The sequence below is a fragment of the Pseudarthrobacter enclensis genome (assembly GCF_030811655.1).
In the GTDB taxonomy this organism is placed as follows: Bacteria; Actinomycetota; Actinomycetes; order Actinomycetales; family Micrococcaceae; genus Arthrobacter; species Arthrobacter enclensis_A.
Window position 1 is genome coordinate 111944 of record NZ_JAUSRE010000009.1, and the last position, 55929, is coordinate 167872.

Consider the following 55929-nt stretch of genomic DNA (forward strand, 5'->3'; position numbering starts at 1 on the left):
GTCGACAGTGCGCTTGCTAGGTGAGGTTGATGTGGTGACCATCACACTAGTAACGTTGCTGTCGGGAATGCAAGCGTTTACATCAAAAAGTTATCAGAGGGGAACCAAATGCCCGACCCGACCGTTCCAGCGCCCCGTCACACGCCCTCTGCCTGGTGGGCCGATGCCGTGGTCTACCAGGTCTATCCCCGATCCTTCGCGGACGGCAACGGCGACGGAATGGGCGATCTCCGGGGCGTCACCGACCGGCTCCCCTACCTTGAACAGCTCGGCGTGGATGCCGTCTGGCTGTCGCCGTTCTACAAGTCTCCGCAGGCCGACGGCGGGTATGACGTTGCGGACTACAGGCAGGTCGACCCCCTTTTTGGTTCCCTGGCGGACTTCGACGCGATGTTGCAGGAGGCTCACCGCCGCGGCCTGAAAGTCATCGTGGACTTGGTTCCCAACCACACCTCGGACGAGCATCAGTGGTTCCGCGAAGCACTGATGGCAGCCCCGGGGAGCCCGGAACGGGAACGGTACATCTTTAGGGACGGCAAGGACCAGGTGCCGGGAACCGGCGACGGAAAGAGAGCGCCCAACAACTGGAAGTCAGTGTTTGGGGGGCCGGCATGGAGCCGGGTAACTGAGGCCGACGGATCACCCGGCCAGTGGTACCTGCACCTCTTCGACACCAAACAGCCGGACCTCAACTGGGACAATCCGGACGTCCAGGAGGAGATGCGCTCGGTGCTGCGGTTCTGGCTTGACCGCGGGGCGGACGGCTTCCGCGTGGACGTTGCCCACGGACTGGTCAAGGAGCCGGGACTTCCGGATTGGGAAGGTGTGGCGGCGATGGTGGAGGGGACTTCCGTTCCGGGGCGGGAAAGCCACCGTCCGGGGGACGCGCCAGGCGCCCATACGGACGCCGAAGAACCACACAGGGCAGTTTCACCGATGTATCCGCCGTCGCCTTTCTTCGACCAGGACGGGGTGCACGCCATCTACCGTGACTGGAACCGCGTCCTGGCCGAATACGGTGGGGATCGAATGATGGTGGCGGAAGCCTGGGTGGAACCCGCCGAGCGCCTGGCACGCTACGTCCGCCCCGATGAGATGCAGCAGGCGTTCAACTTCGATTTCCTGCTGGCCGGCTGGGACGCAGAACGCATGGCTGATGCCATTGACGCGTCGCTGGCAGCGGCAGCATCAGTAGGGGCTCCGTGCACCTGGGTGCTTAGCAACCACGACACAGTGCGCCACACCACCCGGTTCGGCCTGAAGGACCCCACCACTTTCCCCAAGGGCATCGGCCCCGGGGACGAACAACCCGATGCCGCCCTTGGCCTTGCGCGGGCGCGTGCCGCCACACTGGTGGCACTGGCACTGCCTGGCTCCGCATACCTGTACCAGGGCGAGGAACTGGGCCTTCCGGAGCACACAACCCTTCCCGCCTCAGCCAGACAGGACCCGACGTTTTTCCGAACCAACGGTGCAGAGATTGGCCGTGACGGCTGCCGGGTCCCCCTGCCGTGGGCCGCTGGGCAGCCTGGTTTTGGTTTCTCCGGGGCTGTTTCTGCGGAGGCTCCCGCACCGTGGCTGCCCCAGCCGGAAAGCTTCGGTCCTTTGGCAGCGGACCAGCAGGACGGCGAGGAGGGTTCGACGCTGGAGCTCTACCGTGCTGCCCTGGCGTTCAGGTCAGCCCGGCACTTGGGCAGCGGCAGCGTGGAATGGACCGACGAACACGCCCCGGAGAGCGGACTGCTCGCCTTCCGGAACGGGGATGTGGTGGTGCTGTCCAACATGGGCTTTGCTTCCGCCCCCGTGCCGGACGGCTATGCCGTAGTCCTTTCCAGCGGTCCGGAGCCGGCCGGCGACTGGGCCGCCATGCAGGAGGTACCCGTGGACTGCACGGTATACCTGCAGAGCAGGCGGTAACCGCAGGAGCGGGGCGGAAGCCCCGGACCCACCTAGCGGACCCGCTCCGCTCGGCCGAAACGGGTCCGGGCGCCCGCGCCGATGTGGATGAGAACGGGTATTTCCTTCCCCACAACGGATTCAAGGGCGCGAAGGAGTTCGGACACCTCGGCCGCAAGCAGGTGCGGGGCCACGCCCTGCCGGGGCAGGAGGCGCACCTTCAATGCGGGCAAGCCCTTAACGCTGTAGGTGGTGATGGTGGCACCGGCAAGGTCCGGCCGTCCCTCAAGGGCCTGTTTAAGTGCCTGTTCGGCTACCCCACCACCGATCCGGACGTCACCGGGAGGGTCGCCGGGATCGTATTCGGCGGCCAGTAGGTTTGACCGGCCCTTTCCCTGTTGGGCGATCCAGGCAACCATGAGCGCCATGAGGGCCAGCAATGCCAGCGCCACCACGATCCACAGCCAGCTTTCCGGGCCGCCAGGGAAGCGGGTGGAGCTGAAAAGCTCGGTGATCCCAGCCCAGGCGCCCGCGGACCAGGAGTGCCACCAGGGGGCCACCGCGGGAACGGTTGCCAGCAGCACCAGGAGCAGGCCCGATCCCAAGAGGAGCAGTCCAAGCACTGCAAGAAGGATGCGGTTCAGGAGTGCCGGGGTGCTGTTCATGCTCCGATCACCCCGGACGGGGCCACAATGACGCGGGGAACCGGCGACGGTTCCAGCAGCATGTGGTCCAACTCGTCGCGGACGGCATCCAGCACCCGGTCCTGGTCGACGGGGATACCGGACGTGGGCCGCACATTCACCAGCACCTGCCGCTGGGAGACAACCACCATGACCTGTTCCGGTGTAACGTTGGCGGCCAGCCGCGCACGGCGTGCGAGCGAGGACGCAATGACCTCATCATCCACCACCACGGCCGGCAGACCTTCGCCGCCCCCGCCGGCCAGCAAATGACGGGCCCGTTTGCCGGGCAGGAGCCCATTAAGGAGGAAAATCAGGCCCAGCATGGCGAGCACGCCGCCAATGGCTGCCAGCAATAGCGGGGGGATGCCGGCCGGAAGGTCCACGATGCGCTGGGCCGCCACCTGCGGCTCGATCAGCCACGCGGGCTGGCCAACGGCGTGGACTCCGGATTCCAGCACACCGTACGCGGCAAGCACCAGAACCAGGACGGCGGCGGCGACTGACACGGCGGCCCGGGAAGAATGGGTTTCGCGGAAGAGGACCCTCCGCATATCCGGCCCGTTGTTCCCCCGCGATCCGTTGTCCGCGCGGCGGTTGTCCACGCTGCTGCTCACCGCACCCGCCCTCCCGTGTTGACCTTCGCCCCGCTGATGCGGATATCCACGCGGCTCAGCCTGGAACCGCTCAGTTCGGAAACTGTTGCCATAATGCTTGCTTTGGCCCTGACTGTGCGGTCCCATATGGACCCGCCGGCCGACTCGAGCCGCGCCGGGTCCCGGACGACCGACTGCAATGGCGGGATGCTGATGGGGGCGACGAGTGACAAAGCCAGCAGGCCGTCGTCGTCCGTCCAGTCTGCGCGTACGTCCTCGGGGTCAATGCCCAGAGCCTGTGCTGCAGCTGCCCTGGCGAGGCTGGTCAGTGCCTGGGTGCTGATCCGGTTATGGCCGCTGAGCGCCTGCCCACGAACAACGGGCGGGGGCGGGCTCATGAGGACGAGCGCCGGCCGATGATGGCGTCGAACACGCCCCGCAAGTCCAGCTTTCCTTCGGCAGCACGCCCCAGGAGGGCGCCGACGGCCATGAAAAGAAGGGAGACAAGGAATCCCCAAAGCCCGAACTGCAGGGACATGAAAGCGACGAAGGCCCCCATAGCCGTACCGGCAACGGTGAGGTTCACAGAACCGCCTCCCGTTCAGGGGCAGCCGATGAAGTTGGCTTGACAGGCGGCGGCACGTAGACATCCGTGATCTCGACGTTCACTTCGATGACCTGCAGCCCCACCAGTTCCTCGACCGCACGGTAAACGGCGGCCCGGACCTCATTGGCCAGGGAGTGCAGGGGCGTCCCATAGCTCGCCACCAGGGTGATGTCCACGGCCACCTGCGTTTCGCCCACTTCCGCGTGGACGCCCGCGGCATGATCTGAACTTCCCACGGCGTCCCGGATGGCGCCCAGGGCGCGGGACGGACCCGAACCCAGCGAATAGACTCCTGGAACCGCCCGGGCAGCTATTCCCGCAACCTTGGCTACTGCAGTCTCGGAAATCACTGTCCGGCCCGCGCCCGGAACCGGGCGTGCGGCAGGACGGTTTGACGCCACGGGTTGTGGGTTCTGGTATTCCATCAGGCACTCCCCCTTCTGTTGCTTCCACCCTATCCCCACGCTGCGGCACGCGGGCTGGAAACTCCCCGGGTGGCCGCAAAGGAAAGGCAGCGAGCTGCTCCTCCGGGCTGCGCAGCCCGGAGGAGCATTAAAAGGCCCAGGCGGGGAACGGCCCGAGGACATCCCCGCCTGGGCAGCGCCGCCGGCCGCGGCAATGCGGTGCGGCCGCGGTCAACTGATTCGCGTTGGCCTTCTTACTTGTAGAGGCCTTCCCCGCCAACCCTGACATTGGTGGGCAGGTAACCGAACGGGCCAAGCCCGTTCCGGCCAAAGCTGCGGTCCACCTGGGTGACGCCGTTCCTGAAGTTGATCTTCACCGTGGGTGACAGCGATCCGCCGCGCACACCGTTGACATTGTCGATGAACGACTGCACCAGGCCACCGGGCTGCACATAGTGCGAGTAGGCCTGGAACTGGCGGCCATTCTGCTGGCCCGAGATGCTGCCACTCGGGTTGTTGGCCGGCAGGTTGAGGTCGGTGGGCGAGCCGAGCGCCAGTCCGCTGTTGTTCACCGGCTGGAAATCGGAACGGATGCCGTCGCCAACGAAGCCGTAAACGCCGTCGGGACCGCGCATGCCGGCCGCGTAGGTGAACTGGTGGCTGATCGTGTACAGGTAGTATTTGTTCTTGCCGTTTTCGTTCTGGATGAAGATCTGGGGACGTTCAGTCTGGTCATTCACGCAGTTGGCGGACAGGATGGGCGGCAGGAAGGACCACTTGGTCAGGTCCTTGTTGTCCGCCACCGCCAAACCGACATTTGCGGTCTGGTAATAGGCTCCGCTGTTCTGGACGTCGGTGACGTTTTCAGCCTTCGGATCGCCGGGCCGGTACCCCAGGTCGTCGCCCTTGCACTGGTAGTCGCCGCGGTTTCCGGCGGTATTGCCTTCGAACACCATGTACGTCTTGCCCGGGTGGGCGGGATCCACGAACGTGTACGGGTCACGGAAGGCGAAACCGGGGTTTTGGGCCTTGGTCTGGTACATCTTTCCGTCCGGTTCCAGCAGCTTGGTGTGCTGGAACCCGTCGAACGTGACGCCGTTCTTGTCGGCGTGGATGTTGCCCAGCGCCTTGGCAATGGCCGCGTCGGGAGCGATCCCGCCGCCGCCGGCGTTGCGCTCAGCCACGTCATGGAAGGTGGTGGCCGTGTAGAAGACGTTTACGTGGTCACCCTGCATGAGGCGCGTGGACCCGGACCATTCGGTATTGCCGATGGAAGTGTTGTCCAGGAAGAGGTGGCCGCCGTAGTTCCACTTGTCCTTGGCAGGGTCCGCGTTGGTCTTGCGGAAGAAGTAGCCGATGCGGGCGTTCCAGTGGCGCTGGTCGAACCCGTAGCCGGCGTGGCGGTCCGCGACGAGGGAAAAGATGACATCCCAGCCCTTGTAGCTGATCTGGTTCGCGTTCTCATCCGTAAGGGACCAGGTGTCCCAGACCCAGACGTCGTCATTCATGGCAGGGAAATCCTCGGGGATTTCCGGCATGGTCACGTCCGGGCTCATGGAGTTCTGTCCGGGCGCGACGGTGGGATCGCTCTGCGCCATGATCTGCTTGGCATCTGCGCGGGTCCACTTGGAGGTGAAGTCCGACGCCGGATCGAAGGCCTGCTGCGTGTGGTTGGTGGGGAGGGCGAAGCCGGGAGTGGGGGCCGGCAGCTGCTGGGTGGCCGGCGGATCCGATGGCTCGTTGGCCTGGGCGGACGGGACGGCCAGGAACGCCGATGCTGCGACGGCCGTCGCCAGGGCTGAGGCGACGGCGCGCCACCGCAGTGTCCGGCGTGATTGGGGGTGCTTGTGCATTGTTGCTCTTCTCGCGGAGTTGTGACTGTTCGTGGAAGACGGGCCGAGGCCCGGGCCCCGGACAACAACGCACCCGGCAACAGCGCAGGCGTCACCGGGGACGCCGTTGTGTGTCGGGGAAATACGGGGCCTGGGTAGGGCCCCGGACCGAAAAGGAAGCATGCTTTCCCTCAGCCGGCGTCCACGCTAGGCGGAGCGAGCGGAGGATTCCAAACATGTTTCAAGACGGAAATCCGGCTACCGCCGAGTAGTATGCAAGCGCTTACGCAGCCCAACGCGCGCGCGTGCCACAACGGTTTGGCACGCGTCAATTGTTTCGACGCCGGGCCGGGACTTCTTTCAGGGAGGCGGTCAGATGTTACAAGCGCCACAGCTACCTGTAGGCACGGGACCTCGGTGGGGACCTGATGCGCCGGGCGGCGGCCCGGCGCGCCCGGAAAACCGCCCGCGTCGACGCGCAAGAGCGGGCGCGCTGCGCGGATTCATTGGCGCGGCGCACGTTCGGGTCCCGTCAGGGAACGTGCGCGCCGGAAAGGAGCATGCGCCTCGGAAACGAACAAGCGCGTCGGAAACCGCGGCGCGCGTCCCAAGGAATGCCCGCGTCGCCCGGAAACGGGGCCTGCCTATTTGCCAGCAGACTGGGCCCGCAGCACCCCATCGACTGCTCCGCAGGTGTGGTCCAGGGGCCGCCAAACGACACGTCGGAAGCACCCGATGGGTGGGGGTTAAATGAAGAAAAGCACCAGGTCCGAAGAACTGATGCTTCCCAGTGGTGGCTCCGACCGGCGTCGATCCGGTGACCTTTCGATTTTCAGTCGAACGCTCTACCAACTGAGCTACAGAGCCTAGGTGACTAGTCACCATGACAGCCGGAATTTCTTCCAACAATCAGAGCGACCCTGACGGGACTTGAACCCGCGACCTCCGCCGTGACAGGGCGGCGCGCTAACCAACTGCGCTACAGGGCCTTGCGTTTCTTGCTTTGCAGTATCTCTACCGCTTTTTTCAAGGCTTCCAGCCTACCAGACTTTTTCAGCCTGCTTGACCAGTTCCTTGCGTACCCCCAACGGGATTCGAACCCGTGCCGCCGCCGTGAAAGGGCGGTGTCCTAGGCCGCTAGACGATGGGGGCCAGAACCCGTTCGGAGCAAAATAAAAGGCGTCAAGCGGGGCTTTTCGTCTTTGTCCTTCGCGTTTCTCCGAACTGGACTCTAAAACTATAGGGGCTAACCGGGAATAATCCAAAATCCACGAAAAACCGCAGCGTTGGGCCCCTGTCCGGGTAAAGATGGACGGATGGATGCCGTAGCAGCGCTCAACGAGATTGCTTTCTGGCTGGAGCGCGGACGCGCCGCCACGTTCAAGGTCCAGGCCTTCCGCAAGGCCGCCGCGGCCATCGGGCCCCTCGGGCCGGAGGAGGTGGCAGCGCGCGCCCGGACTGGCCGGCTCAAGTCCATGAAGGGGATTGGCGACCGGACTTATGCGGTGATTCGGCAGGCCGTTGATGGACAGGTCCCCGATTACCTGGCAGACCTTCGCGAGAAGGGCGCCCAGCCCCTGGCATCCGGGGGTTCGGACCTCCGGGAATCGCTCCGGGGCGACCTGCACAGCCACAGCGAATGGTCCGACGGCGGCTCCCCCATAGAACTCATGCTGGCAGCGGCGGAGGTGCTGGGCAGAGAGTACCTGGCGTTGACGGACCACTCCCCCAACCTCACCATCGCCAACGGCCTCTCCCCCGCGCGCCTGCGGGATCAGCTGGATGTGGTGGCCGGCATCAACGAAAAAGCCGGAGGTACCAGGCTGCTCACCGGGATCGAAGTGGACATCCTGGAGTCCGGCGAGCTGGACCAGGAGCCGGAACTGCTGGAGCGCCTGGACATCGTGGTGGCCAGCGTCCACTCAAAGTTGCGCGCCGACCGGAAGACCATGACCGCGCGGATGCTGGGCGGGATCCAGGACCCGCGGACCAACGTGCTGGGACACTGCACCGGGCGCCTGGTGGAGGGCTCGCGGGGAACCCGGCCGCCGTCTGAATTCGATGCCGTGGAAGTGTTTTCGGCGTGCGCGGAACATAATGTGGCGGTCGAGATCAATTCCCGCCCCGAACGGCAGGACCCGCCGGACGCCCTGATCCAGCTGGCCCTGGAAGCAGGCTGCCTGTTCTCGATAGACAGCGATGCCCACGCTCCCGGGCAGCTGGACTTCCTGCAGTACGGTGCGGAGCGGGCCGCCCGCAACAACGTCCCGGCTGACCGGATCATCACCACATGGCCCGTGGACAAGCTTCTTGCCTGGGCAGGCTGACCGGAAAGTGCGCGCGGACGGCGGGAGTGGTGTGGCCATTTTCCGCCAGCCCGGCATTCCGTCCAGCCGTAGATTGTTCTTATGCCTTCAACCAGTCCCGCACGCGAACCCCTCACCCCACCATCGGCACCACCTGCTCCGGTCAAGGCCCTCGGCGTGGCGGCCATGGTGGTCACAGTTGTGCTGTGGGCGTCGGCGTTCGTTGGCATCAGGGCCGTAGGCCCGTTCTTCTCACCCGGCTCCCTGACGCTGGGCAGGCTGACGATTGCCGCCGTCGCACTGGCCTTTGTCGTTGTGCCGCAACTGCTCAGGAGCCGGCTGTTGCCTAAGGGCCGGGAGTGGCTTCCCATCCTGGCCTACGGGGTGATGTGGTTTGGCGGCTACAACGTGGCGCTGAACGCTGCGGAGCACATCCTGGATGCCGGCACCAGCGCCCTGCTGATCAACGTCAACCCCATCCTGGTGGCCATCATGGCCGGCATGTTCCTCAAGGAGGGGTTCCCGCGCTGGCTGCTCATCGGCAGCACCGTGGCATTCGCGGGCGTCGCGCTCATCGCCGCCGGTTCCGGACAGCCGCGCACCCCCGGGGAAAGCTCGACGGCGGACCTGGCCGGCGTGGGGCTTTGCCTCCTTGCCGCGGTGCTCGCCGCAGTCAGCGTCATCATCCAGAAGCCGGTGGTGCGGAAATTTCCGGCGGCCCAGGCTACCTGGTTCGGGATCGTAGTGGGAGCGCTGTGCTGCCTGCCCTTCGCAGGGCAGCTGGCATCCGAAGTCCAGGCTGCCCCTGTTCAGGCCACTCTCGGCCTGGTGTACCTGGGTGTCTTCCCCACGGCCATCGCCTTCACCACCTGGGCCTACGCGTTATCGCTGGTGGACGCCGGGAAGCTGGCAGCCACCACGTATCTGGTTCCCGGCACCACCGTCCTCATCTCCTGGCTGCTGCTGGGTGAGATTCCCACCGCCTGGGGCCTGGTGGGCGGCTTGGTGTGCCTGGCAGGCGTGGGCCTGACCCGGCGCAGGACCAGGACTGACAGGGCGCCGGAAAGGCCGCTGGAAGAAGGGGGCGCGCGCCCCCTCCGGCGCTAGAGTCGGAGTATGCCAGCCACCCTCCCGCCGGGTTTGCCCATTATTCCCCCACCGCCTGACAGACCCGGGGGCGGGAACCAGCCCCGCCACGTACAGGCAGCGGGATTCACCATGTCCCCCGACGAGTTCGAATCGGCAGTCCAGGATGCCCTGGACAGCATCCCCGCAAAGCTGGCCCAGGCCATGGACAACGTTGCGGTCTTCATCGACGACGACTACATTCCCGGCCCCGGGGAAGATCCGGACACCGTGCTGTTGGGATTGTACGAGGGGGTTCCGCTAACGGAACGCGACTCGTGGTGGGATGCCGGGTCCCTCCCGGACCGGATAACTATCTTCCGCGAACCGATCCTGGAGATCTGCGCCTCCCGGGAAGACGTAATCCACGAGGTGGCCGTGACTGTGGTGCACGAAATCGCCCACCACTTCGGCATTTCCGACAAGCGGCTGCACGAGCTGGGCTGGGGCTAGCCTTGTAGGCATGGGACATGACCACAGCCACAGCCACGGGATCACCGCCACGGGCCGGCACCGAAAACGCCTTGTGGCCGTCCTGGGGATCACCCTTGGCGTGGTGGTGATCCAGATTGTGGGCGCGGTGTTCTCCGGTTCCCTCTCCCTGCTCGCCGATGCCGGCCACATGCTCTCCGACGCAGCCGGCGTCACCATCGCCCTGCTGGCAGCATGGATTGCCGGCCGCCCCGCCAGCGACCAGCGGACCTACGGCTACCAGCGCGCCGAGGTCCTGGCAGCCCTGGCCAACGCCTTGATCCTGATCGTGATCTCCGTGGTGATCTTCACCGAGGCGATCCGGCGGTTCGGTGCGCCACCGGAAGTCCACACGGACATCATGCTCTTCGCCGCCGTCCTGGGCGCCGTGGCCAACCTGGCCTCGCTCCTCATCCTGCGTACGGCCCAGGATGAGAGCCTGAACGTCCGCGGCGCCTACCTGGAGGTGCTCGGCGACCTCCTGGGCTCGGTGGCCGTCATTATCGCCGCCGTGGTGATCATGCTGACCGGATTCCAGACGGCGGACACCATTGCATCTGTGCTGATCGCACTGATGATCCTGCCGCGGGCATGGAGCTTGCTGCGCGACGTGGTGGATGTGCTGCTGGAGGCCAGCCCGAAAGGGGTGGAGGTGCAGATGATCCGTGAGCACATCCTTTCGGTGGCCGGAGTGACCGATGTGCACGACATCCACATCTGGACCATTACCTCAGGGGTTCCGGTGTTCTCTGCCCACGTGGTGGTGGAGGACGGGGTGCTCAACGCCCGGGGTGCCGATCAGTTGCTGGACAAGCTCATTACCTGCCTGGGCTCGCACTTCGACACTGACCACTGCACGTTCCAGCTGGAGCCTGCCAGCCACTCGGACCACGAAGCACATCAGCACGCCTAGTCCGACACACCACAGCATATTCCGCCGCTAATCACATTGTTGTGGTTTATGTTATTGATGTGACTGCTGTTGCCAATGTGCAACGCCTCACGTAACCTCAGACTGCTGGCGAGCAGCTGAGGGGCACCGTCGTGCCGCATCCAGAACCTCACTCCCAGCCTTACCGTTGCGAGGACTCTGCAGATGGCTTTATCCGGATCGGGCCGCGGGACGGCCGTGCTGTGCGCCGCCGTCGTACTCTTTGCATCTGCGGCAACACCGGCAGCCGCCTTACCGGCGATGTACTCCCCGCTGGCCGTTCCGGCATCGCCGGAGATTCCTTCACCCGAGGACATCGCCGCAGCCAAGGCCAGCGAGTCCGCTACGGCCGACGAGGTCACCAGGATCGAGGGGATTCTGGCTGACGCGGCCACATCCCAGCAGGCGGCGTTCGCGGTGGCGATGCAGGCCAACAACTCCTACAGCGAAGCTTTGGTGGAACTGCAGCAGAGGACGGAGGCCGCATCCGTTGCCTCCGCCAAGGCCGCGTCCGCACGCGAGCAGCAGGACAAGACCCGGAAGCAGGTGGGGCAGCTCGCCGGCGACCTGTACCGGAACGGCGGCCTGAACCCCACCCTTGGAACCTTGGCCAGCGGGGGCGAAAGCATGCAGCAGGCCGCCACGCTTGAGGCTCTCTCGGCAAGCCGCAGCCGCGCCTTTGACGCTGCTGACGCCGCCGCTACCGCCTACCGTTCCCTCACGGCAGCGGCTGACGATGCCACCAAGGCCGCCGCTGATGCGGCGACGACTGCAGAACAGCGAAAGTCCGAGGCCGAACAGGCAAACGCTGCGCAGGTCAAAGCGGTGTCCGACGCCAAAGCACAGCGGACCGTCCTGGTGGACCAGTTGGCACAGCTCCGCAACACCACGGCGGCGCTGGAGTCGGCCCGTGTGGATGCCCTTGACCGGCAACGTGAAGAGGCACGCCTCGCCGCGCTTTCCGCCGCCGCTGACAAGGCGGCCCAGGACAAGGCCACCCAGGACACCGCTGCCCAAAACCAGGGAGCCCGGAACCAGGCGTCCCCGCAAACCAACTCCGGGCAGGCCGCCGCCCCTGCGGCTCCGGCTCCTGCAGCACCCGCCCAAGCCGCGCCTCCTGCGCCAGCCCCCGCAGCACCGGCACCAGCTGATCCAGCGCCGGCCCCGGCTGCCCCAGCCCCGGTTGCCCCGGCCCCCGCACCTGCTCCACCTGCTGATCCAGCCCCCGCACCGGCCCCGCCTGCGCCTGCTCCGGTTGCCCCGGCGCCCGCGCCCGCCCCTGCTCCTTCGACCGGTTCAGGCACCTACGACGTGGCCATTTCCGTTGCCTTGGGGAAGGTCGGCGCGCCTTACTACTACCAGTGGGGCGGCACAGGCGTGTATGGCTTTGACTGCTCGGGACTGGTCCAGAACGCCTTTGCCGCCGCCGGCACGTACCTTCCCCGCACCGCGTCCCAGCAATATGCGGCGGCCCCGGTACACGTGCCGATTTCGCAGGCCCGCCGCGGCGACCTGCTGGTCTGGGGTTCGGCGCCGAACTTCTACCACGTGGCCATCTACCTTGGGAACGGCCAGGTGGTGCAGGCACTCAACCCGCAGGAAGGCATCACCGTCTCATCCATCAGTTCGATGGTGGGCATGGATCTCTACCCGTACGCAGCCCGCTACTGAGCTGGGGGTCGGGCTGCGAAAGCAGGCCGCTCCGCCGTCGTCAGCTCAAAATGTCCTTGGTGACGAACCGCCCGTAGGCGAGCGCCCCGAACACTGACACGTAGCCGGCCTGGAGCAGGGCGTTGCTGCCGAAGGAATCCCACACCATGGGTTGACGCAGCATGTCGCCAAAACCAAGCCAGTAATGGCTGAACAGCCACGGGTGCAGCCACTCCAGCTGCGGCAGCTGGTCCAGGACCTGGGAGACCACGGACACCACCACCGTGGCTGCCATCGTTCCCACCGGAACCACCGTCATGGTGGACAGGAACAGTCCGATTGCGGACAGGCCGGCCAGGGATACTGCCAGGTAGGCGGCGATCAGCAGGATGCGCAGGGCCGCTTCCTGCGGTTGCACCACGCCGCCGGAGAGCAGCGTCACCGGACCTATGGGGAAGAGCGCCGCGCCGATGGCAGCCCCCGCGAGGCCGACGGTCAGGGGGGCGACGATACAGAAAGCCAGGGCGCCCGCGTACTTGACCAGGAGCAACCGCACGCGTCCGGCCGGCGCCACCAACAGGTAGCGGAGGGTCCCCAGGTTGGCCTCCCCGGCAATCGTGTCCCCGGCCACCACCCCCACCGCGAGCGGCATGAACAGCGGAACCGACACCAGCATGGCGGTGAAGGCCACGAACAGCCCATTTTGGGTAATCCGGTCCAGGAACGCAGGTCCGCGGCCCGGCGGCACCGCAGAGGAGACCCTGACCGCGATGGCGGTGAGCACCGGAATTGCAGCGAGCGCCAGGAGCAGCGCCCATGTCCGCCGGCGGCCGAACAGGACCTTGAGCTCCGACCCGAGCAGGGACACCCCGGACCGGCGCGGCGCTGCAGCCTGCCGGGCAGTTCCTGCGGCTTCGGGTATGTCGGCGGGCACACTACTGGGCAACGTCGAATCCTTCCCCGGTGAGGGCAACAAAGCGTTCCTCAAGGCTTTCACGTTCGACGGCGAAGCCCCGGACGCGCACACCGGCCTGCACCAGGTGCGCCACGACGTCCTCGGGGAGCAGCGCCGGTTGTTTGGCGTCGGTTCCGAGCGCCGCTACGACGGTCTCGCCGTCGGGCTGAGTACGCAGGGCTCCCGGCAGTCCCGGTGCGGGGCCGCCCCGCTCAAGCTGTTCGGGCCTGGGCTGGCCGGCTGCACCGGGCTGTGCAGGCTCCGGCGCCAGGCCCAAACGGGCCAGGACCTGCCGGGCCGCACCGCCGTCAGGCGTCACCAACCGGAGCCGGGCGTTCCCGGCCTGCCGCAGCTCAGCAAGGGGTCCCTGCGCCACAAGCCTGCCCGCGCTCATGACGGCAGCGTGCGTGCACATCTGGTCCACCTCGGCCAGCAGGTGGCTGGACACAAAAACCGTGGTGCCCTCATTCGCCAGGGACCGGACCAGGTTGCGGACTTCCCGCGTCCCCTGCGGGTCCAGCCCATTGGTGGGTTCGTCCAGAACCAGCAGGTCCCGTGGCGACAGCAGCGCGTTGGCGATGCCCAGCCGCTGCTTCATGCCCAGGGAATACGCGTGTACCCGCTTCCCGGCGGCGTGTTCCAGCCCCACGCGCTCCAGGGCGTGGTCCACCCGTGCCCTGCGCGTGGAGGGCACGGTGTGGGGGCCCGCAGCATCCAGCCGGTGAAGATTCGCAGCGCCGGACAGAAAGGGGTAGAAGGCTGGCCCTTCCACCAGGGCGCCGACGCGCGGAAGTATGTCGTGGAGCTTGTCCGGCATCGCCTGCCCCAGCAGGCTGACCGTCCCTGAGGACGCGGCTGCAAGGCCCAGCAGCATGCGGATGGTGGTGGTCTTGCCGGAGCCGTTGGGGCCAAGGAACCCGAAGACCGTCCCGTGCGGGACGGCCAGGTCCACATGGTCGACGGCGGACTGCCGGCCAAAGTGCTTGCTCAGGCCGCGGGTCTCGATGGCCAGCCCGCCGGTCACCGGGCCGCTCATCCGTTTGGTCCCAGCCCGGCAGGCACTGCCCGTTCGGCCGCCACTTACCGAGCCGCTGCTGCTGCGGACTGCAGCCTCTCCGCCGGCACCATTCCAGCGAAGATCCGGCCGTCGTCGGTGATCAAAACGTTGAGCAGGGCGGTAGACAGCAGCCGTCCGCCAGGGACTGCGACGGCGGCCTGGGACAGGAGCGGGTCCTGCAGCAGGGATCCTGCCGCAGAAGCTGAACCGTGCAGGGTGCCCACCACGGTCTCCCATCCCGTCCCGGTCACGGATACGTTGCCTTTGGCGTCGCCGTGCATTGCTCCGGGGGTGTGGGCGCCGGAGGGACCATGGGGCCTATCCGGAACCGGGAGCTCCTTGACCGTGCTGCCGGGCGGCGGGGTGAAGGCGAAGACGGACGCGTCCGGCGCCTCCAGCGAGAGGCTGGTGAACTGTGAAACGAATGCCGGCTTGCCAGCTCCTCGTGCCGTCACCTGGACGGACAGGGGCATGCCGTTTTCACCGTCGACGGCGATGGCCACCCTGCCCACCAGGGTGCCGTCAGTGCGTGGCTCGATCAGCAGGTTGTAGGCGGCCCGTCCGGCTACGGAAACGTCCGGACCCACTGAAACGGCAGTAGTGGGGTCAATCCTGGACAGGAATTGCTGGGCAACGTCGGCAGGTGTGTGCACGCCGCCGCCCCCCTGCCGCTCCTTCGACTGCGCCGGGTCCTGGACGTGCGCCGGCAGCGTGGCATGTTCTGCCGTGTTGTCCTTGGAGGAATAGAACCAGACGTCACTGCCGTGGCGGACCACGTCCCGTTCGGCAAGTTGATCCATCACCTGGATGCGTGCGTTGTCCTGGCCGTCCATGAAGACACGGGCGCTGTGCTTGCCGGAGAGCAGTTCAATCACCGAAGCCACGCTGCCCGGGGACGCAGGTCCTGCAGGCTTTCCGGCTGCAGGCAGCTCCGGCAGCCCCAGGTCTGCAGACTGTTCGACAGTCCCGGAGAACGCCCGCACCTGATGGCCCGCTGCGAGTTCCAGGACCTGGGCCGGTGTCTTGGCCGGCAATGGGTTGCTGGCGCCTGCCGGCAGGGACCCGGCGAGCGAGGCCGCGGCGATAACCACCGGGGCCGCCGCGGCAGGCAGCCACCGCAGCCACGGCCTGCGGCGCCGTGCGCCATCCCCGTGCATCCGTGTAGGTTGCGCTTGCGTTTGTTGCGACTGTCCGCCGGAGTCCAGCCTGTCGGAGCCCATAAGTAAAGACTACGCCCGTACCTGGGGGTCTGGGTGGCTCCCGCAGCTACCTATCCTGCAACGGTCCGTGAGGTTCCGGGACAACGGTTCCCGCACCGCCGTCGACCGTTATTGTTTGCCCGGTGGCAATTGCACTGGTGGCATCCGGAACCCCGACGACGGCGGGGATGCCGTATTCCCTGGCCACGACAGCGCCGTGCGAATTGGCGCCGCCCATCTCCATCACCAGCCCTCCGGCAGTCAGGAACAGCGGCGTCCAGCCGGGATCGGTGGACGGGGCCACCAGGATTTCACCCGGTTCAAGGCGGGCTCCGACAGGATCCAGGATGACACGGGCCACACCGGTCACCGTTCCGGCCGATGCGGGGCTGCCTGCCAGGGCTCCTTCCGCCCCGTTTCCGACGACGGTGCGCACCGCTTCGGGTTCGGTGCCGTCCGAGAGCAGCACCCTGGGGATGTGCCGGCGCCTGAGCTCCCGGTCATATTCCGGCTGCCGTGCGGCCACGAGGGCACGAAGGTCAGGGTCACGGGTCCCGTGGTCGGCGTGGCCGGTCAAGGCCTGGCGGACTTCGCCGAAGTCCAGGAAGAACACGTCGTCAGGCCGGTCAGTCCTGCCCGACTGTGCCAGTTCCGCGCCCACCAGGAGCAGTTGGCGCCGGATTTCAGCGAGGCCAAGAACCAGATGGTACTTGGGCAGTTCGCGCAGGCCGGCGAACAGGCGGGCCCTGTGCAGGGCGGCCCGCACCAGCCTTCCCTGGATCCTGCCCCGTGCAGCGGCCTGGGCAACGAGCTGGTCCACCTGTGCTTCCGCGTCCTCGGCGGCCTTGCTGAACTGGACATCAGGCGCCAGGGCCGGATCCTCCAGCCGGAGGTAGTTGGCAAGGATGCCCAGGATATGCGCCGGGTCCTCCGACCAGCGTGGCAGCCCGAGGTCGATCTCGCCCACGGCCCGGTGTCCGTAGGAGCTGAGGAACCTGGCCAGGGCGGCGTCCAGGCGCGCGGGCAGCTCCCCGGCGTGGAACGCAGCTGCGAGGACGTTGGGTTGGCCGGTCATCAGGACGCAACGGGACTGGGGGTCGTCGCGGATGGCCTTTGCCAGGTCCCACAGCTCCAGGTCCATCTCCGTGGTGACATTGTTCGGCAGCCCTCGGATCACCGGCTGCAGTTCGCTCCACGCCTTGCCGCCCAACAGCTTTCCCGCAAGGCCCAGCATGGCGAAACCCAACGCAGGAAGGGGAAGGATGGCCGGGACGATCCGGAAGAGGCGTGAGCCAAGGAGTGACTCGACGTGGTCCAGCCGCGCCAGGGGTCCGGCACCGGGCCCGGGCGCCAGCGACGCCTCGAATTCCCGCGTGAACCGGTCAACCCGCCGGAGGGCAGCTTCCGGCCGCACCAGGGCATGAAGCAAAGTGCCTGGCACTTTCGCCCGGGCTGCCACAGGCACAACGTGGCGCAGCAGGCCGAACGGGGTCCGCGTGGTTACCGAAAAGGCCGGGTCCTCGAACAGCTGCCGCATGACCGCTGCCGTCCGTGCCTCCATGATGTCGAAAACCCGGGGAACGAGGCGGCGGCCGATGCTGCTGCGGATGGGGGTGGTGAAGTCGACGTAGATCCGCTGCCCGGCTTCGGCGTAGGGGGACGGTCCGCGTCGGGGATCAGGAACGGGAAATCCCGCGGCGGCCGCAACCGAGGACGCGATGAGGCGGACGGCTGCGAGCCCCATGGGCGTGAGCGGCCGGGTGAGCCCCTGCGCCAGGCTGAAGCAAAGATACGCCCGGGTGCCGCCGTACGGGGAACTGCGATACCGGACATTGCCCGCAGCGCCGTTGCTCCGGGGGACCGGGTACAGGGTGGTGATCGGCCTGGACTGGGTGAGCCATAGGCTGCCGGCCCGGTCGATGGCCCACTCGGTGTCCTGTGGGGCACCGAAATGCTCCTGCGCCTGAAGCCCCAGCCGCACCAGCGCGGCAACCTGGCTGTCCGCCAGGCAGGCGGCGCCTCGCGCGGCGGGCACTGCCCTGACCCCGGTTCCGCCGCCGGGAAGCGCCGTTACCTCCACGCTCTTGTCACCGACCTCGCGCTCCAGCACCACACCGGTGAGGGCGTCCACCACGAAATGGTCCGGATTGACTGCGCCGGAGACAACAGCCTCACCGAGGCCTGGGGTGGCGTCGATTGACACCTGCCTGCGGCTTCCGGTGAGCGGGTTTGCCGTAAACATCACTCCCGCCGCAGCGGCGTCCACCATGTGTTGGACCACCACCGCAAGGGCCACGCTGGCCGGGTCGATGCCCAGGCTGGCCCGGTAGGCGGTTGCCCGCTCCGTCCACAGCGATGCCCAGCATCGGCGGACCGCATCAAGCACCGCCGGCACTCCCACGACATTGAGGTAGGTGTCCTGCTGCCCGGCGAAGCTGGCAAAAGGAAGGTCCTCTGCTGTGGCCGAGGACCTCACGGCCACTGGAACATCTGGACCCATCGCTGTGTAGGCCCTCTCCACGGCCGCGGAAACCGCCGGCGGGATCGGAGCTGCCAGGATCGCTGCCCGCGCCGTGCCAGCCAGTTCATCCAGTTGGTCCGGCTCCAACCCGGCGCCGCCGGCGGCAAGTGCAGCGTAGACCCCGGCCAGAGCAGGAAGCAGGGGGCCGGAGGCACCGGTTACCTGCCGATAACCGGCGGTGGTCACGCAAAACCCGTCCGGAACAGGCAAACCGGCGGACAACAACTTCCCCAGGTTGGCGGCCTTGCCACCAACCTGGGCCAGCATCCCTGCGTCGACGCGGCCCAGTTCCAGCACCAGCGCGGTGTCCGTGGTGGTGCCGGCCAACGGTGGCCCTTGCTGCTCCATGTCTGCCTTAGGTCCGAAATTCCCTGCGACCGGACGGCTCTGGCGCCCGGTGGGTAACAGTGGGCGTCAGGCGGCGTCACCCAGGATGGGGCCGAACCGTGCGCGGTCAGCCAGCCTGGGGTCCTCGCGGTCCGGAACCACCATGACCGGGCCCTTGGCGTGGTGGAGCACGCCGTCCGACGTTGAGCCCAGGAGCATGCCGGTGAAGCCGCCTCGGCCGCGGGTGCCCACTACTACCAGTTCAACGTGCCGGCTTTCCTCGACGAGCACGTCAACGGGGGATCCGTCCTTGAGTTCGTAACCGGCCTGCAGATGCGGGTAGTGGCTGCGGAGCCAGGACATGCCGGCATCAAGGGTGACCCGAATGTCGTCAAACAGGGCCTTCCGGTCCATGGGTGCGGGAACCCAGGCAAGGGAGCCGCTGTATTGGGGAACGGCGCAGACCACGCGGAGGGAGGCACCCAGTCGTTCCGCCTGGTCCGCGGCTTCCAGGACCGCGACGCGCGCCTGCTCGGAGCCATCAACGCCGACCACCACCACGTTCTCCACCGGCGGGTGCCCGGATTTGGCCTGCTCCGCCTTGACGCGGCGGTCCTCAATGGTCTGGCCGAGCCGGTCCGAACAGAACAGCGGGACCGTCACCGTGGGGCATTTGGCGTGGGCAGGCAGGGCGCTGCTGACCGAGCCCAGGAGCCGGCCCACAAAACCGCCCCGTCCCCGGGTGCCCACCACCAGGAGTTCGGCAGTTTCGGAGATTTCCAGCAGGACTCCTGCGGCGTCACCGTTCTCCACGGATGAAGTGACCTCGACGTCGTACGCGGAAACCTTCTCAAGGGCCTGCCTGGCGATTGCCTCGGCCCCCTCGCGGATAACGGAATCATCCACTGTGGCGTAGCCCCCGTCGAGGCCGGACGCGGCGAAAATGGGCACTGAATAGGCGGTGACGATATGGAGCGGACGACGGCGGCGCTGGGCTTCCCGCGCGGCCCACACCAGGGCGCACTGGCCGTGGTCCGAACCGTCCACGCCCACCACGATGCCGTGGGGAGCGGAAGAGGCACTACCACCATTCCGGGCCGGATCCGGATGCAACTCTCGTGAGCCCATGGGGGCCGCCTCCTCGCGATACGCCTGATGTTGCGGCTATTCTGCCAGAAAACAGACCGTTCCCCGCGCACTCGCGGCACCGGCACTGCCGGCACGAAAGGACCGTTCCCGTTTCCCACTATTCTCCGTGCCCTACGCCTTAGCAAGCCTGCCCAGAAGGGGAGGGCGAAACGTTATCCACAGCCTTTCCACAGCCATGAGGGAGGCGTCTTGACGCCACGGGGGATGTTTTCCTGATGGGGCTATCCACCGCCGCATTTGTTCTGTAGTCTTCAGGACATTGTTGGTCCGGGACGCCAACTGCAACTTCCTGCCAGGACGGTCCCGGCCATGCTCTGCGTCCGTACTTTGGGGGGTATCGGGACCGCGCGCCGGCGAGGACGCCGGCAACCGCCGAAAGCTTCAAGGGAGGGAAACTGTAGTGTCAAGCATGCCTGGGGATGCCGGGACCGAACAGACCACCACTGTCATCATTGGCACGGGACTGTCCGGGCTGGCCGTGGCCGCGGAACTGCGCCGCCACGGAGTGCAGTCCATTGTGGTGGACGGCCTGGACATCCTTGGCGCCGGCCAGCCCGCCAATACGTCGTCCCTGCAGCGCTGTGACGCGGCGGACAGCGACACTCTCCGGGAGCGGAACGAAATCCTGCGGCACCTGCGCAATTACGCGGCAAGCCACAGCGTGGACGTCCGGAACAGCACGCGCGCAGTCCAGCTCACCATGCTTGAAGGTCCTGAAGGGGCCACCGCCCCGCAATGGCAGGTGCACACGCCCACAGGCATCCTGGTGGCCGACCACATTGTCCTGACCCGCTGCGCCCACAGCCAGCTGCGCCGCATGCTCAACGATTTCGGCATCGCCGTTGGGCGGAATGTGGCAGCAGCGATGCGGGCCATCGGCATTTACCTGGTGGGCGTGGGTGAACTGATCACGCCCTCACCCAAGGAAGTGCTGCGCCAGGCCAAGACCGTGGGCCAGGCCATTTCCGCCAAGGTCAATCCGGACAGCGGCCAATCGTCCGGCGCCCCCCGCTCCAACAGCTCCTTCCCGGCAACAGGCGGCTTTGCGGTGCTGACCTGCTGAGGCTCTTCCCGGCTCCAGCCGGGCCTCCTCCGACCCGTCCTGCGTGCGGGGCCTACTCCCCGCGGTTTTCCCCCACATCCCCGTCATCCCCGTCGCCGGTCAAGCGGCGCCTGGCCAGCACGCCAAGGGCCACCAAAAGCCCCACGGCGACAACTGCGAAAATCACGATGCTCCATTGGAAGGGCTCCCCTGAGCCGGCAGGTTCCGACGGCTCCTCCGTCACCCCGGGCTTCGCGGTTCCCATTCCCGGAACGGCACCGGCCGTCGTCGGAATCCCCGTTGCCGGCGTTCCGGAGGGGGCAGCACCTGGCTGGACAGCACCGGCGGCGACCGTGAAGGTGAACGTTCCCTCAATGGGGTGCGAGTCGGAGCCGGCCACCCGCCACGCCACCGTGTACGCGCCGGCAGGGCCACCGGACCGGAGCCTTTGCGTGGCCACGTTGCCGACGATCTCGACCGGTCCGTCGGCCCATTCGGTGCCGCCGGCATCCTTGACCGAGAATGACGAACCAATGCCCAGCGGCTTATCGCTGAAGGTCACGGAGACGTCATTCGGCGGGGCCGCCAGCGAAGCCCCCTGCGCGGGGCTGGTGGATTCCGCTGCATCATGGGCGGAGGCCGGGCCGGCCAGGCCCAGCGTTGCGGCGGCAAGAACAAGAAGACCGAGCGCCAGGTTCAGCAACTTGGGACGGACTGGGCGCATGTTTGGGCTGCTCCTTGTGTTGGCTTCCTTACAGACTAGGCGAAATTGGCGGCGCGCCCGGGGCCGCACCATTAGGATGCAGGTATCCCCACACACTCCCCCGGAGGACTAATGCTTAAGCAAGGCTCTGCCCTGGACCGGTATTTCAGGGTCACCGAGCGCGGTTCGAACCTTTCCCGCGAGATCCGCGGCGGTTTTGCCACGTTCTTCGCCATGAGCTACATCGTGGTACTGAACCCCCTGATCCTGTCCGGGCCGGACTCCAACGGCACTACGCTCGGATTCCCGGCCGTGGCCGCCGTGACCGCACTTGTGGCAGGCATCCTGACCATCCTCATGGGAGCCTGGGGACGGCATCCCTTCGCATTGGCCACCGGCCTGGGTGTGAACGCCTTCGTCGCCGTCACCGTGGCCACCAACCCCGGGCTCACGTGGCCGGACATGATGGGCCTGGTGGTGCTCTCCGGCGTGACCATGCTGATCCTGGTCCTCACGGGTTTCCGCACCGCCGTCTTCAAGGCGGTGCCGGAGGGGCTCAAGACCGCCATCGTGGTGGGCATTGGCCTGTTCATCGCCTTGATCGGCCTGGTCAACGCAGGGTTCGTCCGCCGTATCCCGGACGTAGCCGGCACCACGGTGCCCGTTGGACTGGGCTTCGAAGGCAAGCTGCTGGGCTGGCCCACCGCCGTCTTCGTCTTCGGCCTGATCCTGACCATCGCCCTGGTGGTCCGCAAGGTCAAGGGCGCCATCCTGATCGGCATCATCACGTCCACGGTGCTCGCCGTGATCCTTGAGATGACCCTGCACATCGGGCCCAGCTTCGACGGCAAAAACTTCAACCCGCAGGGCTGGTCCCTGGTGGCGCCCGCGTTCTCCGGCTGGGCCGCCCCGGACCTTTCCCTGATTGGCAAAGCGAACCCGTTCGGCGCCTTCGGTCACCTTGGGTTCGTCGCTGCCACGCTGCTGGCTTTCGTCATCCTGCTCAGCATTTTCTTCGACGCCATGGGAACCATGGTGGGCCTGGCCAACGAGGCCGGGACGGTGGATGAGCACGGCAACATCCCCGACGTCGACCGTGTGCTCCAGGTGGACGCACTCGGCGCGATCATCGGCGGCGGCGCCTCGGTGTCCTCCAACCAGATCTACGTTGAAGCCGGCGCCGGCATCGGCGAAGGTGCCCGGACCGGCATCGCCTCCATCGTCACCGGCCTGCTTTTCCTGGTGGCCATGTTCTTCACCCCGCTGATCAACCTGGTGCCCTTCGAGGCGGTGGCCCCGGCCCTGGTGGTGGTGGGCTTCATGATGGTGTCCCAGGTGGGCAAGATCGACTGGCAGGACTGGGGCATTGCCATCCCGGCGTTCCTGACCTTCGCCCTGATGCCGTTCACCTACTCGATCGCGAACGGCCTCGGTGCCGGCTTCATCAGCTTCGTCATTATCCGGACCGTCCAGGGCCGCGCCAAAGAGATCCACCCCCTCATGTGGGCCGTGGCCGCCGCGTTCCTGCTGTTCTTCTCCATCGGAACCATCGAGGCCGCACTGGGCATGAAGTAACCCTGCACGCAGAAAGGGCTGGTGCGGCGTCTGCCGCGCCGGCCCTTTTGTTTACACCGGGACCTACATGAGCCGCGCCTAGACCGGAGTGTTCGGCGCGAGTCCTTCGTCCCCGGACACCGCCAAGGCTTTCCGTTGCCGCAGCCGGTCCAGCCGGTTCATCAAAGGGGACGTGGTGGCTCCGTGGATCACGATGGACAGTGCCACCACCAGCCCGATGAAGGACCAGAGCCAGTGCCCCTGGTCAACAAAGTGCCCTTCGCCCAGCACAAAGGCAAGGTAGTAAAGGGAACCGATTCCGCGGATGCCAAAGAAGGACAGGGCGATGCGTTCACGCGGGCCGGTCTTGCCGCCCAGCAGGCCAAGCCAGCCGGCGAGCGGCCGGACCACCAGCAGGAAGGCCAGGGCCACCAGCACTTCCGCGGGCCCGATCCCGGCCAGCAGCCCACGGGCGATCGCACCGCCCAGCAGCACCAGGATCACCACGGTCAGGAGCCGTTCCAGCTGCTCCACGTAGGAGTGCAGCACCCGGTGGTAGCCGTGGGTGCGCTCCGCGGCCCGGATGGTCACGGCACAGACGAACACGGCAATGAACCCGTATCCCTCCACCATGTCCGTCAACCCGTAGGCCAGGAACGTCGCCGCCAGGGCCACGAAGCCTTCAGAGTGGTTGGACAGCCTCAGGCTGTCCGCGCGGGCGGAGAAGAACAGGATGGCGAGCAGTTTGCCGGTCAGGAAGCCCACCAGGAGCCCGGCCGCCAACCGCCACACCACGTCCAGCCCAAACCATTCACCGAACCAGGCGGACCGGTCTGCCCCCGCGATGCTGATGGCAATGGCCAGGTACACGAACGGGAAAGCCAGCCCGTCGTTGAGGCCTGCCTCCGAGGTAAGGCCAAAGCGGACCTCATCCTCCTTGTCTGCCCGGTCATCCTGGTCCGCGGGCTCGCCCACCTGAACCTCGGACGCCAGGACGGGGTCCGTGGGGGCAAGGCTGGCGGCCACCAGCAGCGCCGCACCGAGTCCCAGGCCAAGGAACCACATTCCCAGCAGTGTCAGGCCGAGGATGCACAACGGCATGGCAATCCCCAGGAGCCGCCACGTGGTGGACCAGCGCTTGCGCCCCACCGGCCGGTCCAGCGCCAGCCCCGCACCCATCAGCGAAATGATCACGCAGACCTCCGCGAGGTGCATGACGAAGTTGCTGTGCTCCACCGGGTTGGGGTCAGGCAGCGACGGGATCAACGCGAACGCACCAATCCCTGCGCCCAGGAAGACCATGGGCATGGAGAAGGGCATGTCACGCAGCAGCTTGGGCAGCACTGCGGCGATAAAGACGGCTAGGCCGGCCGCGGCAAAGAGGATGTCCGGGGCTTCAAACATAGGGCAGTTCTCCAGCCTGGGTTGGGGCGTGGGTCCGGCGGCAGCGCGCCTGGCTGCTGCGGCGCGGACTTGGTCCCACCCTATCCCCTGCCCATCCCGGCGGGACCTGCCGCCTCCCGCGTTCTTGGATCCCGGACAGCACGACGGCGGCGGTGCTGGTTTTCGTGTACGGCATGCGGTGAGCTTGGGGCATGTCTTTCCAGCTCCCCACCGTTGATGTCCCGCCCCAGCCCTGGACCGGAAGGTTCGACGGCGACGAGGCCGCCCACCGCCGCTGGTGGCAGGCGGTGGACATCAACAGGACGCCGGGGCCGGCAGGGGTGGAAGCGGCACCGGACGGGGAACCAGCCACACCAGCAGCCCGTAAGCCGGCCGCCCTGCTGGGATTCGCCAGCGATGAGGGCGTGCGCCGGAACAAGGGCCGGGTTGGTGCCGCCGCAGCACCGGCAGCCCTCCGGAAAGCCCTCGCCCCGTTGGCATTCCATCTGGACCGCACCGTGGCAGATGTTGGCGACGTGGTGGTGTCCGGCGGGGACCTGGAAGCCGGGCAGGAACGGCTTGGCCTGGCGCTGGCCGCCCTGCTGGACTCCGGCCACCAGACGGTTGTGCTGGGCGGCGGCCACGAAACCGCATATGCAAGCTACCTTGGCGTCAGTGCCTCGTCGGCGGTCCAAAGCGGACAGCGCCTGGGTGTCCTGAACCTTGACGCACACTTCGACCTCCGCGACGAGCCCGTGGCCAGCTCGGGAACTCCGTTCCTGCAAATGGCCTGCGCGGAAGGGGACGCGGGGCGCGAATTCCGCTACGCCGTCGTCGGCATCTCGGAGCCGAACAACACCCGGGTCCTGTTCGACACCGCGGAGAAGCTGGCCGTTCGCTACCTGCTGGACGAGGACTGCGAAGCGGACCGGGCCCGGGACTTCGTGGCGTCCTTCCTGGCGGACATCGACGTCCTGTACCTGACCATCGACCTCGATGTGCTGCCTGCCGCGGTGGCGCCCGGGGTCAGCGCGCCGGCGGCATACGGGGTGCCGCTGCCCGTCATTTCGGCCGTGTGCCGGCAGGTGGCGCGGAGCGGGAAGCTGCTGCACCTGGACGTGGCGGAACTGAACCCTGAATTCGACATTGACGGCCGCACTGCCAAAACCGCCGCACGGCTCGTGGACACGCTGCTGCGCTGACGGGCCGGGCCGGTTCGATACCGGGTCAGGCCTTCAGCACGTAGCGCCGCTCAGGCCGCCCCACGCCGTACTTGAGCCGGACGTCCAGGGTGCCCTCGTCATGCAGGTATTCCAGGTACCGGCGCGCGCTGACCCGGGAGGTGCCCAGTTCCTCGGCCATCTCCGCCGCCGACACATCTCCGGCGGCAGCATTCAGCGCAGCCTCCACCAGCCGCAGCGTCTCGATGCTGCAGCCCTTGGGCAGTGGGCGTTCGGCACGGTCCAGGCCGAACACCCTGTTGACGTCCGACTGTTCAGCCACGTCCTTGGACGCGTCAAGGCTCTGGTAGGCGCTGCGGTAGTGCTCCAGCCGCTCCTGCAGGTCCGTCTGGGAAAAGGGCTTGATCAGGTAGTGGACGATGCCGCCGCGGAGGGCCTTCCGCACGGTTTCCACCTCACGCGCGGCGCTGATCACCAGCACGTCCAGTTCCGGTGCCACACCCCGCAGGCGCTGCATCAGGTCAAGGCCGTTGACGTCCGGCAGGTGGATGTCCAGCAGCACCAGGTCCGGCTGGAGCCGTTCCGTCTCCGCAACTGCCTGGGCGCCGGTGTGCGCCGCGCCCACCACGGTGAAGCCCGGCGTGCGCTGGATAAAGCCTGCATGCACCTTGGCCACCATGAAGTCGTCATCGACGATCAGGACCTTGATCATGGATTGGTATTCCCCCGTTTCAGCACAGCAGTAAAGACAGCCCCATTATCGTTGGCCACCGTCAGGTTCCCGCCGCTGCGGCGGCAGACTACCCGGGACAGCGCCAGGCCGAAGCCGCGGCTGCCGGCCGGGCCCGGTTCCTTGGTGGTGAAGCCCTGGCGGAAGATGTGGTTGGTGGACCCGCCGGGAACGCCCGCGCCGTTGTCCCGCACGGTGACCACCACCTCTCCCCCAGCCTTGCCGTCAACCCGCACCCTGACGGCTGCCTGTGGAAGCCCGGTGACGGCGTCGAACGCGTTGTCCACCAGGTTTCCCACCACCGTGGTGAGGTCCCGGGACAGCGCGTCATCAACTTTGTCCAGCACGGAGGCGGGATCCAGCTGCAGGGCCGCGCCGCGTTCCGTGGCAAGGCTGGACTTGGCGATCAGGAGGGCCGCGAGCGCCGGATCCTTGATCCGGCCGGTCACCTCATCGTTGAGCCGGGTGCGGTCCACGGTGGCACCGTTGACGAACTGGACCACGGAATCGTATTCGCCGATCTGGATCAGGCCGGAGATCACGTGCAGCTGGTTGGCGAACTCGTGGGCCTGCGCCCGGAGGGTGTCCGTGGCGGTGCGGGTGGTGCCAAGTTCGTGTTCCAGTTCCGAAAGCTCGGTGCGGTCACGGAGGGTGGTTACGGAGCCGATCACCTTGCCGCGCGACTGGATGGGTACGCGGTTCATCACCACCAGCCTGTCCCCTACGAGCACCAACCGGTCCGGCCCGGGCTGCTCGCGGGTGAGGACCTCCTTCAGGGCGGGTTCGACGGCGAGGCCCGCCACGCGCTTGCCCACACAGCCATCCGGGAGGCCCAGCAGGGCGCGGGCACTGTGGTTGGCCACCGTAATCCTTTCGTGCAGGTCCAGGGCGACCACGCCCTCCTTGAGGCCGTGCAGCATTGCCTCCCGGTTTTCCACCAGGCTGGTGATTTCACTCGGCTCCATGCCCAGGGTCTGGCGCTTGACGCGCCGCGAGAGCAGGAGGGAGCCGGCGACACCCAGGACACTTGCCACGCCCAGGTACGTGAGGAGGTTGGGGACGGCGTCGCCCAGCCGTTCAAGGACCGTTGGGTAACTGCGGCTGATGGAGGCGATTCCGATCATGCGTCCTGTGTCATCCAGGACGGGGACGTGCGCGGACAACAGCGGTGCGGGGGTCCCGCCCACCACTCCGGTCCAGGCCCGGCCTTCCATCACCCTGCTGTCACCGAGCTCCAGCGGCTCACCCAGCAGGCTGGGGTCTGAGGATGCCACAACGGTGCGGTCGACCCTCGCCAGGGCTACCCGGGACGAGCCCGAGACAATGCGCACCGACTCGGCCACTGCAGGCAGCACAGCGCCGCCCCGTGCCTGGGACTCAGGGAGGAGTTCGCGTACCACGGGATTCCCGCCCAGGGCTTCCGCCGCGGACAGCGCCCGCCTGCCTTCGATCCGTTCGAAGGCAGCCGCGGACTGGGCCAGCGAAATGGCCACCACGCCCACCAGGACGGCCAGGACAATAAGCAACTGCAGCAGAAGATACTGCCCGGCAAGGGAGATTCCTCGTCGTCGAGTCACAATGGTCTTCCTGGTATTGGGAGGCGGGCAGGCCGGGGTGTCCGACACGGTTGACTGGCCGTTTGGCGTGCGCGGGAGTAGGGCGCAGGGCCGGGGGTGGGTACCGGGAACTATATCCCAAAGCCCCCGCCAGGGGCGCCGTGGGGTCTTGGAAACGTGTACGCAATGAACACAACTTTCTCTGCGTACACAAGAGTGATCGCCGTCACGGCCGCCCCTAGCATCGGAACCACAAGGCATCGGAACCACAAATCCGCCGATGCTGGCCAGGTTTGTTTTGAGAGAAGAGGAACACATGCGCCAGATCCGCGCATTGCGCGTTGCCGCCGTTGCTGCCGGCATCGCCCTGATGGCCACCGGTTGCGGTGCCACCGGCAAGAGCTCCACCGGTTCGGAAAGCACCGGCGCCGCCGCCGGGCCCATCACCGGGCTGCAGATTATGGTCCCCAACTCCCCTGGTGGCGGCTACGACACAACTGCCCGGGCCGCTGCAAAGGTCCTGGACGACGCGAAGATCTCCACCAATACAGAGGTCTTCAACCTGGCCGGCGCGGGCGGCACCGTGGGACTGGCCCGCATCGTCAATGAAAAGGGCAACGGGGACCTGGCCATGCTGATGGGCCTGGGCGTCGTGGGTGCCAGCTACACCAACAAGTCCGAGTCCAAGCTGACCGGGACCACCCCACTGGCCCGCCTCATCGAAGAGCCGGGCGCCATCATGGTCGGCAAGGACTCCCCCTACAAGACGATTGATGACCTGGTGAAGGCCTGGAAGGCCGACCCCGGCTCCCTCGCCGTCGGCGGCGGCTCCTCCCCCGGCGGCCCGGACCACCTCCTGCCCATGCAGCTTGCCGGCGCCGTGGGCATCGATGCCACCAAGGTCAACTACGTTGCCTACGACGGCGGCGGCGACCTGCTGCCCGCGATCCTTGGCAACAAGCTTGGCTTCGCCGCCTCCGGTGCCGGCGAGTACCTGAAGCAGATCGAATCCGGCGAAGTCCGCGTGCTGGCCACCAGCGGCGACAAGCGGCTGGACGGCGTGGATGCGCCAACCCTGAAAGAATCCAACATCGACCTCGTCTTCACCAACTGGCGCGGCGTGGTGGCCCCTCCGGGAATCAGCGACAAGGACAAGACTGCCCTGATCGCAGCCCTGGAAAAGATGCACGGCACGGACGGCTGGAAGGAAGCGCTGAAAACGCACAGCTGGACTGATGCCTTCATCACCGGGGACCAGTTCAAGACTTTCCTTACCGAGCAGGACAAGCGGGTTGCGGACGTCCTCACCAAGCTTGGGCTGGCGTGACGCCGCTGGCCACAGGTCTTAAAGGCCGCTCCGAGCTGGGAGTCGCACTCCTGCTCGGGGCGGCCGGCGTCGTCGTCTTCCTGGACGCCAACGGCCTGGTAACCCCATATTCGAAGTCCGACCCCGTGGGACCCAAAACCGTTCCGTTCATCGTGGCCGGAATGCTGGTGGCTTGCGCGGTCCTGCTGGCCATCAACGTGCTGCGGCGCGGCAAAGGCGAAGCGGAGGGCGGCGAGGACGTGGACCTCACACACCCGGCGGACTGGAAGACGGTCCTGCCCCTGGCGGGAGCATTCATCCTGAACATCCTGCTCATCGACTGGGCCGGCTGGGTGATCTCGGGAACCGTCCTGTTCTGGGGCAGCGTCCTGGCGCTCGGCAGCCGCCGCTATATCCGGGACGGACTGATCTCCGCGGCACTGTCCCTGTTGACCTTCTACGGCTTCTACCTCGGCCTGGGCATTGCGCTGCCGGCCGGCCTCCCGGAAGGAATCCTTTAATGGACGTCTGGTCCTCCCTGATGGACGGCTTCGCCACCGCCCTCACCCCCATGAATTTCCTCTACGCCATGATCGGCGTGATCCTGGGTACCGCCGTCGGCGTCCTCCCCGGCCTCGGACCGGCCATGACTGTGGCCCTGCTGCTGCCCGTCACCTATGCCCTGGAACCCACCAGCGCGTTCATCATGTTCGCCGGCATTTACTACGGCGGCATGTACGGCGGGTCCACCACCTCCATCCTCCTGAACACGCCTGGCGAATCGTCGTCGGTGGTCACCGCCATTGAAGGCAACAAGATGGCCAAGGCGGGCCGGGCGGCGCAGGCGCTTGCGACGGCGGCCATCGGCTCGTTCGTTGCCGGCACCATTGGCACGGCGCTGCTGGCGGTCTGTGCACCGATCGTCGTTAAGTTCGCCGTGAGCCTGGGCGCGCCCAGCTACTTCGCCATCATGATGCTGGCCCTCCTGGCCGTCACCGCCGTCCTGGGGTCCTCCCGGCTGCGCGGGTTCGCCTCCCTGGGACTCGGCCTGGCCATCGGCCTGGTGGGCATGGACTCGGTCACCGGGCAGCGCCGGCTGACGTTCGGCCAGCCGCTCCTGGCGGACGGCCTGGACATCGTGGTGGTGGCCGTGGCCATCTTCGCCGTGGGCGAGGCCCTCTGGGTGGCGGCGCACCTGCGCCGCACCCCCTTGCATGCCATTCCCGTGGGCCAGCCGTGGATGGGCAGGTCCGACTGGAAGCGCTCTTGGAAGCCGTGGCTGCGCGGTACCGCTTTCGGCTTCCCGTTCGGCGCCCTGCCGGCCGGTGGCGCCGAGATCCCCACGTTCCTGTCCTATGTCACGGAAAAGCGCCTCAGCAAGCACCCCGAAGAGTTCGGCAAGGGTGCCATCGAAGGCGTGGCCGGCCCGGAGGCAGCCAACAACGCCGCGGCCGCCGGCACACTGACTCCCATGCTGGCACTGGGCCTGCCCACGAATGCCACGGCGGCCGTGATGCTGGCGGCCTTCACCTCGTACGGCATCCAGCCAGGTCCCCAGCTCTTCGAAAGCCAGGGGCCCCTGGTTTGGGCGCTGATTGCCAGCCTCTTCATCGGCAACCTGCTGCTCCTGATCATCAACCTGCCGCTGGCCCCCTTGTGGGCAAAACTGCTGCAACTGCCCCGCCCATACCTGTACGCCGGCATCCTGTTCTTCGCCACGCTGGGCGCCTACTCGGTGAACCTGCAGGCGTTCGACCTGGTGATCCTGCTGATCCTCGGCGCGCTCGGGTTCATGATGCGGCGCTTCGGGTTGCCCGTACTCCCGCTGATCCTCGGCGTGATCCTGGGTCCGCGCATTGAAGGGCAGCTCCGCAAGACCCTGCAACTGAGCGCGGGTGATCCGGCGGGACTCCTGGGCGAGCCGATCGCCGTCGGGATCTATGTCATCATTGCCGTCATCCTGCTCTGGCCCTTTGCCTTCAAGCTGATCCGGCGCAACACTCCGGTTGCCGCTCCTGCCGGCGGGGCGGCGGCCCTTGCCAGGGAAGCCGATGATGCGGTCCACTCGAACCACGATGCCGTCTATTCCGACCATAAGGAGCAACCATGACCGTCGTTGTGGGATACGTCCCCACCCCCGAAGGCGAAGCTGCCTTGACCCAGGCCATCACCGAAGCCCGGAAGAACAACAGCACGCTGGTACTGATCAACTCCTCCAAGGGAGAGGCGGCAGTGGATACCCGGTTCGCGCCCGAAGGCGGGGTCCAGGACATCGAACGGCGGCTGGCCGGCGAGGGCATGCAGTACGTGATCAAGCGTCCGGTCCGGGGCCACGACGCCGCCTCCGAAGTCCTGGACGCGGCCGAGGAACACAAAGCGGACCTCATCGTGATTGGCCTGCGCCGCCGCACACCGGTGGGCAAGCTGATCATGGGCAGCACGTCGCAGCGCATCCTGCTGGAAGCCGACTGCCCGGTCCTTGCCGTCAAGGCGGGCTAGGCCGAGCCGGCGGAGCAGGCCGACTGAGCCATGGCCGGCTAAACCGTAACGGCCGCCGGCGTCCGGAACAATTCCTGGCGCTGGCGGCCCAGGCCCTCCACTTCCACTTCCATAACGTCGCCGGGCTGGAGGTACGGGAAACGTCCGCTGAGGGCCACGCCCTGCGGCGTACCCGTGAGGATCACGTCGCCGGACTCCAGCCGCATGTACTGGCTGCAGTGGTGGACCAGGGTGGCGGCGTCGAAGATGAGTTCGGACGACGACGAATCCTGCCGCGGCTCACCATTGACCCAGCTGCGCAGCCGCACATTGCCGCCGTCGATCTCCCCTGCCGGAACCAGCCACGGGCCCAGGGGTGTCGAGCCAGGCAGCGACTTGCCCTTGGTCCACTGGCCGGCCGCTCCGGGCAGCTGGTACTCACGTTCGGAGAAGTCATTGGCTGTGACGTAGCCGGCAATGCAGTCGGCGGCCTCCTCCGTGGAGCCGAGGTAGCTGGCTTCCCTGCCGATCACGATGCCCAGCTCAACTTCCCAGTCGTACTGGGAGGAGCGGGGCGGGAGAGGAGCCGGGTCATAGGGGCCGGTGACCGTGTTGGTGGGCTTGAGGAAGACGACGGGAACCGTGGGCGCGGCTGCACCGGATTCCGCAGCATGGGCGGCATAGTTCATCCCGATACCCACTACTGTGCCGGGGCGGGCCACCGGAGAACCAACCCGGAGCGAAGCGGCACCGTCCAGGACCGGCAGCTCGCCCGCTTCCAGTGCGGTACGGACCCTGCCAAGGCCATTGGCAGCAAGGAATGCCCCGTCCACGTCTGCGGTAAGCGGCAGCAAGCTGAAATACCGGTCCGGGCCATCAACGGAGGAAACCAGCACGGCCGGCTGTTCTCGGCCGCTTTCGCCCAGGCGCATGATCTTCATACCGAATTCTCCTCAAGGTCTTGGTGGGGCTTTCGGAGCCTGCGACGGCCCCATTCCATGGTGGGTGATACCCCGCCACGCCTGCGAACGAACACTTTATGACCGCTGCTGGAAGGACGGACATCTGACATATGCCCGGAGCAGCCGGTAGAATATGGGAGCCACCTTGGCACGAAAGACAGAAAGTTCAGTACATGACTACAGCCACTTTGGAGCGGATCCCCGCCGCTGCCGGCCAGACGGAAGGACCGGCACTGCGGTCCATCAGCCTGGAGTTCTCCAGCGCCAGCGAGGTTCACGCCGGACTGGAAGAGGCCGTCGCCGAACTGATTGAGGTCGCCGCCAAGGACGCCGCCTGCGGCATCCTGGTTACCCGGCTGCACCCGGGACACTACACGGTAGCCCTTGACGAATCAGTACCCTTCGGCGAGACCTACGAGTCCATCGCCGCCTGACACCCGCGAAACCGCCGCTGCGTCCCATGAGTCCCCGCACCGGGCGCCGGCAACAAAAATCCCCGCAGGCCGTTGGCACTGCGGGGATTTTTTGGCTTCCGGCGGGACTACGCGCGGCGAACCTGCACGCCGTCGGACTTGAGGAAAAGTTCCTTCTCCGCCGGGCCTGAGGGTCCGGCCGGCACCAGCCAGAGGACATTGCCGCTCTGCGATACCTCTTCCACTTCCCCGGCTGCCACCACATGCGCATGCTTGATGATCTCGACGCGGTCTCCGGCCTGGAGGGATTTCCAGTTGGATACCGCGGCGGAATGGGCATGGCGCCTCGACAGGACTGCCCCACGTGCTTTCATTTGAACTTCTACCCCTTTGTATCGTTCTGCCGCCACAGCTTCTTCGATGTGACTTTCACTACACCTTCAGTTCTACTACACTCCCGGCGCCGCGGTGGGCCGCGGCGCCGGAAATTCCGCCCTTCGGACAGAAGCTGTGCAGGCCCTGAAGATTCTTCGGTTTCAGGCGAGCGGCCCGACGGCGGATTCCGCCGCACGAAGCACCTCACCTGAGGCGACCAGCCGGTCAGCCGCCTCCAGTTCCGGGGACAGGAAGCGATCGGTCCCCGGCCCTTCCACCACCGCACGCAGGGCCGCCACAACGGCGGAGCCTGCCGGTCCCGGCGTCAGCACGCCACCCGACAGCTGCGTGCGGATGTCCAGTGCACGCGCCGACGTCACCAATTCGATGGCCAGGACGCGGCGGAGGTTCTCCACGGCCTTGCGCAGCTTCCGCGCCGCATGCCAGCCCATGGACACGTGGTCCTCCTGCATGGCTGAGCTCGGGATGGAATCCACGGAGGCCGGAACGGCCAACCGCTTGTTGTCGGACACCAGGCCCGCCTGCGTGTACTGCGCAATCATCAGGCCGGAATCGACTCCCGGATCCGCCGCGAGGAAGGCAGGCAGCCCGTGGGAACGGGCAGGGTCCAGCATCCGGTCCGTCCGGCGTTCCGCGATGGAGCTGAGATCTGCCACGGCGATGGCAAGGTAGTCCAGGACATAGGCCACCGGCGCTCCATGGAAGTTGCCGTTGGAGCTGACACGGCCGTCCGGCAGGACGACAGGGTTATCGATGGCAGCCGCCAGCTCCCTGGTGGCCACCAGTTCGGCGTGATCAACGGTGTCGCGTACGGCACCGGCAACCTGCGGGGCGCAGCGCAGCGAATAGGCGTCCTGCACCCGCGAGTCCCCCACCTTGTGCGAGGCGACGATCGGGGAGTCCGAGAGCACCCTCAGCATGTTGTCAGCGCTGGCCGCCTGGCCGGGGTGCGGCCGAAGCGCGGAATGCAGCTCGGGCAGGAACACCTGGTCGGTGCCCAGCAGCGCCTCGACGCTGAGCGCAGCGGTGATGTCCGCCGTCGCCAGCAACTGGCGAAGATCCGCAATGGCCATCAGGAGCATGCCGAGCATGCCCTCGGTCCCGTTGACCAGCGCCAGCCCTTCTTTCTCAGCGAGGGTGACCGGCTCGATACCGTGTTCTGCCAGCAGCTCCGCGACAGGTGGCTCTCCACGGCCGCCGTACGTGACGCCGTCGGGCCCTTCCGCTTCTCCCTCACCCATGAGGACCAGGGCGCAGTGCGACAGCGGGGCAAGGTCGCCGGAGCAGCCCAGCGAGCCGAACTCGCGGACCACGGGCGTGATCCCGGCGTTAAGGACGTCCACCATGGTCTGCAGGACGACGGGACGGACGCCGGTGCGGCCGGAGGCCAGGGTCTTGGCGCGGAGGAACATGATGCCGCGGACCACTTCGCGCTCCACCGCAGGGCCCATGCCGGCGGCGTGGCTGCGGATCAGCGACTTCTGCAGCTGGGTGCGCAGCTCGTTGGGGATGTGGCGGTTGGCCAGCGCACCGAAGCCGGTGGAGATGCCGTAGGCAGGGGTGTCGCTGGAGGCGAGGTCGTCGATGTGGGCGCGGACCTTGGCGACGGTTTCCAGGGCTTCAGGCGCGATGGCCACCTTCGCATCGTGACGTGCGACGGCGAGCACATCCTGGGGTGTGACGCCGACGGACCCGAGGGTGACGGTCAGTGGTTCGTGGGTAATGGCTGTCATTGAAATTCCTTGAAGAGGTCCCATCGACTGCTCCGTAATGGTCGTTTTAGGGACTCTAAACGACCATTACGGAGCAATCGATGTGGGGCTTGGCCTGGTGAGCGGACGGCGGTTACTGGTTTTCCTGCATGGGGATGCGGACGCCGCGTTCCTTGGCGACGTCGAGCGCACGCTCGTAGCCGGCGTCGGCGTGGCGGATGACGCCCATGCCGGGGTCGTTTGTGAGGAGGCGCTCGAGTTTCTGCGCGGCGAGGTCCGTGCCGTCGGCGACGGAGACCTGGCCTGCGTGGAGGGAGCGGCCGATGCCGACCCCGCCGCCGTGGTGGAGGGAGACCCAGGTGGCGCCGGAGGCGGTGTTGAGCAGGGCGTTCAGCATGGGCCAGTCGGCGATGGCGTCCGAGCCGTCGGCCATGGCCTCGGTCTCACGGTAGGGGGAGGCGACGGAGCCGGAGTCCAGGTGGTCGCGGCCGATCACGATGGGTGCCTTGACCTTGCCTTCCTTGACGAGCTGGTTGAAGAGCAGGCCGGCCTTGGCGCGTTCGCCGTAGCCCAGCCAGCAGATGCGGGCGGGCAGTCCTTCGAATTCCACTCGTTCCTGCGCGGCGTCGATCCAGCGGTGCAGGTGCTTGTTCTCGGGGAACAGTTCCTTGATGGCCTCGTCCGTGACGCGGATGTCCTCGGGGTCGCCGGAGAGGGCCACCCAGCGGAACGGGCCCAGGCCCTCGCAGAACAGCGGCCGGATGTAGGCCGGGACGAAGCCGGGGAACTCGAAAGCCCGGGCGTAGCCGCCCTTGCGGGCCTCGTCCCGGATGGAGTTGCCGTAGTCGAAGACCTCGGCGCCGGCGTCCTGGAACTCGACCATGGCCTGGACGTGTCGGGCCATGGAGGCCTGGGCTTTCTTGGTGAAGCCCTCCGGATCGGCTTCAGCCTCGCGGTGCCACTCGTCAACCGTGATGCCCTCGGGCAGGTAGCTCAGCGGATCGTGGGCCGAGGTCTGGTCAGTGACGATGTCGACGGTAAGTTCGCCGGCCTTGTGGCGGCGCAGGATCTCGGGGAAGACTTCGGCGGCGTTGCCCACGTAGCCCACGGACCAGCCGCGGCGTTCCTCCTTGGCCTTGAGGACCTTGGCGATGGCGGCGTCGAGGTCCGTTTCCACCTCGTCCAGATAGCGCTTGCCGGCGCGGCGGCGCAGGCGCATTTCGTCGACGTCGACAATCAGGCAGGCGCCGTCGTTCAGGGTGACGGCGAGCGGCTGGGCGCCGCCCATGCCGCCGCAGCCGCCCGTGAGGGTCAGGGTCCCGGCCAGGGTGCCGTTTTCGTCGCCGGTCAGCTTGCGGGCGATCGCGGCGAACGTTTCGAAGGTGCCCTGCAGGATGCCCTGGGTGCCGATGTAGATCCACGAGCCCGCGGTCATCTGGCCGTACATCATCAGGCCCTCGGCCTCGAGGCGGCGGAACTCGGGCCAGGTGGCCCAGTCGCCGACCAGGTTGGAGTTGGCCAGGAGCACGCGCGGCGCCCACTCGTTGGTGCGGAAGACGCCCACCGGTTTGCCTGACTGGACCAGGAGCGTTTCGTCCTTTTCCATGGTTTCCAGGGTGCGGGTGATGGCATCGAACGCCGCCCAGGAGCGGACGGCGCGGCCGGTGCCGCCATAAACCACGAGGTCATCGGGGCGTTCGGCGACCTCGGGGTCCAGGTTGTTCATGAGCATGCGCAGGGGCGCTTCGGTCTGCCAGGACTTTGCGGTGAGCTTGGTGCCGCGGGCTGCTTTGACCGGGCGGGCACCGGTGGTGAAATCGGCGGGTGCCATGGTGGGCTCCTTCTGGTGATTTTCTGGTGGAGGAAGAACTTCTGTATCAACTAAAGCCCCTCAACCACGGCCTTCACAGGGCTTTCCGCGCTGTTGTGTCCGGTATTCCAGACGACCCGCCGGCCTATTTGAGGGGGCGTCCGTGAATGCGGACGGAGAGTTCATCCGCCACCTTCTGGACCCGGGCGGCCAGCACCGGCCACTCCTCCGCGGGCAGCTTGTCCTCCAGGAAGGTGACAGCGACGGCGGCGGTGGGCCACCCCAGATGGTCGGTGACAGCGGCCGCAATCGAGCCAAAGCCGGGGGTTACTTCCCCGTGTTCCGTGGCGTACCCGCGCTGGCGGACCTGGTCCAGGTGCGAGGACAGGGCGGAGTACTTCATGATGGCCCCCTCCACCTCATGCCGGGCGGTGAAGGCCGCGGCGTTCGGGTAGAGCGCGCGCACTTGGGATTTGGGCAGCGCGGCCAGGATCGCACGGCCGCTGGCGGTGAGGTGGCTGGGAAGGCGGACGCCGACGTCGGTCACCAGCGACGGCCGGTTCTTGGCCCGCTCCTCCACGATGTAGAGCACGTCGCGCCCGTGCAGGACGGCAAGATGCGCGCTCTCGCCAATAGCGTCCACAAGGCTCGCAAGCAGGGGACGGCCGAGTCGCGACAAGGGTTCCTGGCGGGAATATGCGGAACTGAGCTCGAAGGCGCTGATGCCCAGCCCGTACCGCTGCTCCTCATGGAGATGGAGGACAAAGCCGTTGGCTTCCATTACCCCCAGCAGGTGATAAACACTCGACCGCGGCAGGTCCAGGCTGGAGGCGATCTGGGAGGCCGCCATGGGCCCCCTTCGTGAAGCCAGCAGCTTGAGGATGCGCAGGGTGTTTTCCGCGGCTGGAACTTTTGATGGCGCCTTGGCGGACGCCCGGGGCGCCTGGGCTTCGGCGTTTGTTATTGCGGCGCTCCGTGTTGCGGCGCCTAGTGCAGTGCTCATGGAGTGGAAGGATCTTTCTGGCTAGCTGTCCGGTATCCCGTACTTAAGCTTGCGCCCTCGGGCGCCGTTGGTGCAGAGCCAATTCAACGTCAGGTGTCTGGGCTCCCAGACACCCCGCTCCGGTAGCAGGACGGAACCCCACTGGCGGCCGGGTCGTTAGGCGTAAGCGCGCAGGAACCGCTCCAGGGCATCCTCCCAGGGGGATCCGTGGTGATGAACGACGTCGATGCTGCCCGGCCACCTTCCATCCGGCCACTTTCGGTCCGGCCAGTGGGGTGGTTCCCAGTCCTGGTGTTCGCTTTGGTAGTGGCGTCCGGTGGGTGAGGTCCAGCCGGGTGGTTCGTTCTTCGTGGCCGGGGTTGGTTTCCAGCCGGTGGTGTGGCGCAGCTTGTGGTGTTTCGGGCAGGGCTGTCCCAAGTTGCTGATCCCGGTGGTCCCGCCGTTGGCCCAGGCAAGGATGTGGTCGGCGTCGTTGTCCAGGGAGTTGTTGCTGCACCCCGGGAACGGACACTTTCCATCCCGCATCCTCAACCAAGCCCGCATCGCCCCGGTCACCCGGTAGCTCGTCCGCCCGATTTCCAGCGGCGCCCCGTCCCGGAGATCCACCAACACCCGATAAAACGACCCCGCCCCGTTCGCCACCAGCTCCCGTGCCATCGACGGCGGAATGGGCCCGTACCCGTCCAGCATCGCCGGTTCATCGGTCACGCCCGTCAGGGAAAACACCGGAACGGTGACCAAAACCTGGGCGCGGATCGGTGACGACGACCGGGATGCAACTCCTTCGACGGACCCGGCTGCTGTACCGCTGCCTTGGGTGATACTGCCGATGCCAAGGACCGCATCGGCGAAGTTGTCGGCCCGCAGCTGTGGCATGCTCCGGCACTCGTCCGGCCCCTGCTGGGATCTAGAGATAGCAGTCAGCCGGTTCCACCCGGCCAGCGCCTGGTCCGCGGGCAGGCAGGCGGAGAGCCAGGCCATCCCGTCCTGGTCCGGCCGGAACTCCACCCGCCGGTCCGCCACGGACTTGGCATGGCGTTTCTCAATGCTCTCGGAGTGGTGGCGTTCCCGCCAGGTGCGGGCCTTGGCTCTGAACCGGTGCGCCGGCATCTGCCCCACTGGGCACCCCCGCGCCGCGTCGGGGGCGTCCGGGTCAAGGAAATGCGCTTCCAACGCCGCGGCGCCGTCAGCATCCAGACACGCGGCCTCGTCCGCCATCGCCACCGCGTGCTGCCATGACAACACCCCGGCCTGCAATCCCGCCAGGGTTCGCGGCAACACCGTAGTTACCGCGTGGGAAGTGGCAAGGAACGTCGCCGCCGCCCGTGGACCCAACGCCAAAACGCATCCGATCTCCGCCGCGGCGGCCATCTCCTGCGCCTGCACCAGCGCATCCGGCCCGGCAACAGCATGGGCAGACTCCGCGTACGTCACAGCAGCCTTCGCTTTCAAAGCTGCGATCCCTGATTCCACCTCACGGGCACCGGCAAGAATGTCCAGGCAACCATCCGCCAAACCAGCCAACGGATCCGCCACCGAAAACGGCTCGAGACCGGAACCATCCACCTCCGCACGAAGCACAGCAAGGGCAGCCCGGATCCCCTCATATGCCCTCGCCACCGCTGCCCTTCCCATAAACACATCATCGCGCGGGGGTCTGACAATCACATCGGACGGACAGGACTCCCTGCTGCGCCCCGTCGCAGCTCGAGTTGGCGGCCACAGTCTGTAACCGAAGACACCAAGGCCCCGTGAGCCTCATCACGGTGCCTGGGAAGATGGTCTGCTGGTTACCGGCTCCCCTCCCAAAGACGAGAAGGTAACTCTATGCAACCCACCCCAACCCGGACCGAAAGCCCGGTGGAAAAGCCAAAGCCGGCAGCCGTCGTCGGACAGGCCCTTAACCGCGGCCTGAACGTCCGGCACATCCGTTTCATGGCCCTCGGCTCGGCCATCGGCACCGGCCTCTTCTATGGCTCGGCCTCAGCTATCCAGAAAGCAGGGCCGGCCGTCCTCCTTGCCTACATCATCGGCGGCGCGGCCGTGTTCATGGTGATGCGGGCCCTCGGGGAAATGGCAGTGCGGCATCCGGTCTCCGGGTCCTTCAGCCAGTACGCAAGCCGCTACCTCGGCCCGCTTGCCGGTTTCGTGACCGGCTGGACGTACGTGTTCGAGATGGCGATCGTGGCCATCGCCGATGTCACCGCCTTCAGTATCTACATGGGCTTCTGGTTCCCGCAGGTGGACCGCTGGATCTGGATCCTTGCCGTCATCTGCTTCCTGGCGGCGCTGAACCTGCTGAGCGTCAAGGTCTTCGGCGAGCTTGAGTTCTGGTTCTCGCTGATCAAGGTCGCCGCGATTATCGCCATGATTGCCGGCGGCGCGGCGATCATCGTTTTCGGCTTCCAGACCGCCGATTCCCCGGTCGCCCCCGGACTGGGAAACCTGGTGGAACACGGCGGCCTGTTCCCGAACGGCTTCGAAGGCCTCCTGGCCTCCTTCTCCGTGGTGATGTTCGCTTTCGGCGGCGTGGAGACCCTGGGCATCACGGCCGGCGAGGCAGCAGACCCCAAGAAGGTCATCCCCAAGGCGGTCAACACCGTCCCCGTCCGGGTGCTGCTGTTCTACGTCCTCACCCTTGGCGTACTCATGAGCCTCTTCCCGTGGGACCAGGTGGGCACCAGCGGCAGCCCGTTCGTGCAGATCTTCAGCAGCCTGGGCATCCCGGCCGCACCGCACATCCTCAACGCGGTGGTCATCACGGCGGCCCTCTCGGCCATCAACAGCGACATCTTCGGCGCCGGACGCATCCTCTTCGGACTCTCCAACCAGGGCCACGCGCCCGCCGCTTTCGGCAAGGTATCCCGGCACGGCGTCCCCTGGATGACGGTGGTCATGATGGCAGGCATCCTGCTGGTGGGCGTGGTCCTCAATGCTGTCATCCCGGAGGACGTATTCCTGGTGATTGCCTCGATCGCCACCTTCGCCACGGTCTGGGTATGGGTGATGATCCTGGCGTCCCATGTGGCCATGAAGCGGGAAATCGCACGGAAGGGCCTGCCGGCGTCGGAATTCCCGTCACCGTGGTGGCCGGCAGCTTCCGTGCTCACCATCGCCTTCATGGCGCTGGTGATCGCCGTCCTGGGCGCCTTCGATGACACCCGGATCGCCCTGTACGTCGGCGCGGTGTGGCTGGGGCTGCTGGTCCTGGCCTACCACCTGTGGATCAAAGGTGACGGTCGACGCCGGGCCCACCTTGAGGACGAAACGTCACCGCTGCCGGTGGTCACCTCCGCCCGCGGCACCGAGTAAGTCGGGTCAAGCCGTACAGCAGGAAAGCGAAGGTGCCCGACCCTCCCAAAAAAGGGGGCCGGGCACCTTTTGCCGTTCGGCGCTCCTACGCGGAAGCAGCGGCCGCCCGGACCGCCTGGCCAAGGGACGTCGTCGGCCGCCCGATCAGCCGGCGCAGGTCGCCCGTGCTGACGAGGAGGTCGCCGCGGGCAATGCCCAGGTCGGAATCGGCGAGGATCTCCGCGAATGCCTCCGGCACACCCACCCCCGTGAGCACGCCAACGTACTCCTCCGCGGGCAGGTTCTTATAGCTGATGTCCTTGCCGGTTGCCGCGCTGGTTTCCGCCGCCAGGTCCGCCATGCTGAAGGCGTCGTCGCCGCCCAGTTCGTAGACCTTGCCGGCCTGGTCGTCGGCCAGCAGGACTGCGGCGGCCGCGTGCGCGTAGTCCACCCTGGCGGCCCCGCTGACCTTGCCGTCTCCGGCGCTGCCCGCGAGCGCGCCCTGTGCGAGGGTTCCCTGCAGCTGCTCCGTGTAGTTCTCCAGGTACCAGCCATTGCGCAGCAGTACGAAGGGAACGCCTGATTCGCGCAGCATGTCCTCGGTGGCCTTGTGTTCGTCGGCCAGCAGCATGCCGGTGGTGTCCGCGTTGGCGATGCTGGTGTACGCCAGCAGGTCCACGCCCTCCGCCTTGGCGGCTTCGATGACGCTGCGGTGCTGTTCCACGCGCTGGCCCACTTCGCTGCCGGAGATGAGCAGCACCCGCCGCGCACCCTTGAGCGCTGCCGCCACTGAGGCGGCGTCCGCGTAATCCACATGCTTCACCTGCACACCGCGGTCAGCAAAGCCTGCCAGTTTTTCAACGGACCGGCCGGCCGCCACAATCCCACCGGCAGGTACTCCCCGCTCAAGGAGGGCTTCAAGAACGTGGCGGCCCAACTGTCCGGTGGCGCCCGTAACAACGATGCTCACAATGATTCCTTTCGGGAGTTTCAGTCTGTCGATGGGCACAACATGTCTGAACCACCAGAACTTCCCCAAAGAGAGTACGCACTTTAAAGTAAGGTACTCACCTTTCGGTAAGCTGGATGCATGAAAGCTGCACCGCAACCCCTGGCATTTGCCGACGGCGTGTTCCCCGCCGGGTGCCCCAGCCGGATTCTGCTGGACCACATCACGAGCAAATGGGGCGTCCTGATCCTGCTTGCATTGTCCGAGGGCGAGCAGCGGTGGAGTGATTTGCGACGCCGGGCCGAGGGCATCAGCGAGAAGATGCTGGCACAGACACTCAAGACGCTGGAGCGCGACGGCCTGGTGAGCAGGAACGCCCAGCCGGTCATCCCGCCGCGGGTGGACTACAGCCTCACGGAACGAGGCTATGAATTGAGCGCGCTGCTGGTGCCGTTGGTGGCCTGGGCATTCGAGAATGCGGACGAGATCATCAACAGCAAGTAAGCACCCTCCCCATACTTGAGTACCTGTTACTGGTGTGGCTGCTGGGAATAGCACTTAGCGTGGGCGTACGGTGGCGGCCGGAATGGGAGGACCATCCTCTGCTGGGAGCGTTCCGCCAACCAGCACCGTTAGCAGGCGACGCCCTGCCGCTTTGGAGGAGTTGGTCAGATGGCCAGGGACTACGCACAGGATCTTGCCGGCATGGGCCGGCCTGTCAGCCTCGGCACTGCCCTCGCCGAAGCCTGGGGCAGGACCCTCGAGGCCCTCAGCCCCAGGTGCCCCTACCGGCTGGGAGACACGGTGATAGGCGACGACCCCTTCAACGGCAGGCGCGAAGGGGTCGTCGTGTGGCAGGACCGCAGGTCGGTGGGGGTAAAGACCGCGCACGGCATCTTCTTTTACGACCACCGGCTGGTCAAGCCCCTGGACTAGGCAGTGGTCCTAGCGCGCGGACCAGCCGCCGTCCATCGTGTAGCTGGCGCCGGTGACCATGCCGGCGTCCGGGGAGGCGAGCCAAGCTACCAGGGACGCAACCTCGTCCGGCTCCACGAGGCGCTTGATGGCTGATTCCGTGAGCATCACCTTGGCCAGGACCTCGGACTCGGGGATGCCGTGCACCTGGGCCTGGTCCGCGATCTGCTTTTCCACCAAGGGTGTGCGGACGTAGCCCGGGTTCACGCAGTTGGAGGTGACGCCGTGCGGCCCGCCCTCCAGCGCAGTCACCTTGCTCAGCCCCTCCAGCCCGTGCTTTGCCGAGACATACGCGCTCTTGAACGGTGACGCCCTGAGCCCGTGCACCGAAGACAGGTTGATGATGCGGCCAAACTTGTTGGCGTACATGTGCGGCAGGGCTGCCCGGATCAACAGGAACGGCGCCTCCAGCATCAGGGCGAGGATCCGGCGGAAGTCGGCCGGGTCGAACTCCTCGATGGGGCTGATGCGCTGGATCCCCGCGTTGTTCACCAGGATGTCGCAGTCCAGGCTCAGCGTGGCCAGGGCGTCGACGTCCAGCAGGTCCACGCCCCAGGCTGTGCCGCCCACCTCTGCGGCGAGGGTCTCCGCGGCGGAGGAGTCGACGTCAGCCACCACCACCTTCGCTCCCCGTGCGGCAAGTGCCCGGACGCTCGCGGCGCCGATTCCGCTGGCACCGCCGGTGACCAGCGCCTTGCGTCCATTCAACGTGTTATCCATTGCAGTTCTCCTTTGTGCAGCCAAACGGTCTTGTGCGGCCAACCGGCCCAGCTGCTCCATCAGTCCAGTGGCAGCCAGGTCAGCGGCGAGCCGCAGTCAACAGCCCCTCACGGGCAGCATCTTCCTTGTCCACGTCCTCCAAGGCAATGCCCTTGGTCTCACGCAGGCTGAGAACGGTTACGGCAGTGATGACGCAGGCCACCAGCAGGTAGATTGCCGTGGGTACCCACGAACCGGTGTCCTTCAGCCACTGGGTGGCCAGCAGCGGCGCCAGCGAACCGGCGAAAATGGACGTCACCTGGGATCCGAGGGAGGCGCCGGAGTACCGCATGCGGGTGGGGAACATCTCCGCCATGATGGCCGGCTGCCCGGCATACATCAGGCCGTGCAGGCACAGGCCGATGGTGACGGCAAGGACGATGACCACGGCGTTCCGGGTGTCGAACATGGGAAAGGCGAAGAACGGCCAGGTGGCACCGAGGATGGCGCCGGCCAGGTAGACGGGCTTGCGGCCGATCCGGTCCGCAAGGCGGCCGTACTGGGGAATGATGGCGAAGTGCACGACGTGCGCGATCAGCAGCGCCAGGAGCAGCGAGGAAGTGTCGTACTTCTGCACGCTCTTGAGGTACACAATCGCGAAGCTGACGACCAGGTAATACATGATGTTTTCCGCGAACCGCAGGCCCATCGCCTGGAAGATGCCCTTGGGGTACTTGCGCAGGACCTCGAAGACGCCGTAGCTGACGGCCTGCTCCTTCTCCACCAGTTCCTTGGCTTCGAGGAAGATGGGTGACTCGCTGACGTTGGTGCGGATGTAGTAGCCCACGAAGACGATTACCGCGGAGAGCCAGAACGCCACACGCCAGCCCCAGCCCAGGAACGCCTCGCTGCTGAGGGTGGTGGACATGACATAGAGCACCAGGGTGGCCAGGAGGTTGCCCACCGGGACTGCCGCCTGGGGCCAGCTGGACCAGAAAGCCCGGGTCTTGTTGGGGCTGTGTTCGGCCACGAGGAGGACAGCGCCGCCCCATTCGCCACCCAGCGCGAAGCCCTGGATGAAGCGCAGGGCCACCAGCAGCGCCGGAGCCAGGTATCCGATGTCGGCGAAGCCGGGCAGGCAGCCCATCAGGAACGTGGAAACACCGATGATGACGATGGTGAGCTGCAGGGTGGGCTTGCGGCCCAGCTTGTCACCGATCTGGCCGAACACGATGCCGCCCAGGGGACGGGCGATGAAGCCCACGGCGTAGGTAAGGAAGGCCTGGATGATCCCGTCCAGGTCATTGCCCGTGGCCGGAAAGAAGTACTTGCCGAAGACCAGGGTGGCAGCAGTGGCGTAGAGGAAGAACTCATACCATTCCACCACCGTGCCCACCATGGAGGCGGCAACAATCCTCTTCAATCCTGATCCTTGGGGTGCATGCCCGGCGTCGTTGGCCGGGCGCTGCTCTACGCTCATTGTTTCTCCTAGTGTCCACATTGACACGCGCTGTGATCTCCAGCACAAGGGACTCAGATGAGTATTGCTGCACAAAGGATGCACTTCAATGGCCAAAGCGGCACCGAACGTGTGCACAATTGCAGATATGAATGCCAACCCTGACGACCTGCTGGTCCTCCTGGCAGTGTCCCGCTCGGCAAAGTTCACGACGGCGGCCCAGGCCCTGGGCTTGAACCACACCACGGTCTCGCGCAGGATCGCCGCCCTGGAGAAGTCGCTGGGCGGCCGGGTCCTGTCGCGTGCAGCGGGCGCGTGGGAGCTGACGGAACTGGGCGAACGGGCGGTGCGCGCGGCGGAGCAGGTGGAAGCTGTGCTGGGGACGCTGGGACCTGCAGGCCACGCACCCGATCCAATTGCCGGCGTCGTCCGCATGACCGCGACGGATGGTTTCAGCGCCTACATTGCCGCCCCTGCCGTGGCGCGGCTCCGCCGGGACCACCCGGGCCTGAGCGTGGAGGTGGTCACCATGACCCGCCGGGCCCTGCAGCAGCGCTCAGGGCTGGATATTGAGGTGGTGGTGGGCGAGCCCCAGGTGCACCGCGCCGAGGCCATCCGGCTGGGCGAATACCGCCTGGGGATGTACGCCTCCCGCGCCTACCTTGCCGAGCATGGGACCCCGGCCACGGTGGCCGAACTCAATGAGCACCCGCTGGTCTACTTCGTGGATTCCATGCTGCAGGTGGACGATCTGGATGCGCCGCGCCGGCTGGTCCCTGCCATGCGTGACGGCGTGACCTCCACGAACGTGTTCGTGCACGTCGAAGCCACCCGGGCCGGGGCGGGCGTGGGATTCCTGCCGTGCTTCATGGCCGACCTCCACGACGACCTGGTGCGGCTGCTGCCCGGCCAGATCGGCGAACTGCTTCCCTACTGGATGGTCCTGCGGCCGGACTCGCTGCGGCGCCCCGCGGTGGCCGCCGTCGTGCAGGCCCTCCGGGAACGGATGGCGGAGCACCGCGAAGCGCTCCTGGGCAAGGGGTAAGACTCATCGATTGCTGAGTAACTGTCCTTCTGGAGGCTGAAAACGGCAATTACTCAGCAATGGATGGGGGTGGCGCGGGGTCATGGCGGACGGGCGCTCCGGCCGCGAAGGCCCGCACCGGCGCATCGTCCCAAAGGTGGGCGGGGACCGCGCCGCCCAACAGGCGGCGGCGCAGCTGCGGGTCGTCGTCGAAGGGCACGTCGCTGCCCGCCATCACCATGTTCCCGTACCGCCGGCCCTTCAGCATGGCGGGGTCGGCGATGATCACGGTGTACTTGAAGGCGGCCGCAATGGTGGCGGCGTCCTCCCGCGCGTTCTTCAGGTCCGGGGCGTCCCCGGAGTTCACCACATACAGCCCGCCAGGTGCGAGCACGCGCTTGGCGTGCGCCGTGAACTCGGCAGTGGTCAGCGGGCGCGGGGTATGCGCCCCGGCGAAGACGTCGCGGATGATGAAGTCCCTGGTCTGGGGGGTGAGCGTTTCCGTTACGGCCCGTGCCTCACCCACGCGGATGCGGAGCAGCGGCGCCTTGGGGAGATCGAACCAGCCGCGGACGTATTCGGCGAGTTTCCCATCCAGCTCCACCACCACCTGCCGGGCATCGGGGTAGACGGCGGCGAAGTACCGGGCCATGGAGCAGGCTCCGCCGCCCAGGTGCAGCCCGCGGAGCTTGTGGCCGCCCAGCTTCCCGGAAGAAGCGTCCGACGGCGGCCAGCGGGACTCGATGAGCGCCGCCATCCACCGCATGTACTCGAAGTCCAGGAACAGCGGATCGGCGAGGTCGATGTGCGAGCTCATGACCCCGTTGATTTTCAGGAGCCAGCCGGTGGAATTGTCCTGGTCCGCGATCAGCTCGCAGTCCCCGGTATCGACGTAGTACACGCCCTCGACGGGACCATTTAAGGCAGCGCCCTTGGGCATCTCCACCACGCCGGGCACCATCCGGGCGGCCCGGTTTGCTGACCTTCCGCGTTTGCCCATTACCCGCGCCCCGCTTCAGTCATGCTTCAACCCTAATTGACCGGCCTAATTCACCGGACTGGCCGCCCCCTCGCCATCGCGGATTCGCTTCACCACTGCCGTGGTGGACCGTTCAGCCACGTAGTCCAGGATGGCCACGCGGCCGCCGTACTCCTCAACAGCGGGCGTCTCGGCCAGCATCTCGGGGGTGTAGTCCCCGCCCTTGGCGTACACCTCGGGCCGGAGCCGGCGGATCAGCGGCGCGGCCGTGGGGGTATCGAAAACCGTCACGTAGTCCACGCAGCTCAGCGCCGCCACTACCGCTGCCCGGTCCACCACGTTGTTGATGGGGCGGCCCGCACCTTTGAGCCGGCGCACGGAGTCGTCGCTGTTCAGCGCCACCACCAGGATGTCGCCGAGCTGCTTGGCCTGGTTGAGGTAGCGGGTGTGGCCGCTGTGCAGCACGTCGAAACAGCCGTTGGTCAGCACGATCCGCTGCCCCTGGGCCCGGTGCAGCTCCAGCTGCCGTTCCAGCTCGTCCGCGCTCAGCGCGGTATCGGCGAAGGCTTCCAGGTACCGGCTGAGCTGCGCAGTGCTGCATACGGAGGTTCCCGGCTGGTGGACCACCACGTCGGCTGCCGACTGGGCCAGGTCCAGGCTGGCGGTCAGCGGCAGCCCGGCCGCGCGGGCCAGCGTCAATGCCGCCACGAACGTGTCGCCCGCTCCGGACGCCTGTTTCTCCGCAGCCGGCCGTGCCCACGTCCGGTGCCGCAAGCCGTCGGGCGTCAACAGCACGGTACCGTCGCGGTCCAGGGTGACCACCACGGCCCGCGCGCCGGTGCCATGAAGAAGGGCGGCCGACTCCGCGCCCACAGCATCGACCCGCTGCTGGCCCTCCGGCAGCTTCCGGTCCAGCAGCCGGGCGGTTTCCTGCGCGTTGGGGGTCACCAGGTCCGGCTGCAAGGCGGCCCACGGACGGGGGTCGTGGGCGTCAACCACCACCAGCGGGCGCTCCCCGCCGGTGCTGCCGGCAAGGACTTTAGCGAGGGCCGTGCGGACGGGCTCCGCCACCACGCCGGTTCCGTAGTCGCACACCAGGACGGCATCCTGGCGTTCGACGGCGGCGCGCACCGAGGCGGCGAGCGCTGCGAGGGCGTCGGCCGGGACAGTCCGGGCCGAGTCGTCGAGGCGCAGCATCACCTGGCCCCCGCTGCTGATCCGGATCTTGGTGGTGGTGACCATATCGGGGTGCGCGTGCAGGTGCTGCACGTCGATGCCTGCGGCGGCGAGCTGTGCCCGCAGGTCTTCGCCGGCATCGTCGGAGCCGATGATTCCGGCCACGGAGACCTTCGCCCCCAGGGCGGCCAGGTTCATGGCCGTGTTGGCCGCACCGCCGGGGACCGATTCACGGGACTGGATGTCCACCACCGGGGCCGGCGCTTCCCGGCACAGCCGTTCGATGTTGCCGCTCCACCAGCCGTCAAGCATCACGTCGCCGATCACCAGGATGGAGGGCTGCTCAGCGGCGAGGCGGCCCGGCAGCCAGTCGGTCAGCGCCCGCTGGGTGGAGAGGTCGACAGGTTCCGGGGAGCCGCTCATGGCAGGTCCTGTTCCTCAACGATGGATCCCGTTTCCGCCCCGCGCGGCGCGGGCGGCGCTTCGATGTGCACCACCTTGACCTGGGTGAACTCGTCCAGCAGCTCCGGCCCGTAACCAAACCCGGCACCGCTCTCGCTGCGGGGCTGGGCCGCACCGCCCGGGGCACCGCCGAAGACGGCGTTGACCTTGACGGTTCCCACCGGCAGCGCGGCCACCGCCTGCTGGATATGGGCAATGTTGCTGCTCAGGACTGTGGCGGCCAGGCCGTACCTGCCGCTGCATGCCAGGCGCAGGCCGTCGTCGAACGTGTCCACCACCTGCACCGGGGCCACCGGGCCGAACGTCTCCTCGGTCATGACCTGCATCCCTTCGGTGCAATCGAGCAGGACGGTGGCGGGGTAGAACGAGCCCGGCCCGTCCGGCACGGCACCGCCCTCAACAGCGCGGGCGCCCTGCGCCAGGGCGTCTGCCACATGTGCGTGGACTGTGTCCCGCATCCGAAGGTCCACCAGTGGGGCTACCGTGCCGTTGGTGTTCCGGATCGCTGCTTCAGCTTCCAACGCCTTGGAAAATTCTGTAGCGATGTCCTTGTGGACATAGATCCGTTCCACGGAGGTGCAGATCTGGCCGCTGTTGCTGAAGGCGCCGATGGCGGCCTGCCCGGCAGCCCAGGCGGGGTCGACGTCGCGGTCCACCAGCAGGGGATCATTGCCGCCGTTTTCCCGGAGCACGTGGGCTCCGGTGAGCGCGCCTGCGCGGGCAATCCGGGCACCGGAGGCGCTGGATCCCACGTGGGCGATCACGTTCACCTCGGCCTCGGACAGGGCTGCACCCACCGCTGCGCCGCCGGAGACGGTCAGGAAGACGCCCGCGGGGAACGCCGGCGCCAGGACCTCGCCCAGCGCCTCCCCCAAGCGGGGGCAGCGTTCACTGGGCTTGTGGATGACGGTGTTGCCGGTGACCAGTGCGGCACCGATCAGCCCACAGGCCACGGCCACGGGATCGTTCCATGGGGTCAGCAGGACGGCCACCCCCCGCGGTTCGGCAACCGTGTAGTCAGCGGCGAGCCGGTTTCCGCGGAGGCTGTGTCCGCGGTGCACGGGGCCCAGCTCGGCGTATTGCTCCAGGGTGGAAACGGCGGCGGCGATGCCGGCCAGCGCCTCGTTTTCGGGCCGCCCCGTTTCGCTGGCGTTCAGGCCGGCGAGCTCCGGGGCGGCAGCATCAAGCGCCTTGGCGGCGGCGCGGAGCGCGGCGCCCCGTTCGGCGGGCGCGGTTGCTGCCCAGCCCGGCGCAGCCCGTCGGGCCACGCTCACGGCGTCGTTCACTGCATCCGGTCCCGCCTCGGGCACCGTCCAAAGCACTTCACCGGTCCGGGGGTCCTGGATAGTGATGCCGGGGCCCTCGATTGTTTCGGTGCCTGCGGTTGTTTCAGTGGCTGTGGTGGGCATGGTGTTCCTCCCGCCTTTCGGTGCTGGGTATGTCGCTGCTGGTGGTCCTGCTGCGGCCACGAAAGGTGGTGGCCGGTCCCGGATTAGGGCCAGGAGCCTTCTTCCTCGTGGCAGATCAGCATTTCGCGGACCTCGCAGCCGGTGGGCTGGTTCAGGGCGAACAGGATCGCCTGGGCCGTGTTCGCGGGATCGTTGAGCCGGGAGTCGTCCTGCGGCTTGTACTGCTCGGTGCGGTCGTCGAAGAACCGGGTCTTCATCCCGCCCGGGATCATGGTGGTCACGCCGATTTCGCCGCCGGTTTCCGCGGCCAGCGCATGGCTGAACCCCACCACGCCAAACTTGGAGGCGCAGTAGGCGGTGGCATCGGCCACGGCACGCTTGCCCAGGGTGGACGCCACGGTGACCACGCGGCCGTGGGTTTCCCTGAGGTAGGGCAGGGCCGCGCGCACGGTGGAAACCGTGCCCATCAGGTTGACCCCGATGACCTTTTCCCACTCAGTCGCTTCGACGTCGGCGAGTTTCCCGCAGCGGTCGATGCCAGCGGCGGTGACCACGGCATCGAGGCCGCCCAGGGTTTCTGCGGCTTCACGGACCGCATGCTCCACGGCCGCGCGGTCCGCCACGTCCACTTCGAACGCCTTCACTCCGGAGACGCTGCTGATGTCGCGGTCCAGGACCACCGGGGTGCCCCCCGATTTGAGGACGGCGTCGACGACGGCGGCCCCCAGTCCGGAGGCACCTCCCGTTACCAGGACGCGTCCGGGCGTGGTGGAGGCAGTTGTTCCTGCAGTCATGGTGTTCCTTTCAATGGGGTACAAAGTTGGGTGGTTCAGCTGACGGTGGTTCAGCTGACCTTGGCGAGTGCGTCCGCCAGGCCGGTGGTTGAGCGGGCCGGGTGGAACGGAACGGTGAGGCAGCGGCCGCCCCAGCTTTCCACCAGGTCCGCCTCTGGGAGGCGGGCTCCCTTGTAGTCGCCGCCCTTGACCCAGATATCGGGACGGATCCGGTCCAGCGCGGCTTCGGGGGTGTCCTCGTCGAAGACCATCACCGCGTCCACGCATTCCATGGCCAGGAGCAGTTCCGCCCTGTCGTGCTGGCCGATGATGGGACGTTCCGGGCCTTTGAGCCGCCGGACGGAGTCGTCGGAGTTGAGGCATACGATAAGGCAGTCCCCCAGTTCCCTGGCGGCTGCGAGCGACCGGATGTGCCCTGCGTGGATCAGGTCGAAGCAGCCACCGGTGGCCACCACCTTTCCGCCGCTTTCACGCACTGAGCGTGCCAGCAGCAGCGGTTCGGTGGTCCGCCTGCCGGGTCCCGGCGCGGTGCGCACCCTTGCAGAGCCGTGGCCTTCCGCGGCATCTTCGACCTCGGCGTCGGGCAATGCGGAAACTCCGCCGGAGGCCAGGAAGTCGGCGGCATCGTGCACGGCCAGGGCTGCGGCTTCGGGCAGGTCGCGGCCGGCCAGCAGGTGTACCGCCAGGCTGGCCGCCAACCGGTCGCCGGCCCCGCAGGGATCGCCCGCTTCAACCCGTGGCGCGGGAACGGCGCGGGAAGAGGCGTCCCCTTTCCGCAGCAGGACAGCTCCCTCCCCGCCCTTGGTCACCAGCACGGCGTTGCTGCGCCAGCGCTCGAGCAGGACTGAGGCTAGGGCTGTGGCGGGGTCTTCCGCGGCGGGGAGGTCACCGCCTGCGGCCTGTACCGCCTTGGTGGCCTCTGAGATGTTCGGCGTCACCACGGCTACACCGGGCACTGGTTCGGGGCCGGAGGGGTGGGGGTCCCAGATGATGGGCACGTCATTGGCGAGCCGGGCCAACAGATCCCGGAGCTGCGGGTTGGCCGCCAGTCCCCTGCCGTAGTCGGCAACGATGACCACGCCGGCCTTCTCCACGGCACGGAGCATGGCGGGGCTGACCTCGGGAACCGGCGTCTTTTCGCAGCCCTGGTCGAAGCGGACCACCGGGTGGGAGCCCGCCCGGACCCGGGTCTTGACGGGCGATGGATATCCGCTGGTGCCCGCCACGAGCCGCACGCCGGCGAGGTGCTTCCGCAACTGGCTGCCGGCGTCGTCATCCCCCAGAACCGTCACCAATGTGACGGGCCAACCGTCCTCCGCCAGCATGCGGGCCACCAGGCCGGCTCCCCCTGCGCGGCGCCGGACGCCGGAGACGTCCACTACGGGCACAGGTGCGTCCGGGCTGAGCCGTGTGGCCTCACCGGAGAGGTCGACGTCGAGCATCACGTCGCCTACGACGACGATCCTCATGGCCGGCCCCCTGCCGGCAGCCCCGGGAAGAGGGACGGGGTGTGCCGGGAGACCTCAAGGTCGAAGGCGCGGCAGACGGCGTGCAGTGCGATCAGGTGCCCTTCCTGCGCGTTGGCGTTCAGGGCATCAACCATCACAGCCTCGTCGCACGCTTCCGCCAGCGGATTCGGTCCGGAGCCGGTGAGGGCCCACGTGGTCACGTTGAGGCGGGACGCTGCTTCCGCGGCACGCAGCAGGTTGGGGCTCTTGCCGCTGGTGGACAACAGCATCAGCACGTCCCCGGAACGGCCATGCGCGCGCACCTGCCGGGCGAAGACGTCGTCGTACCCGTAATCATTGGCAATCGCGGTGACGGCGGAGGACTCGGCGTGCAGCGAGATGGCGGAGAACGGGACGCGCTCGGTGTCGAACCGGCCGACCAGTTCGGCGGTGAGGTGCTGGGCCTCGGCAGCTGAACCGCCGTTGCCGGCAGCCAGGAGCCGCTGGCCGCGCAGCAGGCGCTGGGCCAGCTCCACTCCCCATGCGGCGAGCCGGCCGGCCTGGCTGCGCAGGGAGTCAAGCGCCGGGACCACGTTGTCCAGGTGGGTCCGGACGGGGTCGGCACTGGCCGGATCGACGAATGTGGCACCGGGCAGCACTGCCGGGAGCGCCGGCGGTGAGATCAGGGTACGCAGATCTGCTTCGCGCAGGTTCGAGTCACGCAGGGACGGTTCGGCAGTCACAGTGCGGCTCCTTCCATCGGTACGGTGCCAGCCGGGGCGCTGGCGTGGAGGCCCGCCACGGCGAGCTGGTAAGCCTTTTCCGTTTCCGCAGCCACCCTGTCCCAGGAATAGCGGGTGCGGGCGCGCCGCTCGCCGGCCTGGCCAAGCTTGGCCCGAAGGCCCGGGTTCTCCAGCAGCAGCGACAGGGCGGAAGCGATGGCTTCCGGGTCCCGGGGCGGCACGTGAAGGCCGGTGGCATGGTCAACCACCGTGTCCCGGAGCCCGCCCACCGCAGCGGCCACCACGGGAACGCCGCAGGCCATCGCCTCAAGCGGCACGATGCCGAACGGCTCGTACCACGGTGCGCATACCACGGCGTCGGCGCTGCGGAAGATGCCGGGCATTTCCGTCCGGGACACCTGGCCCTGCAGCGTCACCTGCTCGGAGACCCCGAGTTCGGCCGCGAGGTCCAGGAGGCGGCGGATTTCCGGGTCGGCGTGCATGGCGTTGGAGTCTCCCCCGCCGCCCACGATCAGGAGTTCAACGTCCTCCAGCCCTGCCGCCTTGAGATACGGGAGCGAGCGGATCACCAGGTCCACGCCCTTGCGTGGCACCAGACGCCCCACCGAGAGGATCCGGTAGCGGCGCTTCCGTGCGGCGGCGGGTCCATCCGGCGAAAAGAAGCCGAGGTCCACGCCGCACGGCGCAATGGAGATCTTGCCGGTGGCGATGCCCATGGCCTTGAGCTCGAAGACCTCATCCGAGCACGTAGCGATGATCCGGTCCGCGGAGCGTCCCACTCCCGGTTCCAGCCAGCGGCGTGCCTCGGGGCTGGTGTCCTCCGCACCCTGGTGCCTCCGCTTGACCGTTCCCAGCGCGTGGAACGTTTGCAGCATCGGCACCCGGTAGCCGGTGTCGGGCCGGCGGGCGGCGTCCAGGGCAGCCAGGCCGGACATCCAGAAATGTCCGTGCACCACGTCCGGTGGCCGCTGCCCCCAGTCTTTGACCACTCCATCCGCGAGTTCATCCATGTAGGGCAGCAACTCGTCCTTGGGCACGTGCCGCGCAGGGCCTGCGTCCACATGGACCACTTCGAGGCGGCGCCCCACCCTGACCCGTTCGGGAAGCTCCGTTGCGTCCCTGCGGGTGTAGACGGTGACCTGGTGGCCCCGCTTGGCCAGGGCTTCGGACAGTGCGGCAACGTGCACGTTTTGGCCGCCGGCATCCACCCCGCCCAGTGCCGCCAGCGGACTGGCATGTTCGGAAATCATTGCGATTTTCATGCGGTCTTCCTCTCCCGCGCCGGAACAAGGATCCGCTCGTCCGGACGTTCGTTGACGGAAAGCCGGGGCCGGGTCCGCAGGTCCGCCAGGAGCTCATCCCAGCGGTCCTGGAACCTGCCCAGGCCGTAACGCTCCAGCGCCGCTTCGCGGCCGGCGAGCCCGCGGCGCCGGGCTTCATCGGGATTGGCAAGCAGCCGTTCCGCACAGCGGAGCAGTTCGTCGATGTCTGCGGAGACGATGCCGGCTTCCTGCGGCACTGCCCGCGGGGCCTCGGTGGCGGCGAGCACCACCACCGGCATGCCCAGGTGCATGGCCTCCAGGAGCGAGAGCCCCAGCGAGGTCCAGCGCATCGGATGGACGTAGACCCGGCAACGGGCCAGCTCCCGGTGGAGTTCCCGCGTTTTCAGGTCACCGCGGGAGGCCAGCCGCGAGGCCTCGATGCCAATGGCTTCCGCCAACCCTTCGGTCTTCATTCCGAACACCTGCAGGGGCGCCACGGAGGCAAACGCAGGCAACAGGTCGGTACCCGTGACCCGGCCCCGGCGGACTGGCTCGTTGACCACCACCCCCAGCTCGGGAAGTTCGCCGGTATAGAGCTGTCCGGGGTCGGGAATCCCGTGCTCGATCACCGTGGTGGGAGCGGAGCCGTTGTCCCAGGCCAGCCGGTTGAAGTGGGTGACGTGGACGATCGGGATGCTGTCCTGGTCTGCAAGCGGGTGGCTGATGTACGGGAAGTTTCCTTTGGGCGTGTTGTGCTCCACGAACACCGCCGGCAGGTCCACGCCGGGCATCCGGCCCAGGGTACGGACCACTTCGTCGATCTCTTCCGGCCGTTGGAGGACGACGGCGTCCACGGAGTCGGCGTCGAGAGTCGCCAGGTCAACCTCCCGCACAGAACCCGGCCAGTCCCTGCCGGCGCGGCCCAACCCCCACGCTCCGCCGTCGGGCAGCACGGGAAGCAGGTACTCGTGGCGGCCGCGGACAAACGCGTCCGTCCAGGAACCGTGGACATGCCAGAGCAGGATTCTCATCTGTTGCGGGCCTTTCTACGGGTGCTGACATGGGTGCTGAAGGAGCTCACTCCGCTGATCAGTCGTTCCACCGCCGCCACAACTTCCTCCGGCGAGACTGAGTCGAGGCAGGGGTGGCCGGGGACCGGGCACACCCGGGCACGGGACATGCGGCAGGGTGCGTTCTGGTCTCCCAAAAGTTCCAGGGGCACGCCATAGGGTGCCCAGCGGATGGCCGGAACCACCGGCGAGAACAGGCACGCGACAGGTGTTCCCACTGCGGCAGCGAGGTGGGCCGGGCCGGTGTTGCC

Annotated in this window: 51 protein-coding genes and 3 tRNA genes (1 of these 54 running past the window's edge); 18 read left to right on the forward strand and 36 right to left on the reverse strand. The window is 67.2% G+C overall.

Features of this window, described 5'->3' with window-relative positions:
• The first annotated feature begins 108 nt into the window (after positions 1-108).
• Entirely contained in the window at positions 109-1917 is a 1809-nt protein-coding gene (locus J2X98_RS10540) for a glycoside hydrolase family 13 protein (protein WP_141944016.1), read from the forward strand.
• 32 nt (positions 1918-1949) lie between these two features.
• Here J2X98_RS10540 and J2X98_RS10545 read toward each other — a convergent pair whose 3' ends face one another.
• The 9 genes from J2X98_RS10545 to J2X98_RS10585 all read right to left on the reverse strand — a co-directional run bounded on the left by J2X98_RS10545 (position 1950) and on the right by J2X98_RS10585 (position 7170).
• Positions 1950-2561, reverse strand: coding sequence for a hypothetical protein (locus J2X98_RS10545; protein ID WP_141944019.1), 612 nt, complete (start codon positions 2559-2561; stop codon positions 1950-1952).
• Positions 2558-3196 (reverse strand): hypothetical protein, encoded by a 639-nt coding sequence (locus tag J2X98_RS10550; protein ID WP_307307619.1) that lies wholly within the window; start codon positions 3194-3196, stop codon positions 2558-2560. Before J2X98_RS10550 ends, J2X98_RS10545 begins: the two co-directional genes overlap by 4 nt.
• Entirely contained in the window at positions 3193-3573 is a 381-nt protein-coding gene (locus tag J2X98_RS10555; RefSeq protein WP_141944024.1) for a hypothetical protein, read from the reverse strand. The genes J2X98_RS10550 and J2X98_RS10555 overlap by 4 nt, the downstream gene beginning before the upstream one ends.
• On the reverse strand, positions 3570-3761 hold the full coding sequence (locus J2X98_RS10560) for a hypothetical protein (RefSeq protein ID WP_307307622.1): 192 nt from the start codon (positions 3759-3761) through the stop codon (positions 3570-3572). The genes J2X98_RS10555 and J2X98_RS10560 overlap by 4 nt, the downstream gene beginning before the upstream one ends.
• Positions 3758-4207: an Asp23/Gls24 family envelope stress response protein gene (locus J2X98_RS10565; RefSeq protein ID WP_141944027.1), complete on the reverse strand. Its 450-nt coding sequence runs from the start codon at positions 4205-4207 to the stop codon at positions 3758-3760. Before J2X98_RS10565 ends, J2X98_RS10560 begins: the two co-directional genes overlap by 4 nt.
• 233 nt (positions 4208-4440) lie before the next feature.
• Positions 4441-6039, reverse strand: a complete 1599-nt coding sequence (locus J2X98_RS10570) for a glycoside hydrolase family 68 protein (RefSeq protein WP_141944029.1) — start codon at positions 6037-6039, stop codon at positions 4441-4443.
• Positions 6040-6809: 770 nt separating this feature from the next.
• A tRNA-Phe gene (locus J2X98_RS10575) sits at positions 6810-6885 on the reverse strand.
• 48 nt (positions 6886-6933) lie between these two features.
• Positions 6934-7007: transfer RNA gene (locus J2X98_RS10580), tRNA-Asp, on the reverse strand.
• Positions 7008-7097: 90 nt separating this feature from the next.
• Positions 7098-7170 (reverse strand) — tRNA-Glu (locus J2X98_RS10585).
• A gap of 164 nt (positions 7171-7334) precedes the next feature.
• On the opposite strand from J2X98_RS10585, the gene J2X98_RS10590 reads away from it, so the two are divergent.
• From J2X98_RS10590 to J2X98_RS10610, 5 genes are all read left to right on the forward strand, one after another.
• Complete coding sequence (locus J2X98_RS10590) at positions 7335-8345, forward strand: PHP domain-containing protein (RefSeq protein WP_307307628.1); 1011 nt, start codon at positions 7335-7337, stop codon at positions 8343-8345.
• Positions 8346-8426: 81 nt separating this feature from the next.
• Positions 8427-9431, forward strand: coding sequence for a DMT family transporter (locus tag J2X98_RS10595; protein WP_373460863.1), 1005 nt, complete (start codon positions 8427-8429; stop codon positions 9429-9431).
• A gap of 9 nt (positions 9432-9440) precedes the next feature.
• Positions 9441-9902, forward strand: coding sequence for a metallopeptidase family protein (locus J2X98_RS10600; RefSeq protein WP_307307630.1), 462 nt, complete (start codon positions 9441-9443; stop codon positions 9900-9902).
• Positions 9903-9912: 10 nt separating this feature from the next.
• Positions 9913-10833, forward strand: coding sequence for a cation diffusion facilitator family transporter (locus J2X98_RS10605; protein WP_141944037.1), 921 nt, complete (start codon positions 9913-9915; stop codon positions 10831-10833).
• A 183-nt stretch (positions 10834-11016) separates the two neighbouring features.
• The gene (locus J2X98_RS10610) at positions 11017-12522 is read left to right on the forward strand and encodes a C40 family peptidase (RefSeq protein ID WP_307307634.1); all 1506 of its coding nucleotides are present in this window, start codon (positions 11017-11019) and stop codon (positions 12520-12522) included.
• A 40-nt stretch (positions 12523-12562) separates the two neighbouring features.
• Here the strand turns inward: J2X98_RS10610 and J2X98_RS10615 are convergent, their stop codons facing one another.
• The 5 genes from J2X98_RS10615 to J2X98_RS10635 all read right to left on the reverse strand — a co-directional run bounded on the left by J2X98_RS10615 (position 12563) and on the right by J2X98_RS10635 (position 19688).
• Complete coding sequence (locus tag J2X98_RS10615; protein ID WP_373460864.1) at positions 12563-13447, reverse strand: ABC transporter permease; 885 nt, start codon at positions 13445-13447, stop codon at positions 12563-12565.
• The gene (locus tag J2X98_RS10620) at positions 13437-14492 is read right to left on the reverse strand and encodes an ABC transporter ATP-binding protein (RefSeq protein ID WP_307307637.1); all 1056 of its coding nucleotides are present in this window, start codon (positions 14490-14492) and stop codon (positions 13437-13439) included. Before J2X98_RS10620 ends, J2X98_RS10615 begins: the two co-directional genes overlap by 11 nt.
• A 44-nt stretch (positions 14493-14536) precedes the next feature.
• Positions 14537-15670, reverse strand: coding sequence for a LolA family protein (locus J2X98_RS10625; RefSeq protein ID WP_307307639.1), 1134 nt, complete (start codon positions 15668-15670; stop codon positions 14537-14539).
• Positions 15671-15779: 109 nt separating this feature from the next.
• Positions 15780-18581, reverse strand: a complete 2802-nt coding sequence (locus tag J2X98_RS10630) for a PEP/pyruvate-binding domain-containing protein (RefSeq protein ID WP_307307642.1) — start codon at positions 18579-18581, stop codon at positions 15780-15782.
• Positions 18582-18647: 66 nt separating this feature from the next.
• Positions 18648-19688 carry a universal stress protein gene (locus J2X98_RS10635; protein ID WP_307307644.1) on the reverse strand — a complete coding sequence of 347 codons (1041 nt, stop codon included), beginning with the start codon at positions 19686-19688 and terminating at the stop codon, positions 18648-18650.
• A gap of 430 nt (positions 19689-20118) precedes the next feature.
• Here J2X98_RS10635 and J2X98_RS10640 point away from each other — a divergent pair, with 430 nt between their 5' ends.
• Positions 20119-20772, forward strand: a complete 654-nt coding sequence (locus J2X98_RS10640; protein WP_141946589.1) for an FAD-dependent monooxygenase — start codon at positions 20119-20121, stop codon at positions 20770-20772.
• A gap of 52 nt (positions 20773-20824) precedes the next feature.
• Here the strand turns inward: J2X98_RS10640 and J2X98_RS10645 are convergent, their stop codons facing one another.
• Entirely contained in the window at positions 20825-21475 is a 651-nt protein-coding gene (locus tag J2X98_RS10645) for a copper resistance CopC family protein (protein ID WP_307307647.1), read from the reverse strand.
• A 111-nt stretch (positions 21476-21586) separates the two neighbouring features.
• On the opposite strand from J2X98_RS10645, the gene J2X98_RS10650 reads away from it, so the two are divergent.
• Positions 21587-23029 (forward strand): NCS2 family permease, encoded by a 1443-nt coding sequence (locus tag J2X98_RS10650; protein WP_307307650.1) that lies wholly within the window; start codon positions 21587-21589, stop codon positions 23027-23029.
• Positions 23030-23107: 78 nt separating this feature from the next.
• Here the strand turns inward: J2X98_RS10650 and J2X98_RS10655 are convergent, their stop codons facing one another.
• A complete protein-coding gene (locus tag J2X98_RS10655) occupies positions 23108-24412 on the reverse strand; it encodes a cation:proton antiporter (protein ID WP_307307654.1) in 1305 nt (434 codons plus the stop codon).
• A 191-nt stretch (positions 24413-24603) separates the two neighbouring features.
• On the opposite strand from J2X98_RS10655, the gene hutG reads away from it, so the two are divergent.
• Complete coding sequence (gene hutG, locus J2X98_RS10660; RefSeq protein WP_307307657.1) at positions 24604-25593, forward strand: formimidoylglutamase; 990 nt, start codon at positions 24604-24606, stop codon at positions 25591-25593.
• Between the two features lie 25 nt (positions 25594-25618).
• On the opposite strand, the gene J2X98_RS10665 is transcribed toward hutG, so the two are convergent.
• Together J2X98_RS10665 and J2X98_RS10670 are read right to left on the reverse strand one after the other, a co-directional pair.
• Entirely contained in the window at positions 25619-26284 is a 666-nt protein-coding gene (locus J2X98_RS10665) for a response regulator (protein WP_141944060.1), read from the reverse strand.
• Positions 26281-27861 carry a sensor histidine kinase gene (locus J2X98_RS10670; RefSeq protein WP_307307760.1) on the reverse strand — a complete coding sequence of 527 codons (1581 nt, stop codon included), beginning with the start codon at positions 27859-27861 and terminating at the stop codon, positions 26281-26283. Before J2X98_RS10670 ends, J2X98_RS10665 begins: the two co-directional genes overlap by 4 nt.
• Positions 27862-28174: 313 nt before the next feature.
• Here J2X98_RS10670 and J2X98_RS10675 point away from each other — a divergent pair, with 313 nt between their 5' ends.
• Genes J2X98_RS10675 through J2X98_RS10690 form a run of 4 tightly spaced genes read left to right on the forward strand, consistent with a single transcriptional unit; the run spans position 28175 to position 31663 of the window.
• Positions 28175-29185: a Bug family tripartite tricarboxylate transporter substrate binding protein gene (locus J2X98_RS10675; RefSeq protein ID WP_307307663.1), complete on the forward strand. Its 1011-nt coding sequence runs from the start codon at positions 28175-28177 to the stop codon at positions 29183-29185.
• Positions 29182-29685, forward strand: coding sequence for a tripartite tricarboxylate transporter TctB family protein (locus J2X98_RS10680; protein WP_307307666.1), 504 nt, complete (start codon positions 29182-29184; stop codon positions 29683-29685). Before J2X98_RS10675 ends, J2X98_RS10680 begins: the two co-directional genes overlap by 4 nt.
• Positions 29685-31274 carry a tripartite tricarboxylate transporter permease gene (locus J2X98_RS10685; protein WP_307307669.1) on the forward strand — a complete coding sequence of 530 codons (1590 nt, stop codon included), beginning with the start codon at positions 29685-29687 and terminating at the stop codon, positions 31272-31274. Before J2X98_RS10680 ends, J2X98_RS10685 begins: the two co-directional genes overlap by 1 nt.
• On the forward strand, positions 31271-31663 hold the full coding sequence (locus J2X98_RS10690) for a universal stress protein (RefSeq protein WP_307307672.1): 393 nt from the start codon (positions 31271-31273) through the stop codon (positions 31661-31663). Before J2X98_RS10685 ends, J2X98_RS10690 begins: the two co-directional genes overlap by 4 nt.
• Positions 31664-31701: 38 nt before the next feature.
• On the opposite strand, the gene J2X98_RS10695 is transcribed toward J2X98_RS10690, so the two are convergent.
• Positions 31702-32583 (reverse strand): fumarylacetoacetate hydrolase family protein, encoded by an 882-nt coding sequence (locus tag J2X98_RS10695; protein ID WP_307307675.1) that lies wholly within the window; start codon positions 32581-32583, stop codon positions 31702-31704.
• A gap of 194 nt (positions 32584-32777) precedes the next feature.
• Here J2X98_RS10695 and J2X98_RS10700 point away from each other — a divergent pair, with 194 nt between their 5' ends.
• Positions 32778-33038, forward strand: a complete 261-nt coding sequence (locus J2X98_RS10700) for a hypothetical protein (protein ID WP_307307677.1) — start codon at positions 32778-32780, stop codon at positions 33036-33038.
• A gap of 107 nt (positions 33039-33145) precedes the next feature.
• Here J2X98_RS10700 and J2X98_RS10705 read toward each other — a convergent pair whose 3' ends face one another.
• The 5 genes from J2X98_RS10705 to J2X98_RS10725 all read right to left on the reverse strand — a co-directional run bounded on the left by J2X98_RS10705 (position 33146) and on the right by J2X98_RS10725 (position 39573).
• On the reverse strand, positions 33146-33391 hold the full coding sequence (locus tag J2X98_RS10705; protein ID WP_307307679.1) for a hypothetical protein: 246 nt from the start codon (positions 33389-33391) through the stop codon (positions 33146-33148).
• A 162-nt stretch (positions 33392-33553) separates the two neighbouring features.
• Positions 33554-35146 carry a histidine ammonia-lyase gene (gene hutH, locus J2X98_RS10710; protein WP_141944086.1) on the reverse strand — a complete coding sequence of 531 codons (1593 nt, stop codon included), beginning with the start codon at positions 35144-35146 and terminating at the stop codon, positions 33554-33556.
• A gap of 112 nt (positions 35147-35258) precedes the next feature.
• A complete protein-coding gene (gene hutU, locus J2X98_RS10715) occupies positions 35259-36956 on the reverse strand; it encodes a urocanate hydratase (RefSeq protein ID WP_307307685.1) in 1698 nt (565 codons plus the stop codon).
• 124 nt (positions 36957-37080) lie between these two features.
• A complete protein-coding gene (locus tag J2X98_RS10720; RefSeq protein ID WP_307307688.1) occupies positions 37081-37938 on the reverse strand; it encodes an IclR family transcriptional regulator in 858 nt (285 codons plus the stop codon).
• 156 nt (positions 37939-38094) lie between these two features.
• Positions 38095-39573, reverse strand: a complete 1479-nt coding sequence (locus tag J2X98_RS10725) for an HNH endonuclease signature motif containing protein (RefSeq protein WP_307307691.1) — start codon at positions 39571-39573, stop codon at positions 38095-38097.
• Positions 39574-39765: 192 nt separating this feature from the next.
• Between J2X98_RS10725 and J2X98_RS10730 the strand changes: the two genes are divergently transcribed.
• Entirely contained in the window at positions 39766-41250 is a 1485-nt protein-coding gene (locus J2X98_RS10730; protein WP_307307693.1) for an amino acid permease, read from the forward strand.
• 85 nt (positions 41251-41335) lie between these two features.
• Here J2X98_RS10730 and J2X98_RS10735 read toward each other — a convergent pair whose 3' ends face one another.
• The gene (locus J2X98_RS10735; protein WP_307307695.1) at positions 41336-42199 is read right to left on the reverse strand and encodes an SDR family oxidoreductase; all 864 of its coding nucleotides are present in this window, start codon (positions 42197-42199) and stop codon (positions 41336-41338) included.
• A gap of 120 nt (positions 42200-42319) precedes the next feature.
• Here J2X98_RS10735 and J2X98_RS10740 point away from each other — a divergent pair, with 120 nt between their 5' ends.
• A complete protein-coding gene (locus J2X98_RS10740; RefSeq protein ID WP_307307698.1) occupies positions 42320-42682 on the forward strand; it encodes a winged helix-turn-helix transcriptional regulator in 363 nt (120 codons plus the stop codon).
• A 168-nt stretch (positions 42683-42850) separates the two neighbouring features.
• Complete coding sequence (locus J2X98_RS10745) at positions 42851-43114, forward strand: hypothetical protein (protein WP_307307701.1); 264 nt, start codon at positions 42851-42853, stop codon at positions 43112-43114.
• A gap of 9 nt (positions 43115-43123) precedes the next feature.
• On the opposite strand, the gene J2X98_RS10750 is transcribed toward J2X98_RS10745, so the two are convergent.
• Positions 43124-43873, reverse strand: a complete 750-nt coding sequence (locus tag J2X98_RS10750) for a 3-hydroxybutyrate dehydrogenase (RefSeq protein WP_307307704.1) — start codon at positions 43871-43873, stop codon at positions 43124-43126.
• Between the two features lie 79 nt (positions 43874-43952).
• A complete protein-coding gene (locus J2X98_RS10755) occupies positions 43953-45332 on the reverse strand; it encodes an MFS transporter (RefSeq protein WP_141944103.1) in 1380 nt (459 codons plus the stop codon).
• 127 nt (positions 45333-45459) lie between these two features.
• On the opposite strand from J2X98_RS10755, the gene J2X98_RS10760 reads away from it, so the two are divergent.
• A complete protein-coding gene (locus J2X98_RS10760; RefSeq protein ID WP_141944104.1) occupies positions 45460-46356 on the forward strand; it encodes a LysR family transcriptional regulator in 897 nt (298 codons plus the stop codon).
• A gap of 49 nt (positions 46357-46405) precedes the next feature.
• Here the strand turns inward: J2X98_RS10760 and J2X98_RS10765 are convergent, their stop codons facing one another.
• The 9 genes from J2X98_RS10765 to J2X98_RS10805 all read right to left on the reverse strand — a co-directional run.
• Positions 46406-47335, reverse strand: a complete 930-nt coding sequence (locus J2X98_RS10765) for a spermidine synthase (RefSeq protein WP_307307708.1) — start codon at positions 47333-47335, stop codon at positions 46406-46408.
• Between the two features lie 45 nt (positions 47336-47380).
• Positions 47381-48913 carry a D-glycero-beta-D-manno-heptose 1-phosphate adenylyltransferase gene (gene rfaE2, locus J2X98_RS10770; RefSeq protein WP_141944107.1) on the reverse strand — a complete coding sequence of 511 codons (1533 nt, stop codon included), beginning with the start codon at positions 48911-48913 and terminating at the stop codon, positions 47381-47383.
• Positions 48910-50361, reverse strand: a complete 1452-nt coding sequence (locus tag J2X98_RS10775; RefSeq protein ID WP_307307714.1) for an aldehyde dehydrogenase family protein — start codon at positions 50359-50361, stop codon at positions 48910-48912. The genes rfaE2 and J2X98_RS10775 overlap by 4 nt, the downstream gene beginning before the upstream one ends.
• A gap of 83 nt (positions 50362-50444) precedes the next feature.
• Positions 50445-51155 (reverse strand): SDR family oxidoreductase, encoded by a 711-nt coding sequence (locus J2X98_RS10780; RefSeq protein WP_141944111.1) that lies wholly within the window; start codon positions 51153-51155, stop codon positions 50445-50447.
• Between the two features lie 50 nt (positions 51156-51205).
• Positions 51206-52624, reverse strand: a complete 1419-nt coding sequence (locus tag J2X98_RS10785; RefSeq protein WP_307307718.1) for a PfkB family carbohydrate kinase — start codon at positions 52622-52624, stop codon at positions 51206-51208.
• Complete coding sequence (locus J2X98_RS10790) at positions 52621-53346, reverse strand: D-sedoheptulose-7-phosphate isomerase (RefSeq protein WP_373460868.1); 726 nt, start codon at positions 53344-53346, stop codon at positions 52621-52623. Before J2X98_RS10790 ends, J2X98_RS10785 begins: the two co-directional genes overlap by 4 nt.
• On the reverse strand, positions 53343-54608 hold the full coding sequence (locus J2X98_RS10795) for a glycosyltransferase (RefSeq protein WP_141944117.1): 1266 nt from the start codon (positions 54606-54608) through the stop codon (positions 53343-53345). The genes J2X98_RS10790 and J2X98_RS10795 overlap by 4 nt, the downstream gene beginning before the upstream one ends.
• Positions 54605-55639: a glycosyltransferase gene (locus tag J2X98_RS10800; RefSeq protein WP_307307722.1), complete on the reverse strand. Its 1035-nt coding sequence runs from the start codon at positions 55637-55639 to the stop codon at positions 54605-54607. The genes J2X98_RS10795 and J2X98_RS10800 overlap by 4 nt, the downstream gene beginning before the upstream one ends.
• Positions 55636-55929, reverse strand: the 3' end of a protein-coding gene (locus J2X98_RS10805; protein ID WP_141944121.1) for a glycosyltransferase family 9 protein. 795 nt of this gene lie beyond the right edge of the window; the window shows 294 of its 1089 coding nt (coding positions 796-1089); its start codon lies off the right edge, out of view — the gene reads right to left on this strand; its stop codon occupies positions 55636-55638. The genes J2X98_RS10800 and J2X98_RS10805 overlap by 4 nt, the downstream gene beginning before the upstream one ends.

What these genes read in the sequence shown, in the direction of transcription:
- J2X98_RS10640 (WP_141946589.1), top strand. Translation starts at nt 20,119, where the DNA reads ATGCCTGGGGATGCCGGGACCGAACAGACCACCACTGTCATCATTGGC.
- J2X98_RS10620 (WP_307307637.1), bottom strand. Translation starts at nt 14,492, where the DNA reads ATGAGCGGCCCGGTGACCGGCGGGCTGGCCATCGAGACCCGCGGCCTG.
- J2X98_RS10775 (WP_307307714.1), bottom strand. Translation starts at nt 50,361, where the DNA reads ATGCCCACCACAGCCACTGAAACAACCGCAGGCACCGAAACAATCGAG.
- J2X98_RS10740 (WP_307307698.1), top strand. Translation starts at nt 42,320, where the DNA reads ATGAAAGCTGCACCGCAACCCCTGGCATTTGCCGACGGCGTGTTCCCC.
- J2X98_RS10625 (WP_307307639.1), bottom strand. Translation starts at nt 15,670, where the DNA reads ATGCACGGGGATGGCGCACGGCGCCGCAGGCCGTGGCTGCGGTGGCTG.
- J2X98_RS10700 (WP_307307677.1), top strand. Translation starts at nt 32,778, where the DNA reads ATGACTACAGCCACTTTGGAGCGGATCCCCGCCGCTGCCGGCCAGACG.
- hutH (WP_141944086.1), bottom strand. Translation starts at nt 35,146, where the DNA reads ATGACAGCCATTACCCACGAACCACTGACCGTCACCCTCGGGTCCGTC.
- J2X98_RS10795 (WP_141944117.1), bottom strand. Translation starts at nt 54,608, where the DNA reads ATGAAAATCGCAATGATTTCCGAACATGCCAGTCCGCTGGCGGCACTG.
- J2X98_RS10750 (WP_307307704.1), bottom strand. Translation starts at nt 43,873, where the DNA reads ATGGATAACACGTTGAATGGACGCAAGGCGCTGGTCACCGGCGGTGCC.
- J2X98_RS10610 (WP_307307634.1), top strand. Translation starts at nt 11,017, where the DNA reads ATGGCTTTATCCGGATCGGGCCGCGGGACGGCCGTGCTGTGCGCCGCC.
- J2X98_RS10785 (WP_307307718.1), bottom strand. Translation starts at nt 52,624, where the DNA reads ATGAGGATCGTCGTCGTAGGCGACGTGATGCTCGACGTCGACCTCTCC.
- J2X98_RS10570 (WP_141944029.1), bottom strand. Translation starts at nt 6,039, where the DNA reads ATGCACAAGCACCCCCAATCACGCCGGACACTGCGGTGGCGCGCCGTC.
- J2X98_RS10645 (WP_307307647.1), bottom strand. Translation starts at nt 21,475, where the DNA reads ATGCGCCCAGTCCGTCCCAAGTTGCTGAACCTGGCGCTCGGTCTTCTT.
- J2X98_RS10545 (WP_141944019.1), bottom strand. Translation starts at nt 2,561, where the DNA reads ATGAACAGCACCCCGGCACTCCTGAACCGCATCCTTCTTGCAGTGCTT.
- J2X98_RS10650 (WP_307307650.1), top strand. Translation starts at nt 21,587, where the DNA reads ATGCTTAAGCAAGGCTCTGCCCTGGACCGGTATTTCAGGGTCACCGAG.
- J2X98_RS10595 (WP_373460863.1), top strand. Translation starts at nt 8,427, where the DNA reads ATGCCTTCAACCAGTCCCGCACGCGAACCCCTCACCCCACCATCGGCA.
- J2X98_RS10695 (WP_307307675.1), bottom strand. Translation starts at nt 32,583, where the DNA reads ATGAAGATCATGCGCCTGGGCGAAAGCGGCCGAGAACAGCCGGCCGTG.
- hutU (WP_307307685.1), bottom strand. Translation starts at nt 36,956, where the DNA reads ATGGCACCCGCCGATTTCACCACCGGTGCCCGCCCGGTCAAAGCAGCC.
- J2X98_RS10655 (WP_307307654.1), bottom strand. Translation starts at nt 24,412, where the DNA reads ATGTTTGAAGCCCCGGACATCCTCTTTGCCGCGGCCGGCCTAGCCGTC.
- J2X98_RS10685 (WP_307307669.1), top strand. Translation starts at nt 29,685, where the DNA reads ATGGACGTCTGGTCCTCCCTGATGGACGGCTTCGCCACCGCCCTCACC.
- J2X98_RS10780 (WP_141944111.1), bottom strand. Translation starts at nt 51,155, where the DNA reads ATGACTGCAGGAACAACTGCCTCCACCACGCCCGGACGCGTCCTGGTA.
- J2X98_RS10765 (WP_307307708.1), bottom strand. Translation starts at nt 47,335, where the DNA reads ATGGGCAAACGCGGAAGGTCAGCAAACCGGGCCGCCCGGATGGTGCCC.
- J2X98_RS10800 (WP_307307722.1), bottom strand. Translation starts at nt 55,639, where the DNA reads ATGAGAATCCTGCTCTGGCATGTCCACGGTTCCTGGACGGACGCGTTT.
- J2X98_RS10675 (WP_307307663.1), top strand. Translation starts at nt 28,175, where the DNA reads ATGCGCCAGATCCGCGCATTGCGCGTTGCCGCCGTTGCTGCCGGCATC.
- rfaE2 (WP_141944107.1), bottom strand. Translation starts at nt 48,913, where the DNA reads ATGAGCGGCTCCCCGGAACCTGTCGACCTCTCCACCCAGCGGGCGCTG.
- J2X98_RS10635 (WP_307307644.1), bottom strand. Translation starts at nt 19,688, where the DNA reads ATGGGCTCACGAGAGTTGCATCCGGATCCGGCCCGGAATGGTGGTAGT.
- J2X98_RS10665 (WP_141944060.1), bottom strand. Translation starts at nt 26,284, where the DNA reads ATGATCAAGGTCCTGATCGTCGATGACGACTTCATGGTGGCCAAGGTG.
- J2X98_RS10630 (WP_307307642.1), bottom strand. Translation starts at nt 18,581, where the DNA reads ATGGAGCAGCAAGGGCCACCGTTGGCCGGCACCACCACGGACACCGCG.
- J2X98_RS10690 (WP_307307672.1), top strand. Translation starts at nt 31,271, where the DNA reads ATGACCGTCGTTGTGGGATACGTCCCCACCCCCGAAGGCGAAGCTGCC.
- J2X98_RS10730 (WP_307307693.1), top strand. Translation starts at nt 39,766, where the DNA reads ATGCAACCCACCCCAACCCGGACCGAAAGCCCGGTGGAAAAGCCAAAG.
- J2X98_RS10705 (WP_307307679.1), bottom strand. Translation starts at nt 33,391, where the DNA reads ATGAAAGCACGTGGGGCAGTCCTGTCGAGGCGCCATGCCCATTCCGCC.
- J2X98_RS10540 (WP_141944016.1), top strand. Translation starts at nt 109, where the DNA reads ATGCCCGACCCGACCGTTCCAGCGCCCCGTCACACGCCCTCTGCCTGG.
- J2X98_RS10565 (WP_141944027.1), bottom strand. Translation starts at nt 4,207, where the DNA reads ATGGAATACCAGAACCCACAACCCGTGGCGTCAAACCGTCCTGCCGCA.
- J2X98_RS10605 (WP_141944037.1), top strand. Translation starts at nt 9,913, where the DNA reads ATGGGACATGACCACAGCCACAGCCACGGGATCACCGCCACGGGCCGG.
- hutG (WP_307307657.1), top strand. Translation starts at nt 24,604, where the DNA reads ATGTCTTTCCAGCTCCCCACCGTTGATGTCCCGCCCCAGCCCTGGACC.
- J2X98_RS10590 (WP_307307628.1), top strand. Translation starts at nt 7,335, where the DNA reads ATGGATGCCGTAGCAGCGCTCAACGAGATTGCTTTCTGGCTGGAGCGC.
- J2X98_RS10555 (WP_141944024.1), bottom strand. Translation starts at nt 3,573, where the DNA reads ATGAGCCCGCCCCCGCCCGTTGTTCGTGGGCAGGCGCTCAGCGGCCAT.
- J2X98_RS10745 (WP_307307701.1), top strand. Translation starts at nt 42,851, where the DNA reads ATGGCCAGGGACTACGCACAGGATCTTGCCGGCATGGGCCGGCCTGTC.
- J2X98_RS10720 (WP_307307688.1), bottom strand. Translation starts at nt 37,938, where the DNA reads ATGAGCACTGCACTAGGCGCCGCAACACGGAGCGCCGCAATAACAAAC.
- J2X98_RS10600 (WP_307307630.1), top strand. Translation starts at nt 9,441, where the DNA reads ATGCCAGCCACCCTCCCGCCGGGTTTGCCCATTATTCCCCCACCGCCT.
- J2X98_RS10755 (WP_141944103.1), bottom strand. Translation starts at nt 45,332, where the DNA reads ATGAGCGTAGAGCAGCGCCCGGCCAACGACGCCGGGCATGCACCCCAA.
- J2X98_RS10725 (WP_307307691.1), bottom strand. Translation starts at nt 39,573, where the DNA reads ATGGGAAGGGCAGCGGTGGCGAGGGCATATGAGGGGATCCGGGCTGCC.
- J2X98_RS10760 (WP_141944104.1), top strand. Translation starts at nt 45,460, where the DNA reads ATGAATGCCAACCCTGACGACCTGCTGGTCCTCCTGGCAGTGTCCCGC.